This window comes from Bilifractor porci (assembly GCF_009696005.1).
Classification (GTDB): Bacteria; Bacillota; Clostridia; order Lachnospirales; family Lachnospiraceae; genus Bilifractor; species Bilifractor porci.
Map to the genome: position 1 here is coordinate 115,344 of NZ_VUMV01000007.1, position 44,695 is coordinate 160,038.

44 protein-coding genes, 1 tRNA gene, 1 riboswitch and 1 other annotated feature (1 of these 47 running past the window's edge) are annotated in these 44,695 nt (G+C 50.9%); of the genes, 36 read left to right on the top strand and 9 right to left on the bottom strand.

Going from position 1 to position 44,695, the window contains the following annotated elements:
- From FYJ60_RS09965 to rpoC, 28 genes are all read left to right on the top strand, one after another.
- Positions 1 to 528: the 3' portion of a cob(I)yrinic acid a,c-diamide adenosyltransferase gene (locus FYJ60_RS09965; protein WP_154458533.1), read on the top strand. 48 nt of this gene lie to the left of the window's left edge; 528 of the gene's 576 nt are visible here — the last part of the coding sequence; its start codon lies beyond the left edge, outside the window; its stop codon occupies positions 526 to 528.
- Positions 529 to 553: 25 nt separating this feature from the next.
- On the top strand, positions 554 to 1,372 hold the full coding sequence (locus tag FYJ60_RS09970; protein WP_154458534.1) for a hypothetical protein: 819 nt from the start codon (positions 554 to 556) through the stop codon (positions 1,370 to 1,372).
- Between the two features lie 17 nt (positions 1,373 to 1,389).
- Positions 1,390 to 2,142: a PHP domain-containing protein gene (locus tag FYJ60_RS09975; protein WP_154458535.1), complete on the top strand. Its 753-nt coding sequence runs from the start codon at positions 1,390 to 1,392 to the stop codon at positions 2,140 to 2,142.
- A gap of 80 nt (positions 2,143 to 2,222) precedes the next feature.
- Positions 2,223 to 2,579 carry a BMC domain-containing protein gene (locus FYJ60_RS09980; protein WP_154458536.1) on the top strand — a complete coding sequence of 119 codons (357 nt, stop codon included), beginning with the start codon at positions 2,223 to 2,225 and terminating at the stop codon, positions 2,577 to 2,579.
- 3 nt (positions 2,580 to 2,582) lie between these two features.
- Entirely contained in the window at positions 2,583 to 3,041 is a 459-nt protein-coding gene (locus tag FYJ60_RS09985; RefSeq protein WP_154458537.1) for a EutP/PduV family microcompartment system protein, read from the top strand.
- 179 nt (positions 3,042 to 3,220) lie between these two features.
- On the top strand, positions 3,221 to 4,060 hold the full coding sequence (locus FYJ60_RS09990) for a class II aldolase/adducin family protein (RefSeq protein WP_154458538.1): 840 nt from the start codon (positions 3,221 to 3,223) through the stop codon (positions 4,058 to 4,060).
- 22 nt (positions 4,061 to 4,082) lie between these two features.
- Positions 4,083 to 5,477 (top strand): aldehyde dehydrogenase family protein, encoded by a 1,395-nt coding sequence (locus tag FYJ60_RS09995; RefSeq protein ID WP_154458539.1) that lies wholly within the window; start codon positions 4,083 to 4,085, stop codon positions 5,475 to 5,477.
- Positions 5,478 to 5,495: 18 nt separating this feature from the next.
- Positions 5,496 to 6,740, top strand: coding sequence for a zinc-binding dehydrogenase (locus tag FYJ60_RS10000; protein ID WP_154458540.1), 1,245 nt, complete (start codon positions 5,496 to 5,498; stop codon positions 6,738 to 6,740).
- 44 nt (positions 6,741 to 6,784) lie between these two features.
- On the top strand, positions 6,785 to 7,102 hold the full coding sequence (locus FYJ60_RS10005; RefSeq protein ID WP_154458541.1) for a BMC domain-containing protein: 318 nt from the start codon (positions 6,785 to 6,787) through the stop codon (positions 7,100 to 7,102).
- A 29-nt stretch (positions 7,103 to 7,131) separates the two neighbouring features.
- Entirely contained in the window at positions 7,132 to 7,413 is a 282-nt protein-coding gene (locus tag FYJ60_RS10010; RefSeq protein WP_154458542.1) for a BMC domain-containing protein, read from the top strand.
- Positions 7,414 to 7,428: 15 nt separating this feature from the next.
- Positions 7,429 to 7,740, top strand: a complete 312-nt coding sequence (locus FYJ60_RS10015; RefSeq protein ID WP_154458543.1) for a BMC domain-containing protein — start codon at positions 7,429 to 7,431, stop codon at positions 7,738 to 7,740.
- Between the two features lie 212 nt (positions 7,741 to 7,952).
- The gene (locus FYJ60_RS10020) at positions 7,953 to 8,234 is read left to right on the top strand and encodes a BMC domain-containing protein (RefSeq protein WP_154458588.1); all 282 of its coding nucleotides are present in this window, start codon (positions 7,953 to 7,955) and stop codon (positions 8,232 to 8,234) included.
- A 172-nt stretch (positions 8,235 to 8,406) separates the two neighbouring features.
- Positions 8,407 to 9,024 (top strand): phosphate propanoyltransferase, encoded by a 618-nt coding sequence (gene pduL / locus FYJ60_RS10025; RefSeq protein WP_408609148.1) that lies wholly within the window; start codon positions 8,407 to 8,409, stop codon positions 9,022 to 9,024.
- A gap of 257 nt (positions 9,025 to 9,281) precedes the next feature.
- Positions 9,282 to 9,554, top strand: coding sequence for a EutN/CcmL family microcompartment protein (locus FYJ60_RS10030; protein WP_154458545.1), 273 nt, complete (start codon positions 9,282 to 9,284; stop codon positions 9,552 to 9,554).
- A 20-nt stretch (positions 9,555 to 9,574) separates the two neighbouring features.
- Positions 9,575 to 10,900, top strand: a complete 1,326-nt coding sequence (locus tag FYJ60_RS10035; RefSeq protein ID WP_154458546.1) for a 4Fe-4S dicluster domain-containing protein — start codon at positions 9,575 to 9,577, stop codon at positions 10,898 to 10,900.
- A gap of 18 nt (positions 10,901 to 10,918) precedes the next feature.
- Positions 10,919 to 11,467 carry a BMC domain-containing protein gene (locus tag FYJ60_RS10040; protein WP_154458547.1) on the top strand — a complete coding sequence of 183 codons (549 nt, stop codon included), beginning with the start codon at positions 10,919 to 10,921 and terminating at the stop codon, positions 11,465 to 11,467.
- Between the two features lie 69 nt (positions 11,468 to 11,536).
- A complete protein-coding gene (locus FYJ60_RS10045) occupies positions 11,537 to 12,313 on the top strand; it encodes a DeoR/GlpR family DNA-binding transcription regulator (RefSeq protein ID WP_154458548.1) in 777 nt (258 codons plus the stop codon).
- 310 nt (positions 12,314 to 12,623) lie between these two features.
- On the top strand, positions 12,624 to 12,773 hold the full coding sequence (rpmG, locus tag FYJ60_RS10050; RefSeq protein ID WP_154458549.1) for a 50S ribosomal protein L33: 150 nt from the start codon (positions 12,624 to 12,626) through the stop codon (positions 12,771 to 12,773).
- Between the two features lie 26 nt (positions 12,774 to 12,799).
- Positions 12,800 to 13,018, top strand: coding sequence for a preprotein translocase subunit SecE (secE, locus tag FYJ60_RS10055; RefSeq protein WP_154458550.1), 219 nt, complete (start codon positions 12,800 to 12,802; stop codon positions 13,016 to 13,018).
- 13 nt (positions 13,019 to 13,031) lie between these two features.
- Positions 13,032 to 13,553, top strand: coding sequence for a transcription termination/antitermination protein NusG (nusG, locus tag FYJ60_RS10060; RefSeq protein WP_154458551.1), 522 nt, complete (start codon positions 13,032 to 13,034; stop codon positions 13,551 to 13,553).
- A 53-nt stretch (positions 13,554 to 13,606) separates the two neighbouring features.
- On the top strand, positions 13,607 to 14,032 hold the full coding sequence (rplK, locus tag FYJ60_RS10065; RefSeq protein WP_154458552.1) for a 50S ribosomal protein L11: 426 nt from the start codon (positions 13,607 to 13,609) through the stop codon (positions 14,030 to 14,032).
- Between the two features lie 51 nt (positions 14,033 to 14,083).
- On the top strand, positions 14,084 to 14,776 hold the full coding sequence (gene rplA, locus FYJ60_RS10070; protein ID WP_154458553.1) for a 50S ribosomal protein L1: 693 nt from the start codon (positions 14,084 to 14,086) through the stop codon (positions 14,774 to 14,776).
- An 84-nt stretch (positions 14,777 to 14,860) separates the two neighbouring features.
- Positions 14,861 to 14,991, top strand: a sequence feature (ribosomal protein L10 leader region).
- 33 nt (positions 14,992 to 15,024) lie between these two features.
- Positions 15,025 to 15,552 (top strand): 50S ribosomal protein L10, encoded by a 528-nt coding sequence (rplJ, locus tag FYJ60_RS10075; protein ID WP_154458554.1) that lies wholly within the window; start codon positions 15,025 to 15,027, stop codon positions 15,550 to 15,552.
- 82 nt (positions 15,553 to 15,634) lie between these two features.
- Positions 15,635 to 16,015 (top strand): 50S ribosomal protein L7/L12, encoded by a 381-nt coding sequence (rplL, locus tag FYJ60_RS10080; protein ID WP_154458555.1) that lies wholly within the window; start codon positions 15,635 to 15,637, stop codon positions 16,013 to 16,015.
- 322 nt (positions 16,016 to 16,337) lie between these two features.
- Positions 16,338 to 16,748 (top strand): CidA/LrgA family protein, encoded by a 411-nt coding sequence (locus FYJ60_RS10085; protein WP_154458556.1) that lies wholly within the window; start codon positions 16,338 to 16,340, stop codon positions 16,746 to 16,748.
- Positions 16,745 to 17,440: an LrgB family protein gene (locus tag FYJ60_RS10090; RefSeq protein ID WP_154458557.1), complete on the top strand. Its 696-nt coding sequence runs from the start codon at positions 16,745 to 16,747 to the stop codon at positions 17,438 to 17,440. The genes FYJ60_RS10085 and FYJ60_RS10090 overlap by 4 nt, the downstream gene beginning before the upstream one ends.
- Positions 17,441 to 17,852: 412 nt before the next feature.
- Positions 17,853 to 21,710: a DNA-directed RNA polymerase subunit beta gene (gene rpoB / locus FYJ60_RS10095; protein WP_154458558.1), complete on the top strand. Its 3,858-nt coding sequence runs from the start codon at positions 17,853 to 17,855 to the stop codon at positions 21,708 to 21,710.
- Between the two features lie 21 nt (positions 21,711 to 21,731).
- Positions 21,732 to 25,439, top strand: coding sequence for a DNA-directed RNA polymerase subunit beta' (gene rpoC / locus FYJ60_RS10100; protein ID WP_154458559.1), 3,708 nt, complete (start codon positions 21,732 to 21,734; stop codon positions 25,437 to 25,439).
- Between the two features lie 210 nt (positions 25,440 to 25,649).
- On the opposite strand, the gene dapB is transcribed toward rpoC, so the two are convergent.
- Together dapB and dapA are read right to left on the bottom strand one after the other, a co-directional pair.
- Positions 25,650 to 26,408 (bottom strand): 4-hydroxy-tetrahydrodipicolinate reductase, encoded by a 759-nt coding sequence (gene dapB / locus FYJ60_RS10105; RefSeq protein WP_154458560.1) that lies wholly within the window; start codon positions 26,406 to 26,408, stop codon positions 25,650 to 25,652.
- A 181-nt stretch (positions 26,409 to 26,589) separates the two neighbouring features.
- On the bottom strand, positions 26,590 to 27,483 hold the full coding sequence (gene dapA / locus FYJ60_RS10110) for a 4-hydroxy-tetrahydrodipicolinate synthase (protein ID WP_154458561.1): 894 nt from the start codon (positions 27,481 to 27,483) through the stop codon (positions 26,590 to 26,592).
- 207 nt (positions 27,484 to 27,690) lie between these two features.
- A riboswitch (Lysine riboswitch) is annotated at positions 27,691 to 27,861 on the bottom strand.
- 261 nt (positions 27,862 to 28,122) lie between these two features.
- Between dapA and typA the strand changes: the two genes are divergently transcribed.
- Positions 28,123 to 29,955, top strand: coding sequence for a translational GTPase TypA (gene typA / locus FYJ60_RS10115; RefSeq protein ID WP_154458562.1), 1,833 nt, complete (start codon positions 28,123 to 28,125; stop codon positions 29,953 to 29,955).
- A 142-nt stretch (positions 29,956 to 30,097) separates the two neighbouring features.
- On the opposite strand, the gene FYJ60_RS10120 is transcribed toward typA, so the two are convergent.
- The 4 genes from FYJ60_RS10120 to murC are packed head-to-tail and all read right to left on the bottom strand — an operon-like array spanning position 30,098 to position 34,857.
- On the bottom strand, positions 30,098 to 31,285 hold the full coding sequence (locus FYJ60_RS10120) for a ribose-phosphate pyrophosphokinase (protein WP_154458563.1): 1,188 nt from the start codon (positions 31,283 to 31,285) through the stop codon (positions 30,098 to 30,100).
- 4 nt (positions 31,286 to 31,289) lie between these two features.
- On the bottom strand, positions 31,290 to 32,288 hold the full coding sequence (locus tag FYJ60_RS10125) for an ATP-binding protein (protein ID WP_154458564.1): 999 nt from the start codon (positions 32,286 to 32,288) through the stop codon (positions 31,290 to 31,292).
- Between the two features lie 16 nt (positions 32,289 to 32,304).
- A complete protein-coding gene (locus FYJ60_RS10130; protein ID WP_154458565.1) occupies positions 32,305 to 33,468 on the bottom strand; it encodes a DnaD domain protein in 1,164 nt (387 codons plus the stop codon).
- Positions 33,469 to 33,480: 12 nt separating this feature from the next.
- Positions 33,481 to 34,857 (bottom strand): UDP-N-acetylmuramate--L-alanine ligase, encoded by a 1,377-nt coding sequence (gene murC / locus FYJ60_RS10135; RefSeq protein ID WP_154458566.1) that lies wholly within the window; start codon positions 34,855 to 34,857, stop codon positions 33,481 to 33,483.
- Between the two features lie 468 nt (positions 34,858 to 35,325).
- On the opposite strand from murC, the gene FYJ60_RS10140 reads away from it, so the two are divergent.
- The 3 genes from FYJ60_RS10140 to spoVG are packed head-to-tail and all read left to right on the top strand — an operon-like array spanning position 35,326 to position 38,029.
- Entirely contained in the window at positions 35,326 to 36,603 is a 1,278-nt protein-coding gene (locus FYJ60_RS10140) for a glucose-1-phosphate adenylyltransferase (protein WP_154458567.1), read from the top strand.
- On the top strand, positions 36,600 to 37,715 hold the full coding sequence (glgD, locus tag FYJ60_RS10145; protein ID WP_154458568.1) for a glucose-1-phosphate adenylyltransferase subunit GlgD: 1,116 nt from the start codon (positions 36,600 to 36,602) through the stop codon (positions 37,713 to 37,715). The genes FYJ60_RS10140 and glgD overlap by 4 nt, the downstream gene beginning before the upstream one ends.
- 32 nt (positions 37,716 to 37,747) lie before the next feature.
- The gene (gene spoVG / locus FYJ60_RS10150) at positions 37,748 to 38,029 is read left to right on the top strand and encodes a septation regulator SpoVG (RefSeq protein WP_154458569.1); all 282 of its coding nucleotides are present in this window, start codon (positions 37,748 to 37,750) and stop codon (positions 38,027 to 38,029) included.
- 104 nt (positions 38,030 to 38,133) lie between these two features.
- On the opposite strand, the gene FYJ60_RS10155 is transcribed toward spoVG, so the two are convergent.
- Complete coding sequence (locus tag FYJ60_RS10155) at positions 38,134 to 39,234, bottom strand: M24 family metallopeptidase (RefSeq protein WP_154458570.1); 1,101 nt, start codon at positions 39,232 to 39,234, stop codon at positions 38,134 to 38,136.
- Positions 39,235 to 39,291: 57 nt separating this feature from the next.
- Positions 39,292 to 39,867 (bottom strand): helix-turn-helix domain-containing protein, encoded by a 576-nt coding sequence (locus FYJ60_RS10160; protein WP_154458571.1) that lies wholly within the window; start codon positions 39,865 to 39,867, stop codon positions 39,292 to 39,294.
- A 280-nt stretch (positions 39,868 to 40,147) separates the two neighbouring features.
- Here FYJ60_RS10160 and FYJ60_RS10165 point away from each other — a divergent pair, with 280 nt between their 5' ends.
- The 4 genes from FYJ60_RS10165 to FYJ60_RS10180 all read left to right on the top strand — a co-directional run bounded on the left by FYJ60_RS10165 (position 40,148) and on the right by FYJ60_RS10180 (position 44,404).
- Positions 40,148 to 41,581 carry a trimethylamine methyltransferase family protein gene (locus tag FYJ60_RS10165; RefSeq protein WP_154458572.1) on the top strand — a complete coding sequence of 478 codons (1,434 nt, stop codon included), beginning with the start codon at positions 40,148 to 40,150 and terminating at the stop codon, positions 41,579 to 41,581.
- Between the two features lie 128 nt (positions 41,582 to 41,709).
- Positions 41,710 to 43,029, top strand: coding sequence for an MFS transporter (locus FYJ60_RS10170; protein WP_154458573.1), 1,320 nt, complete (start codon positions 41,710 to 41,712; stop codon positions 43,027 to 43,029).
- A 21-nt stretch (positions 43,030 to 43,050) separates the two neighbouring features.
- Positions 43,051 to 43,809 (top strand): threonine/serine exporter family protein, encoded by a 759-nt coding sequence (locus FYJ60_RS10175; protein ID WP_154458574.1) that lies wholly within the window; start codon positions 43,051 to 43,053, stop codon positions 43,807 to 43,809.
- A 106-nt stretch (positions 43,810 to 43,915) separates the two neighbouring features.
- Positions 43,916 to 44,404 carry a threonine/serine exporter family protein gene (locus FYJ60_RS10180; RefSeq protein WP_154458575.1) on the top strand — a complete coding sequence of 163 codons (489 nt, stop codon included), beginning with the start codon at positions 43,916 to 43,918 and terminating at the stop codon, positions 44,402 to 44,404.
- A gap of 65 nt (positions 44,405 to 44,469) precedes the next feature.
- Here the strand turns inward: FYJ60_RS10180 and FYJ60_RS10185 are convergent.
- Positions 44,470 to 44,543, bottom strand: a tRNA-Pro gene (locus FYJ60_RS10185).
- Positions 44,544 to 44,695: the final 152 nt, after the last annotated feature.

The following is a 44,695-nucleotide window of genomic DNA, read 5'->3' on the forward strand; positions in this document are numbered from 1 at the left end:
GACGGAAAAAGCGTCCTGAAGACGGATGACAGAATCGAGCTTCTGGGCACCATAGACGAATTGAACAGCCATCTGGGAATGGCGAAGGTTCTTGCCGGAGATGATCTGCGGCGGGAAATCACCCATATCCAGCGTCTCCTGATGGGCATTATGTCCGGCATTGCGGATCCGATGAAGCGGGAATACCGTTTTGACGAGAAGGAGACGGAAAAGTTGGAGGACTGGATCGACCGGATCGAGGACTCCTTTCCCCGGATAAAGGATTTTGTCCTGTACGGAGGCTGTGAGGAGTCTGCCAGACTGGATGTTGCCCGGGCAGTCGCCAGAAGGGCGGAACGCCGGTTCCGGACGGTGGCGCAGAAATATGTGGCGGATAAAAAGGCCATGCAGTATCTGAACCGCCTTGCGGACTATCTGTATATATGCGCAAGGTATGAGGATTACAAGGCGGAAAACATCCGGAAGGACGGAATCCGTCAGGAAGTCATCCGGGATGTTATGAAGCACGCGGGAGAACGAAACACGTAAACGGGGATAACGGCAGGGAAAAGACATGCCAATGTACAGGCTTGCGGAATTGAACACCGAGATCACAGGGATCGGAACCTGCACGGAGGAGCTGCTGCGCCCCTATCTGCTTCCTGCGGAAAAGATACCGCTGGTTCCGGATATTTCTGTCGCGATGACAGCCGCTCTGCGGGAAAAGGAACGCCGTCTGGAGGGCAGCGGGTTTTCCGCGGATTATCTGGAGTCCATGGCGGTTTACCGTTCGTTCTGCGAACAGGCACTGAAGCGGGAAGTCATGTTCTTTCATGCGTCTGCGGTGGAATATCAGGGCGCGGCATACCTGTTTTCCGGACCTTCGGGAGCCGGAAAATCCACGCATGCCGCCATGTGGAAAAAAGCATTCGGAGGAGCGGCAGTTGTGATTAATGATGACAAACCGCTTCTCCGCTTTTTTGACGGGGCGGGAGCCTCGGATTTTTCCGGGATGCTGACAGAATACGGGGAGTCCGGTACCCTGACATGTTCCGGAGGAACTAATCCGGTCCGGAGCCCGGCGGATTCCACGGCGGTTTATGCCTATGGAACGCCTTGGGACGGAAAGCGGCATCTGGGCTGCAACCTGAAAATCCGCGTCGGGGGCATCGCCTTCCTGGAAAAAGGAAAGACGGTCAGCATCCGCAGGCTGGGCTGGCGGGAGGCCTTGGAGAAGGCAAGAATGCAGTGCTTCCGTTCGGAGACCTGGGAGAACCGCCAGAGATATGAGATGCTGCTCCGCAGGCTGCTGAATACGGTGCCTGCGTATTTGCTCCGGTGTGATATCTCGACAAGGGCAGCGGTAACGGCCTATGAAGCAATGAAGAGATGAATGGAGGGACGGGCAGAATGTATACCTGCGATATGCACACACATACCATTGCCAGCGGCCACGGCTCCTCCAGCACCATAGCGGATATGGCGAAGGCCGCGAAAAAGAAGGGACTGCTGCTTCTGGGAATTACGGATCACGGCCCGGCGACACCGGCGGCGGGAACACCTTCCTATTTCCGGAGCCTGATCCGGAGCTCCAGAATACGCTGCGGCATGCGGCTCTGCTATGGGGTGGAAACCAATATCCTGGACTTTTCCGGAAATATCGATATGGATGACAGCATTCTGGAGGGACTGGATTACGCGATTGCCAGTATCCACCGCCAGAATCTGGAGCCGGGGAGCAGGACGGCAAATACGCTGGCGTATACGCAGGCGATGCGGCATCCGAAGGTGAAAATCATCGGTCATCCGGATGATACCAGGTATCCTTTGGACTACGATACGCTTGCGGCAGCAGCGAAGGAATACGGTGTGATCCTGGAGGTCAACAACTCCTCCCTTTCTCCAGACGGCTACCGGGGAGATGTGCATGACAATTACACAGCCATGCTGCATGCCTGCCTGAGGTACAGGCTTCCGGTGTTGCTCTCCAGCGACAGCCACGGAACCGGACAGATCGGGGATTTTACCTTCGCGGCGCGCATGGTTCGGGAGGTCCGGTATCCACCGGAGCTGGTCCTGAATGATAAGCCGGAGCTGCTTCTGGAAATTCTGGGAGTCGGAGAGCCGGATCCCAAAGTTCCCAGATACAAAGGATTTTTCTGACAAGGCGCAGAATATAGTGTGGGCAGGCCGGCCGGAACGCGTCACCCGGAAGCGGCAGAGACAGTGAGGAAAGAACAGACATGGATGAAGTGAAACAGAGAATCATACAGGAACTGGTGCCGGGCAAGCAGATTTCACTTGCCCACATCATTGCCAATCCGGATAAAGTAATGTACACCAAGCTGGGACTGGATCCGACGGTCGATTACTCCAAGTCGGCAATCGGCATCATGACAGTTTCCCCTGCGGAGGCGGCAATCATCATGGGGGATATTGCCATAAAGGCGTCTGCCGTGGAGATCGGGTTTGTGGATCGCTTTTCCGGCAGCCTGATTGTCACCGGGACGGTCTCAGAGGTGGACGCGTCCACCAAAGCGGTTCTGGATTATTTTCAGAACACCCTGCACTTTACCGTCTGCCCGGTTACAAGGACATAACCTATGAAAAAAATTGTTCTCATGGGCCGCAGCGAGGCAGGTAAGACGACACTGACGCAGGCGCTGAAAGGGGAAAAAATCACCTACCATAAGACCCAGTATGTCAATCACTTTGATGTCATTATTGACACGCCGGGGGAGTATGCCCAGACAAAATGGCTGGGACATGCGCTGGCTATGTTTACCTACGAGGCAGATGTGGTGGGGCTCCTGTGCTCTGCCACGGAGCCGTTTACATTGTTTCCGCCGAAATGCACCAGCACCTGCAACCGGGAGGTCATCGGGATCATCACCAAGATTCATCATCCGGACGCCAATGTGAAACGCGCGGAGGGATGGCTCCGCCTGGCCGGGTGCAGGGACATTTTCCCGGTGGATTCCAAAACAGGAGAAGGGATTTCCGCTATCCTGGAGCATCTGCGGGAGCCCGGAGATGTGATGCCGTGGGAAGAGAAAAAGTGATTTTCCGGCATCATGGATTCTGACGGAAATGACAGAACCAGACAACGAAATCCCACAGAAAAATGCTACAAACCAACACAAAACAACATGATACTATTGACATTATATAAGCCTCTGGCTATAATGTCTGAAGAGTATAAAAAACTATCCAAAGGTTTTTCAAGGAGGAAAAGTACAAGATGGTTAACGAATTTGAAATTAAAAAACAAATTTGTGACATTGGCAAGAGAATCTACAACCGGAACATGGTTGCGGCCAACGACGGAAATATTTCCGTAAAGCTCAATGATCATGAATTCCTCTGCACACCGACCGGAGTTTCCAAAGGCTTCATGACTCCGGAGTACATCTGCAAAGTAAATGAAAAAGGAGAAGTGCTTCAGGCTAACCCCGGCTTCCGTCCCTCATCCGAAATCAAGATGCATATGAGAGTATATGCAAAGAGACCGGATGTCGGTTCTGTTGTACATGCGCATCCGGTTTATGCCACCAGCTTTGCGATCGCCGGAATTCCGCTGACCCAGCCGATTATGCCGGAAGCGGTTATCGCTCTTGGCTGTGTACCGATCGCTCCTTACGGAACACCTTCTACCAACGAGATTCCGGATGCCATTGAGAAATATCTTCCGTATTTCGACGCTGTACTGCTGGAGAGCCACGGCGCCCTGACCTATTCCACTGACCTCCTTTCCGCATATCTGAAAATGGAGTCCGTAGAATTCTACGCGCAGCTGCTGTATCAGTCCAAGATGCTGGGCGGCCCGAAGGAATTCGACAAGGAAACCGTTCAGAGACTGTATGAAATCAGAAGAAAAATGGGTCTTCCGGGCAAACATCCGGCAAATCTCTGCCAGAACAAGGGAACCCTGAACTGCCATAACTGCGGAGGAAGCTGCAGCAGCGACGGACTTGGCGAGCACACAGGCTCTACCTATGCGCACGGCGCAGAGAACAAGAGCAACGCGGATGTTGTTGCAGAAGTAACAAAGCAGGTTATGAAACAGCTGGGACTGAACTGACGTATACTGGGAGGAAAAATTCATGCCTATTGATGAGAGCATGGTAAAAAACATCGTCCAGGAAGTAATGGCAAAAATGAATATTTCCGATTCTCCTGCCGGAAAGCACGGCATTTTCAAGGAGATGAACGATGCGATTGAGGCCGCGAAAAAGGCCGAAAAAGTAGTAAGGAATATGTCTCTGGATCAGAGGGAGCAGATTATTTCGATTATGCGCCGCAAGATCCATGAGAGTGCCGAGATTATGGCCCGCATGGCGGTGGATGAGACCGGTATGGGAAATGTGGGACATAAGATCATGAAAAATCATCTGGTCGCCAATGGCGTGCCGGGAACTGAGGATATCAAGACCATCGCGTGGTCGGGAGACCGCGGCCTTACCCTGGTAGAGGAAGGACCCTTTGGTGTAATCGGGGCAATTACCCCCTGCACCAATCCGCAGGAAACGATTTTCTGCAATACCATGGGGATGCTGGCGGCAGGAAATACCGTAGTATTCAACCCGCATCCGCAGGCTGTCAAGACAACGATCTACGCGATCAACATGATGAACGAGGCTTCTTTGGAAGCAGGCGGCCCCGATAACATCGCCACCACGGTTGAGGTTCCCACGCTGGAGACCAGTGCCGTTATGATGCATCATCCGGATATCCCGCTTCTGGTTGCTACCGGCGGTCCGGGCGTCGTAAAGGCAGTCCTTTCCTGCGGCAAGAGAGGAATCGGCGCCGGTGCCGGCAATCCTCCGGCCCTGGTGGATGAGACTGCGGATATCCGCAAAGCCGCGGAGGACATTGTAAACGGCTGCACCTTCGACAACAACCTTCCCTGCATCGCGGAAAAAGAGGTCATTGCCGTCAGCTCCATTCTGGACGAGCTGATGCATTACATGGTTACCGAGCAGGGCTGCTACCTGGCTTCAAAAGAGGTACAGGATGCTCTGGTCCGCACGGTCATGGATGAGAAGGGCAAGCTGAACCGGAAGTGCGTCGGACGTGATGCCAAGACGCTGCTGGCCATGGTAGGCGTTACCGATGAGCCGGAAGACACCAGATGCATCATTTTCGAAGGACCGAAGGAGCATCCGCTTATCACCACCGAGCTGATGATGCCCATTCTGGGAATTGTCCGCGCGTCGGATTTTGATGACGCTCTGGAGAAGGCTCTCTGGCTGGAACATGGCAACCGCCATTCCGCGCATATTCATTCTCATGATGTGACACGGATTACAAAATACGCGAAGGCGATGGATACGGCAATCCTGGTAAAGAACGGACCTTCCTACGCGGCACTCGGCTTCGGCGGAGAAGGATTCCCGACATTTACGATTGCCAGCAGAACCGGCGAGGGACTGACCAGCGCGGAGACATTTACAAAGAAGAGACGCTGCGTAATGGTAGACAGCCTCTGCATCCGGTAAAGCAGGAGGAAGAACAAAATGGAAATGAATTCAGCAAATATTGAGGAGATTGTAAAGCAGGTACTGGCCGGTATGTCCGGAACGTCCGCTGCAGCTCCGGCGTCTGCTCCCGTATCCGCGGGACAGGTTCCGAAGACCGCCCATGTCGCTATGCTGACCGCCCTGGGCCATTATGATGTAAAAGAATTCCCGATCCCGGAGGTCGGTGACGATGACATCCTGGTCAGAGTAGAGGGAACAGGAATCTGCGGAACAGACCAGCACGAATTTAAGAAGGATCCCTTCGGCCTGATCCCGGTTGCTCTGGGACATGAGGGAACCGGAGAGATTGTCAAACTCGGCAAAAATGTTACAAAGGACAGCGCCGGAAAACCGGTAAAGGTCGGAGATAAGGTAGTTACCTGCATGATGTTCCAGGATGATCCGGACATCACCATGTTCGACCTGAACAAGAAGAACGTCGGCGCGGCGGATGTATACGGACTCATTCCGGATGATGAGACCCATCTGAACGGATGGTTTTCCGATTATATTTTCCTGAAGGGATCCAGAGGAACCACATTCTTCAATGTAAGCGATATGGATCTGAAGTCCCGTATCATCATTGAGCCGGCGGCAGTTCTGGTTCATGCCGTAGAGAGGGCAAAAACAACCGGAATTCTCCGCTTTAACAGCCGCGTGGTTGTCCAGGGAGTAGGACCGATCGGACTGCTCTGCGTTGCCGTGCTTCGTACCATGGGCATCGAGAACATCACAACCGTAGACGGAAACGACGCAAGATTGGAATTCTCAAAGAAATTCGGTGCGACTCACACCGTAAACTTCATGCAGTACAAGGGAATTGACAATCTGGCAAAGGCAGTTGCCGATACCTTCGACGGACATCTGGCGGATTTCGCCTTCCAGTGCACAGGTTCACCGGTGGCACATTCCAATATTTATCATTTCGTCCGCAACGGCGGCGGTCTCTGCGAGCTTGGTTTCTTCATCAACAATGGAGACGCTACCATTAACCCGCACTTCGACCTCTGCTCCAAGGAGATTAACCTGGTCGGATCCTGGGTATATACACTGCGGGATTACGCGACAACCTTTGATTTCCTGAAGAGAGCGAAGGAAATCGGAATTCCGGTAACGGATCTGATTACCGACGCCTTTCCGCTGGATAAGATCAACGAGGCGCACGAGTTTGCGCTTGCCCAGAAGGGTCTGAAGGTTGCGGTAACGAACGTTCCGCTGGACGGAAATACAAATAATCACTGATTGCTGCCGGGAACGGCGCAGGCTGACGGAGAGGAGAGCAAAGGATGGCCAGGGCTGTCGGAATACTGGAGGTATATGGTCTTACATGCGCGTTTGTGGCTGCGGACGCAGGCTGCAAGGCAGCAAATGTGACACTGGAAGTGTTTGATAAGAACAAGCCGGCGCATGCCGACGAGCTTCCGGTTCCGCTTCTGGTAACCATCAAGTTCCGCGGCAATGTCTCGGAGGTAGAGGCAGCCATGGAGGCGGGGATAAAAGCCGCCGAAACCGTCAGCGGAGTGGTTCAGCATTATGTGATTCCGAATCCGGATGATCCGGGGGTGGAAAAAATGCTGAAAATCAGTGCTCTCGATAAATTTTAAGCGAAGTTATTTTTCAGGAGGAAAAAGAAATGGCACAGGAAGCATTAGGAATGATCGAGACCAGAGGTCTGACCGCCGCGATTGAGGCCGCCGATGCAATGACAAAGGCAGCTGAGGTTCATCTGATCGGAACCGAGAAAATCGGATCCGGACTGGTTACCGTTATGGTCCGCGGCGATGTCGGCGCTACAAAGGCTGCCGTAGAGGCCGGAAGCGCGGCTGCATCCAGACTTGGAGAGCTGGTTGCCACCCATGTCATCCCGAGACCTCATCAGGATGTAGAGATGATCCTTCCAAAGAACTTAGAGTAATTTCAGGAGAGTACCATGGGCAGCGCATATGGCTTTGTTGAAATAACCGGAGTGGTTGCCGCCATGGATGCCCTCGATATCATGTGCAAGGCCGCCGATGTGCGGCTGGCATCCTGGGAGAGAAAGCTGGGAGGCAGGCTTGTCACACTGATCATAGAGGGAGATGTATCTGCTGTGAAAGAAGCAGTAGAGGCGGCGGACACAAAGGCAATAAAAAAGCCCGTCTGTAAGGCGGTCATAGCGAACCCCCATGAAGAAATCGTGAAGATGGTTCAGTTAAGCGCAAGCAGATGGAGAACAGTGGGGGATTACGCATGGCGGAAGTAAGAAAGACAAGAGTCGGCAGTGCCGATGCCGGCCAGGCGCCGAAAGCTCCTGCGCAGGCTGCAGCGAAAAAAGAAGCTGTAAAAACAGAGGCCGCTGGAGCGGAAGCAGCTAAGACGGCTCCTGCAAAAGTAACTACAACTGTAAAGTCAGCAGAAAATCATACGGCGAAGGCGCAGAATTCCGGAGCCACAACTTTCAAGGAGGAAAGAAAAATGACACAGGAAGCATTAGGAATGGTTGAAACAAGAGGACTGGTAGCGGCAATCGAGGCAGCAGATGCTATGTGCAAAGCTGCAAACGTTTCCCTGATTGGAACCGAGAGAATCGGATCCGGACTGGTAACGGTTATGGTCCGCGGTGATGTAGGCGCCGTTAAATCTGCGGTAGAGGCAGGCGGAAATAATGCTTCCAGACTGGGAGAGCTGATCGCCACTCATGTAATTCCGAGACCGCATCAGGATGTAGAGATGATTCTTCCTCATCTGAATAAATAAATAAGCTGTGCCATTGGCCTACCCCGTTCCTGCCGGAAGGCGGGAACGGGGACGGGCTGTTTCAGCAGGACGGCAGACGCCGTTTTGAATCATAACAGATGAAATGCCGGTTTTACGGCAGTATTTTGGAGGATTTGTCTTGGATATTTCACAGGTAGAAAGCATTACCAGAATGGTAATGGAGGCAATCAATCAGGCCCAGAGCCAGCCGCAGCCGAAGGGCTTTCTGGTTCCGGTAGGCGTATCTGCCAGACATGTCCACCTGACGCAGGAGCATGTAGAGGTGCTCTTCGGAAAGGGATATCAGCTGACCAAAAAGAAAGACCTGATGGGCGGCCAGTTCGCGTCTAACGAGCAGGTTACCATTGTAGGACTTAAACTTCGTGCCATTGAGAATGTACGTATTCTCGGCCCTGTCAGAAAACAGACACAGGTGGAGATTTCCGCTACGGATGCAAGAACCCTGGGGATCAAGGCACCGATCCGGGAATCCGGAAACGTCGCCGGAAGCGCCCCGATTGCTCTTGTCGGTCCGAAAGGTGCGCTGTATCTGAAGGAAGGATGTATCATCGCCATGCGCCACATCCATATGTCTCCGAGAGACGCGGAAGCGGCGGGACTAAAGAACGGTGATGTGGTTTCTGTAAAAGCAGATAATGAACGCGGCACAATTTTTAATCACGTTGTCATTCGTGTGAATCCCAGCTTCACGCTGGAAATGCACATTGATACGGATGAGGCAAATGCCGCAGGTATCAAACAGGGTGATACCGTTACAATCATGAAATAATCCGGAAGTTCAGCTTTTCTCCCTGTCAGCTTTGCTGCAGGGAGATTTGTGCCATGGCCGGATAACATGGGCAGAGTGTCAATAGACCGATGACACACGTAATTATCAATGGGTGGAAAAGGGAATTTTGGCACCCAAATAATATATCTCATTTGGATTTTAGAAAAAGATCGTCGTGCGGAGTCCGTCAGAATGGCAGCCCTTTGATGGTGCCGCCGGAAGCTGCAGGACGTTATACAGGACAATTTGGAGGAACAATGATTGCAGGAAAAGTAGTCGGAAGCCTGGTTTCGACAAGAAAAAGCGACAAGCTCGTTGGAAACAAGTTCATGATTGTGGAACCCCTGCGTCATATGTCGGCAGATACCCGGCAGATTATCGCGATTGATGTGATTGGCGCCGGAATAGGTGAATATGTGATGGTGGCACAGGGAAGCGCGGCCAGAATCGGCTGTGATATGCCGGATGCGCCTGTAGATGCTGCGATTGTCGGTATTATAGATGAAGGCGGGATTATCGAGGAGGATTGATCCCCGGGATGGAGTAAAGCATGGAATTTGAAAAGCTGCAGGAAAAACTTCGCGTGGGCGGAGTCGTAGGTGCCGGCGGGGCCGGATTTCCTTCCTACGCAAAACTGAACAAAAATGCGGATACCATTATACTGAACTGTGCAGAGTGCGAGCCTCTGCTTCAGCCCCACAGGCGGCTGATCACTGTTCATGCGGATCAGATTCTGGCCGGCCTGCATCTTGTTGCAGAGACGGTAGGGGCAAAGCAGGTTTATATCGGTGTCAAGAAAACCTATAGTAAGGCCATTGCAGCCATTCAGGGGGAGATCGGTAAATATCCGGAGATGAAGATTCATTATCTCCAGGAAGTTTATCCGATGGGAGATGAGGTTGTTCTCATTTATGAATGCACCGGAAGGGTTGTGCGTCCGGGCGGGCTGCCCATTGAGCAGGGCTGCATTGTCTATAATGTAGAAACCATGTACAATATCTACCGTGCCGCGGTAGAGGATAAACCGGTTACCTTCAAATATCTGACAGTGATCGGCGAGGTCACAAATCCGATTACCGTCCCGGTATCTGTCGGATGTACGTTTGAATCTGTCGTCGCTCTGGCAGGCGACCTGACCTGCAAGGATCCGATCTATTTTGTGGGCGGTCCCATGATGGGAAGCATCCAGCCGCATGACGGCCGTGTGACAAAAGAAACAAACGCCATTCTGGTTCTGCCGCAGGATCATCCGATTGTGATGAAGAAAAGGCGTCAGACTTCCATTGATCTGAAGAGAGCGGCGTCGATTTGCTGCCAGTGTGAATCCTGCACGGATATGTGTCCGCGCCATGAGCTGGGACATCCGATTGATCCCGCAAGATTTATGCGTTCTGCTTCCAACGAGGATTTTCAGAACCTGAATCCGTTCCTGAACACGTTTTTCTGCTCCGGATGCGGCGTGTGCGAGATGTACGCCTGTCCGCAGGACCTTGCTCCCCGGACACTTATCCAGGCATATAAGAACGGGCTCCGCGGCGCGGGAGTAAAGGCGCCTCGCGTGGAAGCTGCCTCTGTGGGAGAGGCACGGGAATTCCGCAAGGTTCCGGAGGCAAGACTGATGGCCAGGCTCGGGCTCAGCCGGTACGATCTTCCGGCTCCGCTGGATGATGAGCTGCAGCCGGAGACCTCGGTAAGAGTCCTTTTAAAGCAGCATATCGGTGCGCCGGCGATTCCGATTGTAAAGGTCGGCGACCATGTGGAGTACAGGCAGATGATTGCAAAGCCGGCGGACGGACTGAGCGTCGGGATGCATGCTTCTCTGCCCGGAATAGTTACCGATGTCACAGATACCTTTATCCGAATCCAGAAGCAGTAAGAAAGGACATAAGCGGCGATGAGTAAAGCAATCGGAATGATTGAATTCAAAAATATACCGACCGGTATTACAGCGGCGGATCTTATGGTCAAGACCGCGGATGTTGACATTGTGGAGGCGCAGACCGTATGTCCGGGTAAATATATCGCAATTATCACCGGAGATCTCAGTGCGGTGAAATCCGCCGTGGAAGCCGCCAGCACAGCTTATGAGTCGGATCTGATCGACAATTTTGTGCTTGGCAATCCTCACGAATCGCTTTTCCCGGCCATTTACGGGGCCAGCCAGGTAGAGGCTGTGGATTCCCTCGGAATACTGGAGACCTTTGATGTGGCGTCGCTGATCGAGGCGGCGGATGCCGCGGCAAAAACTGCCATTGTAGACGTGATTGAGCTTCGGCTGGCAAAGGGGCTCTGCGGAAAATCCTTTATGATGATCACCGGTGAGGTGTCCGCGGTAACAGCGGCCATCGAGAAGGCGAAAATGCTGGCTGGAGAAAAGGGCATGTATCTGGATTCTTCTGTGATTGCTCATCCGGACGAAAAAATCATCAGAACAATTCTTTAAGGAACCGTTTCGCCACAGAGCCTTTGTCGCCTGTAGGCAAACAGTGTTGACGGTATTCGGAGGTAGAGGATGCTTGCCCTGGAACGCAGAAATCTGATTCTGGAAAAACTGCAGGAAGAAAAAAAGGTAGTCGTAAGCGAACTGAGTCAGATTTATAATGTCTCGGAAGAAACCATCCGGCGGGATCTGGAGAAACTGGAGCAGGACGGTTATGCGACCAAAAGCTACGGCGGCGCTGTGCTGAATGAAAACGTAGGGTTTGATATGCCGCTGACCATCCGCAGCAAGCATCATGTCGCGGAAAAGCAGGTCATCGCGGAGATTGCCGCGTCCCTCGTAAAAGAGGGAGACCACATTATGCTGGACGCCAGTTCCACGGACCTGTTTATTGCCAAGGCGATCAAGAATATTCAGCGACTTACCGTGGTGACAAATTCGATCGAGATTATTCTGGAACTGTCCGAATGCTCCAATATTACTGTGATCTGTACCGGCGGGGTATTAAAGGAAGGGTATCTTGCCCTTCTCGGCCCGGAGGCGGAGAACAGCACCCGGTCGTATTTTGTGGATAAGGCTTTTGTCTCCTGCAAGGCATTGAACAGGGAGCACGGAATCATGGAATCCCTGCAGGCGTTCAGTTCCCTGAAAAAGACCATCCTCACTTCCGCGGCCCAGAGCTATCTGGTACTGGATAACGGGAAATTCGACCAGACAGCCTTCACAAAAATGGTTGGTATTCAAGAGGTTGACGGCGTCATTACCGACTGTAAGCCCTCTGACGACTGGCTGCAGATCTTTGAAAGATACGGCGTAGAGTGTATGTATCCGCAGGAAAGACGAAAATAAGTTTACGATGCTGCTGCGCGCGGCAGGGACAGGGCTTTACGGTTTCTGTTCCTTGAAGGCGAAACACGTGTCTTGCGCCCGGAAAACTTTGCTCTGCCGGGGGCATAGGGCAGCTCGGTATATAGCACAGCTCAGAGTTTAGGCGTATAGGACGGCTCAAAAATTTAAGTTGACACTCTCCGGTGCCTGTGCTATGCTGAGTAAGCGACAAAGGAGAGGGTCCTTTTTTTTTGCTCTGAAAAAGGGGCTTCTTACAGAAGTTGTGCCGGGTTTTCCGGCGTATGGGTTTAGTAAAACGGAGGTGGATATTATGCGTACAAAGATCACTTTGGCATGCACAGAATGCAAGCAGCGTAATTACAATACGACAAAGGATAAAAAGAATCATCCGGAGCGTATGGAAATTAAGAAGTATTGCAGATTCTGCAGAAAGCATACCCTGCACAGAGAAACAAAGTAATCCGTTTCGCAGCGAGGTGAGAACAGATGGCAGATGCAGCGAAAAAAGCTGAACAGAAAAAAACAGGAAAAATGAAAACCTGGTTCAAGGGTCTGAAGACCGAGTGGGGAAAAATTATCTGGACAGATAATAAAACACTGGGCAGACAGACGGCCGCTGTCATTATTATTTCTGCAATCGTTACCGGGTTAATCACGCTGGTGGACAATCTGGGACTGCAGATAATGGAACTGATCATAAAATAAGGAAAAGGTGAAGATGTCAGACGCAAAATGGTACGTGGTCCACACATATTCCGGGTATGAGAATAAGGTGAAGGCCAACATTGAGAAGACAATAGAAAACAGACACCTTGAAGATCAGATCCTGGAAGTCCGGGTGCCCATGGAAGAGGTCGAAGAGGTCAGGAACGGCGCGAGGAAACATGTACAGCGCAAGCTGTTTCCCGGCTATGTCCTGCTCAATATGGTTATGAATGACGATACATGGTACGTCGTCCGCAATACCAGAGGTGTCACAGGCTTTGTAGGACCGGGCTCCAAACCGGTTCCGCTGTCTCCAGAAGAGATGCGCCCGCTGGGTGTGGAAACCGGAGAGAAATTTGAAATTGACCTTGCGGTTGGAGATGAAGTCGCGGTGATCGGCGGAGCTTGGAAGGATTATTCTGCCAAGGTCAAGGCGGTTAATCAGAGTAAACAGACAGTTACCATTGACGTGGATCTGTTTGGAAGAGCAACTCCGGTGGAAATTAATTTCGCCGATGTCAGAAAGGTCGATTAATCGGCCGTGGGAGGGAAATCCCCGCAAACACCACATAATAGGAGGTGCCTAAAATGGCAAAAAAAGTTACTGGTTACATCAAATTACAGATTCCCGCAGGCAAGGCTACACCGGCTCCGCCGGTAGGACCGGCTCTTGGTCAGCACGGTGTGAACATCGTGCAGTTTACCAAGGAGTTTAACGCAAGAACAGCAGACAAGGGAGATTTAATTATCCCTGTTGTCATCACTGTATATGCGGACAGAAGCTTCAGCTTTATTACCAAGACTCCGCCGGCACCGGTTCTGCTGAAGAAGGCATGCAACCTGAAGTCCGCCTCCGGCGAACCGAATAAGACCAAGGTTGCCACAATTTCCAAGGATAAAATCCGTGAAATTGCGGAGCTGAAAATGCCCGACCTGAATGCGGCCAGCATAGAAGCAGCCATGAGCATGATTGCCGGAACAGCCCGCAGCATGGGAATTACTGTTGAGGATTAATTGATTCACGTGGGAGGGATTATCCCGCCACTACCACAGGAGGAATTTAGAATGAAACACGGAAAGAAATATGTAGAAGCCGCAAAGGCTATTGATCGCTCAGTCCAGTATGATCCCAAGGATGCCATCGCGCTTGCGAAGAAAGCGGCTGTCGCGAAGTTTGACGAGACTATCGAGGTACACATCCGCACTGGCTGCGACGGACGTCACGCAGATCAGCAGATCCGCGGAGCCGTTGTTCTGCCGCACGGCACAGGCAAGACCGTTCGTGTTCTTGTATTTGCCAAGGGAGCAAAGGCAGATGAGGCTGCGGCGGCAGGCGCAGATTTCGTCGGGGCAGAGGAGCTGATTCCGAAGATTCAGAACGAAGGCTGGCTTGATTTCGATGTAGTTGTCGCGACACCGGATATGATGAGCGTTGTAGGACGTCTGGGACGTGTACTCGGACCCAAGGGCTTAATGCCGAACCCGAAGTCCGGGACCGTAACGATGGATGTTACCAAAGCGGTTAACGATATCAAAGCCGGTAAAGTAGAGTATCGTCTGGACAAGAGCAACATCATTCACGTACCGGTCGGAAAAGCTTCCTTCAGCGAAGAGCAGCTGAATGAGAATTTCTCCACACTGATGGGCGCGATTACAAAGGCAAGACCTTCCACCCTGAAGGGCCAGTTCATGAAGAGCATTGTCATTGCGCCGACCATGGGACCCGGCGTAAAGGTCAATGTAAACAAGTTCGTATAATCCACCAGAATATAAAAATAGAAAAACAGAAGAGGCTTCCTCTTCTGTTTTTTTGTCTTGACAACAATTTCTCCGGTGTGATAGTATACTCACTGTATCACGCCGAAGACAGCAGGTGCCGCAAGGCGTAAGTGAAACGCCTGCCGAGGATGTAGATTCTTTTCAGAGAATGTATTCCCGTCTGTCTTTGGTCAGGCGGGTTTTCTTTTGCGTGTATACATCATTAAAATAAGGAGGTATACCGAAACATGGCAAAAGTAGAACAGAAGAAACCGGTTGTGGAAGAGATTGCCAGTGCGATTGACGGTGCGCAGGGCGTAGTTCTTGTAAACTACAGCGGCCTGAATGTTGCGCAGGATACGGAGCTTCGTAAAAATCTCAGAGAAGCCGGCGTAACCTACAAGGTCTACAAAAACACGATGATGAACTTCGCGTTCAAGGGAACACCCTGCGAAGAGCTTTCCAAGCATCTGGAAGGAACTAACGCGATTGCCGTTTCCAAGGATGACGCAACCGCCCCGGCACGTATTCTGAAACAGTTTGCGAAGAAGAATCCGCAGCTGGAGCTGATCGCCGGTGTTGTAGAAGGCGCTTACTATGACGCGGATGGCGTAAACCAGCTGGCAGACGTTCCCACAAGGGAAGTACTGCTCGGAAGACTGTTCGGAAGCATGCAGGGACCGATTTCCGGCTTTGCCCGTGTGCTTAAGCAGATTGCGGAAAAGCAGGCGGAAGGCGCTCCGGCAGAAGCAGCGGAAGCACCCGCGGCAGAATAAGGCTTTCATCGGGGAGAGCCGTTTAGAACCGTCATCATGATGGCGGAAGAATCAGAAAAAATGAAATTGGAGGAAAAGAACAATGGCTAAGTTAACAACAGAAGAGTTTATTGCTGCTATTAAAGAGTTATCTGTATTAGAGCTGAATGACCTTGTAAAAGCTTGCGAGGAAGAGTTTGGCGTATCCGCTGCTGCAGGTGTTGTTGTAGCTGGCGGCGCTGCAGGCGGAGATGCTGCGGCAGCTGAGGAGAAGACCGAGTTCGATGTAGAGCTGACCGAGGTTGGCCCGAACAAGGTTAAGGTTATCAAGGTTGTCCGTGAGGTTACCGGACTTGGCCTGAAGGAAGCTAAGGATCTGGTTGACGGAGCTCCGAAGGTAGTTAAGGAAGGCGCTTCCAAGGCAGAGGCAGATGACCTCAAGGCAAAACTGGAAGAGCAGGGAGCAAAAGTAACTCTGAAGTAAATCAGGGTTTATCCGTAAGAACGCTTACCAAAAAAGAAAGGCGGCTTCTGTGCAGTGCAGAAGCTGCTTTTTTCATGTCATTCGTAAGGGCATTCCCGGTGCCCGTTTCCGTTTACGCGCGTCATGTACAATCTGGTTCCGCGAAATCTTTGATAGTTGCAGAAAATGCATGTTTTGAAAAAGTACAGGCTTATGCCTTGCGGCAGGAAAAACACGGTACTAAAATAGGCACTGTTGCCTCTGCGGAAGGAATATCCGCGGAACGGCAGAGGGGTTATGTGCCGGTACATGAGATTTCAAAACAGGAGAGTGAAACGGAAAAATGAAAATACTCAGACAATTTTGCAGGATTATGATTATTACGTTGATCGGAGAAGTGCTGCACTGGGTGCTTCCGCTGCCGGTTCCCGCCAGTATCTACGGAATGGCTATTCTGTTTGCGGGATTGGTAACCGGCTTCATTAAGCTGGATCAGGTAAAAGACGCAGGAAAGTTTCTGATTGAGATCATGCCTGTCATGTTTATTCCCGCGGGCGTGGGACTGATGTCTTCCTGGGGCGACCTTCGCCCGGTTCTTCTGCCTGTTTCCGTCATTACCGTGGTGTCCCTGGTGGCTGTTATGGTGGTCAGCGGAAAGGTATCACAGCATGTCATACGTTTGGAAAACAAGACGGAGGCGGGCAGTCTCCTTAGTATGGAAGACATGGCTGCCGAAGAGGAGGCTGAACTATGATCGCTTCATTCTGCAGGACATCTGCTTTTGCCGGTGTTACACTGAGCTTATTTGCCTACTGGGTTGGCGCCGCGCTGAAGAGAAAAACAAAGCTCAGTTTCCTGAATCCTCTGCTGATCTCGATTGCGGTTACGATTGTTGTGCTGCTGACCGCCCATGTCAGCTATGATACCTATGATGCCGGGGCGAAGTATTTAAGCTGGTTTCTCACGCCGGCAACGGTATGTCTGGCCATACCGCTTTACGAGCAGATGAAGCTTCTGAGAAATAACTGGAAAGCGGTCGCCACCGGTATCTGTTCCGGCGTTCTGACCAGTCTCCTCTGTGTCCTGGTCCTGTCTGTCCTGTTCGGGCTGAGCCATGAAACGTATGTCACCCTTCTTCCCAAGTCGATTACGACGGCTATCGGCATGGGCGTCTCGGAGGAACTGGGAGGAAATGTGACCATAACGGTTGCGGTTATTGTGGTAACCGGCGTGCTGGGAAACATTCTGGGAGAAGGACTCTGCAGGCTGTTTCATATTGAAGAGCCCATTGCCCGCGGAATTGCGCTGGGTTCCTCTTCCCACGCGATCGGAACAGCCAAGGCGATGGAAATGGGAGAGGTGGAAGGCGCCATGAGCAGTCTCTCCATAGCCGTAGCCGGAATTCTCACCGTAGTCGGAGCCACTGTGTTTTCAGCTGTCCTGTAAAAAGAATCAGAGATACAGAAGAGTTACAGAACAATCCCTGCCTTTCGTTCCCGGGAAAAATTCCGGGACGGGAGGCAGGGATTGTTTGCGCTATTTTCCTTTTGCCTGTGCGGAAGCAGCCTGCAGAAATATAAAAAATTTCATTTCCGCGGCAGATTTTTTCAGCCTGTGCAGTTTCGGAAAAAGCAGAGAGGCCGCAGAATAGTGTGTTCTGAAAAAAATACAAAAAAAGAAGGGCAAAAACCGCGAAAACCGGTTTGACACCCTTGACAGGATGTGTTATTGTAAAAAATGCACTATTATGGCAACAAGTGCCTCTCTCCCCCTATGCGCTGATTTCCCGGCGCGGACAGGGACGATCAGGCACCCTGTATCTATTTACCAATTCTAAATCACAAGAGGTGAATCGTCAATGGAGAAAAACAGGATACGTCCGGTCCGCAGCGGAAGAAGTATACGAATGACTTACCAGCGACAGGAAGAGGTTCTGCAGATGCCCAATCTGATTGAGGTGCAGAAAAATTCCTATCAGTGGTTCCTCACAGACGGGTTAAAAGAAGCTTTTGATGACATATCCCCCATTCAGGATTATGGCGGAAAGCTCAGCCTGGAATTCGTAGACTTCAAGCTGTGCGAGGACGATGTAAAGTATTCCATAGAGGAATGCAAACAGCGGGATGCAACATACGAGGCTCCGTTGAAGGTTAAAGTACGCCTCTATAACCGCGAAAAAGACGAGATCAGTGAGCATGAGATTTTCATGGGAAATCTCCCTCTTATGACGCCCACCGGCACCTTTGTTATTAACGGCGCAGAGCGTGTTATTGTCAGCCAGCTGGTGCGTTCTCCGGGCATTTACTACGGAATCGACCATGACAAGCTTGGGAAGAAGCTGTACAGCTGCACGGTTATTCCCAACCGCGGCGCTTGGCTGGAGTATGAGACCGATTCCAACGATGTTTTCTGGGTACGTGTGGACCGCACCAGAAAAGTGCCGATCACCGTTCTTCTGCGTGCCCTCGGTCTGGGAACAAACGCGGAAATTGCGGAATATTTCGGCGAAGAACCGAAAATACTGGCGAGCTTCACCAAGGATACCGCGACGAATTACCAGGAAGGACTTCTGGAACTGTACAAGAAGATCCGTCCGGGAGAGCCGCTGGCAGTGGACAGCGCGGAGAGTCTGATCAACGGGATGTTTTTTGACCCCCGCCGCTACGATCTGGCCAAGGTCGGAAGATATAAATTCAACAAAAAACTGGCGCTCCGCAACCGGATCACCGGGAAGACCTTGGCGGAAGATGTGGTAAATACTGCGACAGGTGAAATTATTGCGGAGAAGGGTACCACAGTCACCAGAGAGAAAGCGGATGAGATTCAGAATGCCGCAGTCCCGTTTGTCTGGCTGGATACCCAGGATGGAGTGGTAAAGGTTCTCTCCAACCTGATGGTGGACATCACCAAATGGGTGGATGTCGATCCGAAGGAAGTCGGCGTGACGGAGCAGGTGTACTATCCGGAGCTTGCAAAGCTGATGGAAGAAAACACCGATCCGGAGGATCTGAAGGATGCCATTGAGGATCACATCCACGACCTGATCCCGAAGCACATTACGAAGGAAGATATTTTTGCTTCCATTAACTATAACATGCATCTGGAATACGGTGTCGGCAATGATGATGACATTGACCATCTGGGCAACAGAAGAATCCGCTGCGTGGGAGAGCTTCTGCAGAACCAGTACCGGATTGGGCTTTCCAGGCTGGAGAGAGTGGTCCGCGAGCGCATGACGACACAGGATCTGGATACGCTCTCCGCGCAGTCGCTGATTAACATCAAGCCGGTTACCGCGGCAGTGAAGGAGTTCTTCGGGTCCTCACAGCTGTCCCAGTTTATGGATCAGAACAATCCGCTTGGAGAACTGACACATAAGAGACGTCTTTCCGCACTCGGACCCGGAGGACTTTCCAGGGATCGTGCGGGATTCGAGGTTCGTGATGTCCATTATTCCCATTACGGAAGAATGTGCCCCATTGAGACCCCTGAAGGCCCGAACATCGGTCTTATTAACTCGCTGGCAACCTACGCCAGAATCAACCAGTACGGCTTTATCGAGGCACCCTACCGTGTCATTGACCGGAGCGATCCGAAGAATCCGCGGGTAACCAAAGAGGTTGTCTACATGACAGCCGATGAAGAGGATAATTACCATGTGGCGCAGGCAAATGAGCCGCTGGATGCAGAGGGACATTTTATTCATAAAAACGTGTCCGGACGTTACAGGGATGAGACGCAGACGTACGAGAAGACCATGTTTGAATACATGGATGTATCACCGAAGATGGTATTCTCCGTGGCGACCGCGCTGATCCCGTTCCTGCAGAATGACGACGCGAACCGTGCCCTGATGGGATCCAACATGCAGCGGCAGGCGGTACCGCTTCTGTTTACGGAGGCTCCGGTCGTTGGAACCGGTATCGAGGAGAAGGCAGCCGTAGACTCCGGTATCTGTGTGGTGGCGAAGAAGGACGGAACGATTACCTGCGCAGCCTCCAATGAGATCCGCATGGACAACGACGACGGCACCAGGGATGTTTATCACCTGATGAAGTTTACCCGAAGCAACCAGAGCAACTGCTACAACCAGCGCCCGGTTGTTTTCAAGGGCGACCATGTAAAGGCGGGAGAGGTTATCGCCGACGGCCCGTCTACTTCCAACGGAGAGCTTGCTCTCGGAAAGAATCCGCTGATCGGATTTATGACATGGGAAGGATACAACTACGAGGATGCCGTACTGCTCAGTGAGCGGCTGGTGCAGGATGATGTCTATACCTCAGTGCATATCGAGGAGTATGAGTGCGAATCCCGTGATACCAAGCTCGGACCGGAGGAAATTACAAGGGACGTTCCGGGTGTCGGAGAAGAAGCCCTGAAGGATCTGGACGAGAGAGGAATTATCCGGATCGGCGCGGAGGTACGTGCCGGAGATATCCTGGTTGGAAAAGTGACTCCGAAGGGAGAGACAGAGCTAACCGCGGAGGAACGTCTTCTTCGCGCCATCTTCGGCGAGAAGGCCAGAGAAGTAAGGGATACTTCCCTCAAGGTTCCGCACGGAGAGTACGGAATTGTTGTGGAAGCACGTGTCTTCACAAGGGAAAACGGGGACGAGCTGGCACCTGGCGTCAACCAGGCAGTCCGTATCTATATCGCGCAGAAGAGAAAAATTTCCGTCGGGGACAAGATGGCCGGACGTCACGGAAACAAGGGTGTAGTTTCCCGTGTGCTTCCGGTGGAGGATATGCCATTCCTTCCCAACGGCCGTCCGCTGGATATTGTTCTGAATCCTCTGGGCGTACCTTCCCGTATGAATATCGGACAGGTCCTGGAGATACACCTCAGCCTGGCTTCCAAGGCCCTGGGCTTCAATATCTCCACGCCTATCTTTGACGGGGCAAACGAAATTGATATCCAGGACACGCTGGAGCTGGCAAACGACTATGTCAATTCCGAGTGGGATGACTTTTATAATAAATATAAGGATACCCTGCTTCCGGAGGTCATGCAGTACCTGTCTGACCACAGGGATCACAGGGCACTTTGGAAGGGCGTGCCGATCAGCAGGGACGGAAAGGTCCAGCTGCGGGACGGACGTACCGGAGAGAAATTTGACGGACCGACCACCATCGGGCACATGCATTACCTGAAGCTGCATCATCTGGTAGACGATAAGATTCACGCGCGTTCCACCGGCCCATACTCGCTGGTTACCCAGCAGCCGCTGGGAGGCAAGGCCCAGTTCGGAGGACAGCGTTTCGGAGAGATGGAGGTCTGGGCACTGGAAGCCTACGGCGCGGCCTACACACTGCAGGAGATCCTGACCGTCAAATCGGATGATGTTGTGGGACGTGTAAAAACCTACGAGGCCATTATCAAGGGCGAGAATATACCGAAGCCCGGTATTCCCGAATCCTTCAAGGTTCTGCTGAAGGAGCTGCAGTCTCTGGCGCTGGATGTCCGTGTCCTGAAGGATGACAACACAGAGGTCCATCTGATGGAGTCCCAGGATTACGGCAACACAAGCTTCCGCGCAATTATGGAAGGAGACCGCTATAACCGCAGAGACGAAGAAGAATCCTACGGAAAATACGGCTACAGCAAACAGGAGTTCCAGGACGGAGAGCTGGTGAATGTAGACGGGGAAGAGCCGCAGGATGATGAGGATGAAGAATTCCTCAGCAGTCTGGATGATAACGCTGACGATTCTGAATAATGAACGGAAAGGGGTATTTCAATGCCGGAAACAGTAAATAAGGAAGAAACGAACGAGGCGTTCAGCTTTGACGCAATCCGGATCGGGCTGGCATCTCCGGAAAGAATCCGCGAGTGGTCCCACGGCGAGGTAAAAAAACCGGAAACCATCAACTACCGTACCCTGAAACCGGAAAAGGACGGACTGTTCTGCGAGGTTATCTTCGGACCGACCAAGGACTGGGAGTGCCATTGCGGGAAATACAAGAAAATCCGCTATAAGGGGATCATCTGCGAGCGCTGCGGCGTGGAGGTCACAAAATCCAGCGTCCGCCGCGAGCGCATGGGGCATATTGAACTGGCGGCGCCGGTTTCACATATCTGGTATTTTAAGGGAATTCCTTCCCGTATGGGACTGATCCTGGATCTGTCTCCCAGAACACTGGAGCGGGTTCTGTATTTTGCCAGCTATATCGTTCTGGATCCGGGCGAGACAAATCTGATGAAAAAGCAGGTGCTCTCCGAGGCGGAATACCAGCAGGCCTATGAGACCTACGGAAATGCTTTCCGCGCAAGAATGGGCGCGGAGGCGATCAAGGAACTGCTGCAGGAAATTGACCTGGATAAAGAGTATGACGAGCTGCGCGCCGAGCTGGAAAATGCCAGCGGTCAGAAGCGTGCCCGTATTATCAAGAGGCTGGAGGTCGTAGAGGCCTTCAAGGAATCCGGAAACCGTCCGGAGTGGATGATTCTGGACTGCATCCCGGTTATCCCGCCGGATCTCCGTCCGATGGTGCAGCTGGACGGCGGCAGATTCGCGACCTCGGATCTGAACGATCTTTACCGCCGGATTATCAACCGGAACAACAGGCTGAAACGTCTGCTTGATCTGGGAGCCCCGGACATCATTGTCAGAAACGAAAAAAGAATGCTGCAGGAGGCTGTGGATGCCCTGATCGACAACGGCAGAAGAGGCCGTCCGGTTACCGGACCCGGAAACCGGGCGCTGAAGTCTCTGTCTGACCTGCTGAAGGGAAAGAACGGCCGTTTCCGCCAGAACCTTCTGGGAAAACGTGTGGACTATTCCGGACGTTCCGTTATCGTTAACGGACCGGAGCTGAAAATCTATCAGTGCGGTCTGCCGAAGGAAATGGCGATTGAGCTGTTCAAGCCCTTTGTCATGAAAGAGCTGGTCGCCAACGGCACAGCCCATAACATCAAGAATGCCAAGAAGATGGTGGAGAGACTGGAGCCGCAGGTCTGGGATGTTCTGGAAGATGTTATCAAGGAGCATCCGGTGATGCTGAACCGGGCGCCTACGCTGCACAGGCTCGGTATTCAGGCTTTTGAGCCTATTCTGGTAGAGGGCAAGGCAATCAAGCTCCATCCGCTGGTCTGCACCGCGTTCAACGCGGACTTCGACGGAGACCAGATGGCTGTTCACCTGCCCCTGTCACAGGAAGCCCAGGCGGAATGCCGCTTTATGCTGCTGTCTCCGAATAACCTGCTGAAGCCGTCGGACGGAGGACCGGTTGCGGTTCCATCCCAGGATATGGTTCTCGGTATTTACTATCTGACGCAGATGCGTCCGGGAGAGATTGGAGAGGGTACTTCCTACAAGGATCTGAATGAGGCAATCCTTGCTTACGAGAACGGTTATATTAAATATCAGACACAGATCCATGTGCGCCGCACCGGAAAGGACGCGCAGGGCAACCCCATTGAAAAAACGGTGACCACGACGCTGGGACGGCTGCTCTTTAACGAGATAATCCCGCAGGATCTGGGCTACGTGGATCGGTCGGTGCCCGGCAATGAGCTTCTCCCGGAAATTGATTTCATGGTCGCGAAAAAGCATCTGAAACAGATTCTGGAGAAGGTAATTGATATCCATGGAGCGACCAGGACCGCAGAGGTTCTGGATCATATCAAGGCCATGGGCTATCACACCTCGACGCGGGCCGGAATGACGGTATCCATTTCCGATATGACGGTACCTGCGGATAAGCCGAAACTTCTTGCGGAGGCAGAGGAGACCGTAGACAAGATCACCCGGAACTACAAGCGTGGTCTGATTACGGATGAAGAGCGGTACAAAGAGGTTGTGGAAACCTGGAAGGAGACGGACGATAAGCTGACCAAAGACCTGCTGGACGGTCTGGATAAATATAACAACATCTACATGATGGCGGACTCTGGAGCCCGTGGTTCGGATAAGCAGATCAAGCAGCTGGCCGGTATGCGCGGACTGATGGCGGATACAACAGGACACACCATCGAGCTGCCTATCAAGTCCAACTTCCGTGAGGGTCTGGACGTACTGGAGTATTTCATGTCGGCGCACGGGGCCCGGAAGGGACTTTCCGATACCGCCCTTCGTACCGCTGACTCCGGATATCTGACCCGCCGTATGGTCGATGTGTCCCAGGATCTGATCATCCGGGAGACCGACTGCGCGAAACCGGGAAAAGAGATTCCGGGAATGTATGTATACGCCTTCATGGAGGGAAAAGAGCAGGTGGAGAGCCTGCAGGAACGGATTACCGGACGCTTCTCCTGCTATGACATCAAGGATAAGGACGGAAACATCATCGTCCGGGCCAACCAGATGATTACGCCCCGGCGTGCCGCCCAGGTGGTTGCCAACGGTGTGGATGAAAACGGAAATCCGGTTACACGGGTAAAGATCCGTACCATCCTGACCTGCCGCTCCCATCTTGGCATCTGCTCCAAGTGCTACGGCGCGAACCTGGCTACCGGAGAAGTGGTCCAGGTCGGAGAGTCTGTCGGTATTATTGCCGCGCAGTCGATTGGAGAGCCGGGAACACAGCTGACCATGAGAACCTTCCATACCGGTGGTGTTGCCGGAGGAGATATCACCCAGGGTCTTCCCCGTGTCGAGGAGCTTTTCGAGGCGCGTAAGCCGAAGGGACTTGCGATTATTACCGAGATCAAGGGAACCGCGGCGATTAAGGACACCAAGAAGAAGAGGGAGATTATTGTCACCGATGACGAGACAGGAACATCCAAGACCTATCTGATTCCTTACGGCTCCAGAATTAAGGTCATGGACGGCGATACGCTGGAGGCAGGCGACGCGCTGACAGAGGGTTCGGTAAACCCGCACGATATCCTTCGTATCAAGGGAATTACGGCCGTACAGGATTACCTGCTTCGTGAGGTACAGCGTGTGTACCGTCTGCAGGGTGTTGAAATCTGCGATAAGCATATCGAGGTGATTGTCCGCCAGATGCTGAAGAAAGTACGCATCGAGGACGGAGGAGACACGAAGTTCATGCCGGGCAGACTGGTGGATTTCCTCGATTTTGACGATGCGAATGAAGAGGCGGAGGAAGCCGGTGGAAGACCGGCCACCGGAGAGAGAATTCTCCTTGGAATTACCAAGGCTTCTCTGGCAACCGATTCCTTCCTTTCCGCGGCGTCCTTCCAGGAGACCACCCGTGTCCTGACGGATGCCGCCATCAAGGGAAAAGTGGACCGGCTGATCGGGCTGAAGGAGAATGTCATTATCGGAAAGCTGATTCCCGCGGGAACCGGAATGAAGTATTACAGCAGCCTGAAGCTTGATACCGATGACCAGGTGATTCCGGAGCGCGTCAATGAAGACGAGGAGCTGATTCTGGACGAAGACGTGGATGCGGAGCCGGAGGCTCAGACGGCGGGAACCGATACCGCGCCGGAGAACGACGTTTCGGAAGACGGACAGGACAGCGGTGTGCCGGAAGAATAAAAGAGCAAAAGCCTCTATATAAATGCAACAGCAAAAGAGCTGCCGGAAGGCAGCTCTTTTTCGTGCGGGTTTTGGCCAATGGAGTTCGGTATCCACTGCCTGATGGTAATACAAAATGATTTTTAAATAAAATGACTCTTATTTACCAGCAGGTGCCTTCAGGGCGGAAAACTCCAGCCCCTGCGGGCATGGCACTGTTCAGAGAGCCGATTACATAGAAAAGAGATCGCTCATATCGTATTTTCCGGCAGGCTTTCCGGCAAGGAATTTTGCCGCCTCCACCGCGCCCTTTCCGAAGATGGAGCGGGAGTAGGCGGAGTGGGAAAAGGTGATGACCTCGTCCTGTCCGGCAAAGATCACTTCATGCTCGCCTACAATGGATCCGCCGCGCACGGAAGAAATGCCGATTTCCTTCGGATCCCGTTTTTCATGGCGCTGGCTCCGGTCAAATACAAAATGATACTCATTGTCCAGGGCCTCGTTCATGCTCTCGCCAAGGGCGATCGCCGTTCCGCTTGGGGCGTCCAGCTTCCGGTTGTGGTGCTTTTCCACAATCTCCATGTCATACCCGACAGGAGCAAGCCGGGCTGCGGCTTCCTTCAGAAGCTTCATCAGGAGATTGATTCCCAGGGACATGTTGGCGGAGCGGAGAATCGCTGTCTGCCTGCTTGCCTCATCCACCTTCTTCAGCTGCTCATCCGAAAGACCGGTGGTACACAGGACCAGAGGAAGCTTTTTCTCTACGGCATAGTCCAGCAGGGCATCCACAGCCCGGAAATTAGAAAAGTCGATTATGACATCGGCGGGAACCGAGCATTCTGCCGCTGAGGCAAAAACAGGGTAGCCGCACGCCGGATCGGCAACAGGATCAATTCCGGCCACGACAGTGGCATCCGGATCTGCTTCTATCAGCTGTGTCAGTACATGTCCCATGTGGCCGCTGCAGCCACTGATAATTATTTTCGTCATTTGAATCTCCAATCTGTTGTATTTTGCGGTGTAACTTTTGGTTTTGCATGCTGCGTGTTGAAGTGTGAAATTTTCAATGAAGGCTTTCGGGCACGCAGACAGTCTGCGCGTTTTTTACTCCGGAACCGGAGAAACAGGTAAAACAAAAGGCCGCCGCCCCTGCGACAGCCTTATGGATTGCTTACTCCGTGACAGCAAGACCAAAGTCAATCAAAGATTTCCTGAGGCGTTCCTTGTTTGCCGGCTCCATATCGAAAAGAGGACCACGAAGAGGACCGACCTGCATACCCATCATATTCATGGCAACCTTGACCGGAATCGGATTTACCTCGCAGAAGAGGGAACCAATCAGATCCAGTGCCTTCAGCTGCATTTCCGCGGCCTCCTTCACGTTGCCATCCAGCATCTTCCGGCACATGTCATGCGTGTATCTGGGAGCGACATTGGACAGCACGGAGATCACACCGTGTCCGCCTAGGGACATAATGGGAATGACCTGGTCGTCGTTTCCGGAGAAAATCTCCAGATCATCTCCGCAGAGCGCCTTCGTTTTCGCAATCTGTGAAATGTTTCCGCTGGCGGCCTTGATGCCTTTGATATTCTCCACATTCTTGCAGAGGTAGGCGGCAGTCTCCGGCTGGATATTGCAGCCTGTCCGGGATGGGACATTGTACATGATAATCGGTGTGTGAACAGCTTCCGCGATGGTGGTATAGTGCCGGATCAGTCCGCTCTGGGTCGCCTTATTGTAGTAGGGCGTGACAATCAGCAGACCGTCAACACCGTAGCTCTCTGCCTCCCGGGACATGGCAACCGCGGTTGCCGTACTGTTGGACCCGGTTCCCGCAATAACCGGGATTCTGCCGTTTACAGTCTGCACGCAGTGCTTTACGGTTGCAAGGTGTTCCTCTTCCGTAAGCGTTGCGGATTCTCCGGTGGTGCCGCAGATGACAATAGCATCTGTTCCCTCCGCGATCTGCTGCTCCAGAATTTCATCCAGCTTTTCCAGATTTACCGATCCGTCGTCGTGCATTGGTGTGATAATGGCTACGCCCGCGCCCTTGAAAAATGACATATTTGATCCTCCCTGTTTGAATTCGGCTGCTGCCGGACTGCGGCCGCGGCCATGTCAAAAAAACCATCCGTCTGCGGCTGAAAACCGCGAGGGACTGATGAGTCCCTGGTCCTGTATGCCAGAGGCATGCATGGAAGTTTACAAAGAAAAAAGGCAACCGGAAAAGGCGCCTTCTCAGTTGTATATGCAGCTCACACATACAGTTAAACCAAGGATAGCGCTCCATCTTCCGATGACAGTCAGGGATCTGTTCGACCACGAGCCCAGGGAATACTTTCCGGCAATAGTCCCTTCGGCGCGGTCCCCTTTCCCTGTCCATCTTCCGTGTCCGGCACGTCCGGGCAGATACTGATGTTCCGCGCGACCTCTATCTCAATAGCTGAAATATAGCATGATTCGGTCATGCTGTCAAGAATCCCGAAAACCGCTCTAAGGCAGGAAACACATGAAAAATTCCCAAAATATCAGCTTGTTTTTCAGCTCTTTTTGCTATTGACACAGCGATATTCCTTCTACACAAATGAAAAAAAATATGATACAATAATACAGTTGCGAAAAAGACAGGCAGAGCAGAAGATTTCCGGTTTTTCGGAGGGCACTGCCCGGAACCGGAGAAGGGTTTATAAGAGGTAAAAAGAGATGAATATAGTCAGAGAGGATATCCGGAATGTGGCGATCATTGCTCATGTCGATCACGGCAAGACAACACTGGTCGACCAGCTGCTTCGTCAGAGCGGGACTTTCCGCGCCAACCAGGAAGTACAGGAGCGTGTCATGGATTCCGGCGATATTGAGCGGGAACGCGGAATTACGATCCTTTCCAAGAATACGGCGGTTCACTACAACGGCGTGAAAATAAACATTATTGATACACCCGGACACGCGGATTTCGGGGGCGAGGTAGAGCGTGTCCTGAAGATGGTCAACGGCGTTATCCTCCTGGTCGACGCCTTTGAGGGGCCGATGCCGCAGACCAGGTTCGTCCTTCAGAAAGCGCTGGATCTGGATCTGAAGGTCATCGTCTGCATCAATAAAATTGACAGGCCGAACGCCCGTCCCAAAGAAGTTGTGGATGAGGTTCTGGAGCTGCTGATGGATCTGGGCGCCTCGGATGAACAGCTGGATGCTCCGTTCCTCTATGCGACTGCCAGAGGCGGATACGCGCTGAACGAGCTGGAGGATGAACCTAAGGACATGACGCCTTTGTTTGAGGCCATCCTGAAGTATATTCCCTGCCCGGAGGGCGATCCGGAGGCCGGCATCCAGATGCTGGTAAGTACCATTGACTACAACGAGTATGTCGGAAGAATCGGCATTGGGAAAATTGATAACGGAAAGCTTGCCTTGAACCAGGAAGTTCTTTTGATGAACCACCATGATCCGGATAAGAGAGAGCGGGTAAAAATCAGCAAGATGTATGTGTTTGACGGGCTGAAGCGGATCGAGGTAAAGGAGGCTTCTGTCGGGGAGATTGTCGCGATTTCCGGCATTCCGGATATTCACATCGGAGATACCCTCTGCGACCTGGTTGACCCGAAGCCGATTCCTTTCCAGAAAATTTCCGACCCGACCATTTCCATGAACTTTCTGGTGAATGATTCTCCTCTTGCCGGCCAGGAGGGCACCTATGTCACATCCCGGCATTTAAGGGACCGTCTGTTCCGTGAGCTGAACACAGACGTAAGCCTGCGTGTCGAGGAAACTTCGCCGGACTGCTTTAAGGTGTCCGGACGCGGCGAGCTGCATCTTTCCGTCCTGATTGAGAGCATGCGCCGGGAAGGATATGAGTTCGCGGTCAGCAAGGCGGAAGTTATCTATAAAACCGATGAGAGAGGGAAGAAGCTGGAGCCCCAGGAGCTGGCATATATTGATGTCCCGGATGAATACAGCGGGGCGGTCATCCAGAACCTTAGTGAGAGAAAGGGAGAGCTTCAGGGCATGAGCGTCGGCGAGAACGGCGTTACCCGTCTGGAGTTTGTCATTCCGTCCAGAGGGCTGATCGGATTCCGCGGAAGATTTATGACCATGACAAAGGGCACCGGAATTCTGAATACCATTTTCGATGAATATGTTCCTTATAAGGGAGATATTACATTCCGGAAGAACGGCTCACTGATTGCCTTCGAGGCAGGAGAATCTGTAACCTACGGCCTGTTTGCCGCTCAGCAGAGAGGCACCCTGTTTATCGGGCCGGGGGAACGTGTGTATGCCGGCATGGTCATCGGAGAAAGCGGAAAACCGGAGGATATCGAGGTAAACGTCTGCAAGACCAAGCACCTGACCAATACACGTTCTTCCTCCGCGGATGAGGCGCTGACGCTTACCCCGCCCAGAGTTCTTTCGCTGGAAGACGCCATGGAATTTATTGACAGCGATGAACTGCTGGAGGTCACCCCGAAAAGTCTTCGTATCCGCAAGCGCCAGCTGGATTCCCGCCTGCGCAAGAGAGAGATGATCAGCCGGAAGAGCTGACGCGTAAAAGAAAAAATTCAGCTGCTGTTTCTCTGCTTTAACAGCAGGGTTTACAGGGCTGTGTAAAAAAGAAGGGCCGGATGCATTTGTGCATCCGGCCCTGTTCTGTCTCGTCCGTTTTCTGCGTGACAGCAGGGAGCAGTCAGATTTTCTCGTGGTTCATAAATTTCTTTATGACCCTCTGGATTCGGTCAGAGGGATCCAGAAGGCTGCTGATGGAAGAATCGTGGTTCAGTGTATCAATGATCAGGGCGACGTACTTGCTCAGGTCGCAGTTAATGTAATAAGGCCTTTTCAGCAGGTCCGGTGTCTGGTACACAAGGTTTGTTGTTACCAGCTTGGTGAAGAAGCCCTGCTCGTAGGCTTTGTCGAATTTGTCCAGCCCGTTTGTAAACAGACCGAACGTCGCGCAGATGTAGATGTTTTTGGCATGGCGTTCCTTCAGCAGCTTAGCTACCTCAATGACGCTTCCGCCGGAGGAGATCATGTCATCAATAATAATCATATCCTTCCCCTCTACATCGGCTCCCAGAAATTCATGGGCGACAATAGGATTGGATCCGTTCACGATCACGGAATAGTCCCTTCTTTTGTAGAACATGCCCATATCCACGCCCAGGTTGTTGGCAATATAGATGGCCCGGCCCATACCCCCCTCGTCCGGGCTGATCACCATCAGGTGGTCGGAATCCAGTTTCATGTCCGGCTCTGCGTGACGCAGGATGTTTTTAATAAACTGGTAGGCGGGCTGCACGGTCTCAAATCCGTGCAGGGGAATGGCGTTCTGTACACGCGGATCATGCGCGTCAAAGGTAATAATATTCTCCACACCCATGTCCACAAGCTCCTGCAGGCCGATGGCGCAGTCCAGAGATTCCCTTCCGGAGCGCTTATGCTGGCGGCTCTCGTACAGGAAGGGCATGATGACATTGATGCGGCGGGCTTTTCCCCCGACAGCCGCGATCACCCGTTTCAGATCCTGGAAATGATCGTCCGGGGACATCCGGTTCTGATAGCCGCAGAGAGAATAGGTGATCGAGTAATTGCAGACATCCACAAGAATATAGAGGTCATCTCCGCGGACGGATTCCTTCAGGACGCCCTTGGCCTCGCCGGATCCGAAGCGGGGAACGGAGGAGGGAATCAGATAGGAATCTCTCTCATAGCCCTCCACGGAGAGATTGGTCTTGTGATCGGATTCCCGTTCCTTTCTCCACTGGACCAGATAGTCATCTACTCTTTTGCCCATCTCGCGGCAGCTGTCGAGGGCAATAATGCCCAGACGCCCGTAGGGAAGAGAGTCATAGTAATTTGATGTTTTTTCCGCCATTTTTCTATTGTCCTCCTGCCAGTTTTTTCTGAATGCGGATGTCATGTCCGCTCATATGAACCAGTGTATAGTTTCCTAAAATACGGGAAGCCGTTCTCTCGGAGAAGGTATCGGCAAATTCCCGGACGGAGAGGTTTGTCGAAAGAATCGTCGGTGTGCGGCGCAAAATCCTCTCGTTGATGCAGGTAAAAAGCTCCGAGGAGACAAACGTGTTTGTCAGCTCTGTGCCGAGATCATCAATAATCAGCAGGTCACTGGAAAACAGAAAGCCGTAAAATTCCTGCAGCTCCCCGGTATCACCGGATCCGGAAAATTTGTATTTCCGCAGCATGTCAAACATGTCGCCGGCCGTCAGGTAAAGAACGCTGAAGCCCCGGTCCAGCAGGGCGCCTGCGATGCAGTGGGAGAGAAAGGTCTTTCCGACGCCCACCTCGCCGTAGAAACAGAGATTTTCAAATTCCTCATGGAAGTTCCGCACAAAAGACCGGGCTGTCCGGAGCGCGTTTTCCGCCTCCTGGAGGGAGCTTGCGCCTGTCTGCGGACTGATCCGTGAGGGATCATAGTAATCCAGGCTGAAATTTTCAAAGGTATCTTTCCTCAGAGTATCCGGGAGATTGGACTGCGCGTAAAGAACCTGCAGCTCCAGCTGACGGAAGCAGCTGCATTTTTTTCTGCCGATGTAGCCGGTATCCCTGCATGCGGGACAGACATACTGCATGTCCAGATAGTTGTCGGGATAGCCATGTTTCTCTAGAAGAAGCTTTCTCTCTGCGGATATTTCCGCGAGCGCCTTTTTCAGATCAAAATCCCTGTGGTCTCCGGGATCCAGGAGGGCATAGGCCTTGTCCACAGACAGGCCGGCAGCTTTGCTGTCCAGCTCCTGCAGCCGCGGTATGTGCAGATAGGCATCACGCCGACGCTCCGCCAGCGCGCGCTGGTCAGAGATCTGGCGTTGATTATACAGACGCATAACGGCGTCATACTGAGAATTGGTTAGTGCCATATCTGTTTCCCCTGCCTCAGTGTTTTCCGGACTCCTGACTGTTCAGGAGCTCCTGTTCCAGCTTGTCATAGTCATAAGTTCTGGGCTGAAAATTGTTATTAAAACGGTTCGTCGTCTTTGGTGTCCCGGAGGGCTTCTTTTTGTCCGGCTCGGATGCCTTCCGGGTCTCCCTATGCCGCTCATCCAGGACGGTAATATCATCCAGAGATTTTACCCCCGCGTTGTGCCACGCGGTGAGAATCACATCCGCGTAGGGAAAGCTGGGCTGTCCGGTTTTCCGGATCGTCCGGCTTGCCGCCTCCCCGATAATGTCGGTGGAAAAGCCGTATTCGTTCAGCCATCGGTCCATAGCGGCAATTTCATCCGGAATCGGATCCCGGTTCCGGATTCCAAAAGCCCGAAAAATCGTATAGTAGTTCTTCTTCCCAAGCTTTTCTCTGGCTTTGGCATCCTTCAAGGTAAGAATGCCATCCTTGTACCAGGCCAGACCGACGGTCTCTATGTAATGCATGCTTCGTTTTCCCCTGCTTACACAGTATTCTACCAGATATTCCACCAGATTTTCAGGAAAATGAAGCTCATCGTAGAAATAAAGCAGGTGCCGGAGATCTGTCGTGCTGAGGGTACGCCCCAGATAGGCTTCCGCCACCATGGCGATGGTTTTCGCGTCCTCATTGTTTTTCAGTTCCCGAAGCCGCGCGGAGGAGATCTGGACAGGCTGGCGGGAATCCGCGCCTTTTCCGGCGCTGTTCTCTCCGGAAGAAGTTTCCTCTTCCTGTTTTGTCGTGCCCTCAATTTTTCCGGGAAGCTCCGCGGCAGGCGGCAGCGGCAGCCCCGCGTCGGAGCCGTCCTCCTCCGGGATACGGCGGGTTGCGGACAAGGTCTCGGATATGGGGAGAAGAACAATTTCCTCCAGTTCCTTCTCCTTAAAATTCAGCTTCAGAAGTCCGGCTTTTTCCCAGTACCGCAGGGCCCGCAGGACATCCTTTTCCGTACACGAAAAAACATCCGCCAGAGAGGAAAGGGTCGGATACGCGTTAGGGGCATGGACGCTCCGGAGCAGGTAAAGAAAGATCTTTACAAACTCCCCGTTTGCCCTCGGCATATAATAATCAACAAAAGTATCCGGCAGCAGAGTCGCCCCTGCCAGCCGGTGATCCTGAATGGTAATGGAACCCATGGCATCCTCACATCATTTTACAAGTGCCTCTCCGATCTGGACAACATTTCCGGCACCCATGGTGATCAGAAGATCTCCCTCGCGGCAGTTCTTTCTGGCAAAGTCCTCGATTTCCTCAAAAGAAGGAAAATAATCGCAGTCTGTTCCCAGCTTCTGAATCTCATCCTGCAGGTCGCGGGAGGAAATTCCGTAGATGTCCAGCTCTCTGGCGGCGTAAATGTCTGCCAGGATCACATGGTCTGCCAGCGTGAGGGCTTCGGCAAATTCATGCAGAAGCGCTTTGGTGCGGGTGTAGGTGTGCGGCTGAAAAATGCACCAGATTTTTTTGTGAGGATATTTGGCCGCCGTGCGCAGCGTCGCCCGGATCTCTGTGGGATGGTGCGCATAGTCATCAATAACGGTGACGCCGTTCATCATTCCCTTGTACTCAAAACGGCGGTTGGTTCCGTGAAAGCTCGAGAACCCTTCCTGAATGGTCCCCGGGCGGATGCCCAGCAGATCGGCCAGGGCTATGGCTGCCAGCGCGTTCCCTACGTTGTGCTCGCCGGGAACACCCAGACGGAAGTTCCCGTACTCCGTACCGTTGTGCAGGACGCGGAAAGAGGCACAGCCCATTTTGTCATAGGAAACCGTATCCGCCGTAAAATCACCGTTCCCCAGAATGGAGTAGGTCACGACCCTGCAGGGCAGATCCCTGCTGATCATTTTGTAGGCAGGATCGTCCGCGTTGATAATCAATGCACCGTCCGCCGGAAGCAGCTCCGCGAAACGGCGGAAGGAGTGGCGGATATCGTCAAGATCCTTGAAAAAGTCCAGATGATCCGCGTCAATATCCAGAATGATGCTGATTTTCGGGAAAAAGCTGAGGAAGCTGTTGGTATATTCACAGGCCTCCATCAGAAAAGCTTTTCTTCCCCCGATCCGGTAATTTCCTTTTATCAGGGGCAGAATTCCGCCCACGGAGATAGTCGGATCCATCTCGGCAGCCATAAGGATATGGGCCGCCATGGAGGTGGTAGTCGTTTTCCCGTGCGTACCCGAAACACAGATGGGAATCTGATAATTCTTCATCATCTGCCCCAGAAGCTGGGCCCGGCTGAGCATCGGGATTTTTTTCTTTACGGCAGCGGCAAACTCCGGATTGTCCGGATGGATCGCCGCCGTATAGATGACGGCGTCAATCGAGTCGTCGATGTTGTCTGCGGTTTGGCTGTAAACAATCCTGGCGCCTGCCTTTTCCAGTTTCTCGGTAAGCTCTGACTTTTTGAAGTCAGAACCGGAAATGGTAAAACCTTCCTTTAATAATATAGCGGCAAGGCCGCTCATACTGATTCCGCCGATTCCGATAAAATGAAGATGGTTCGGCTGATCAAAATGTATCGTATACATATGGGTAAAATCCTGAACTTTCCTTATATAAATTGTATAAATTGATGATGTTGTGGTAAAAGGCCGTTTGCCCTCCACATGATGTCACGAATTGCTTCGTTTCTTTGAAATTTTCCGGCATCAAAAAACAGACGGACTTTCCGGCCTTCATGTCTGTCTGCGGAAAAAGGCAGAGGGAACATTCCAGTCCCCGGAAAATATCGAAAGACCCGGTTCCTCTGCAGCAACTAGATTATAGCCTCCCCTTTGTAAAAAAGCAAGAAAGACAGGCGGATCCAGGCAGAGCACCGGAGCAGGAATCATTTTGGAAAAACATCAGTTTTTTTGTAGGAACTGGAGAAACCGGACCAAAACATTCGGTATTTTGCATTAAAAAACATGCATATGAGCTGATTTTTTATTGAAAATGTTCACAATTACATTCCTGTATGCTATAATTCTAATATCTTAGGAACAAGGGGTGAGCGCATGGTTAAAAAAGAAATGATCGCCATGCTCCTTGCCGGCGGGCAGGGAAGCAGACTGGGCATCCTGACGGCAAAGGTGGCAAAGCCTGCCGTGGAATTCGGGGCAAAATACCGTATTATTGATTTCCCGCTCAGTAACTGTATCAATTCGGGTATCGATACGGTGGGTGTGCTGACGCAGTACCAGCCTCTGCGGCTGAACAATCATATCGGGATAGGCATTCCGTGGGATCTGGACCGGAATGTAGGCGGTGTGACGATTCTTCCGCCCTATGAGAAAAGCACAAACAGCGAATGGTATACCGGCACCGCAAATGCCATTTACCAGAATCTGGCGTACATGCAGTCCATGAACCCGGATTACGTCCTGATCCTCTCTGGAGACCACATCTACAAAATGGATTACGAGGTCATGCTGGATTACCACAAGGCCAATAAAGCCGATGTGACGATCGCCTGCATGCCGGTTCCCATGGAGGAGGCCAGCCGGTTTGGCATTATGATCACGGATGGCAGCGGAAGAATTACAGAGTTTGAGGAAAAACCGGAGCATCCCAGAAGCAACCTGGCGTCCATGGGGATTTATATCTTCAATTGGCAGACGCTGAAGGATTCCCTGATTGCCCTCAGGGATCAGCCGGGGTGCGATTTCGGCAAGCATGTGCTTCCCTACTGCAGAGATAACGGAAAACGGTTATTCGCGTATGAATTCAACGGTTACTGGAAGGATGTCGGAACCCTCGGCTCCTACTGGCAGGCAAATATGGAGCTGATTGATATCATTCCGGAATTTAATCTGTATGAGGAATTCTGGAAGATCTACACCAAGGGAGATATTATCAGGCCGCAGTATATTTCCGCAGAAGGAACCGCAGACCGGTGCATCATGGGAGAGGGCACGGAAGTTTACGGGGAAGTGCATAATTCGGTCATCGGAGCCGGGGTAACCATAAAAAAAGGAGCCGTTGTGCGGGATTCCATTATTATGCGGAATACCGTAGTGGAAGAAGGCGCGCAGATAGACCGGGCGATCATTGCGGAAGAGTCTGTGATCGGCGCAAATGTGCAGATCGGGGTAGGGGAAGAAGCACCCAATGTGCTGAATCCCAGGATCTACGCATGGGGTCTGGCAACCATCGGTGAGAGGTCTGTCATTCCCGCCGGGGTCCGGATTGGCAAAAACACGGTAGCGGGCGGGAAACTGACGGCGGAGGATTTCGAGAACGGCGAGCTTCCCGGAGGCGGGGCGCTTATCAAAGAGGACGGTGATCTGATATGAGAGCAATAGGAATCATTCTGGCAGGCGGCAACAACAACCGCATGCGTGAGCTGTCAGAGAAACGCGCCATTGCGGCCATGCCGGTTGCCGGAAGCTACCGGAGCATCGATTTTGCGCTCAGCAGCATGACCAATTCCCATATCCAGAAAGTTGCGGTTCTGACACAGTACAATGCGCGGTCACTGAATGAGCATCTGATGTCTTCCAAATGGTGGAATTTCGGACGCAAGCAGGGCGGACTTTATGTGTTTACGCCTACCGTTACATCGACCAACAACTGGTGGTACAGAGGGACGGCGGATGCCATCTATCAGAACCTCCGCTGGCTGAAGGAAAGTCATGAACCATATGTTGTTATTGCTTCCGGAGACGGAATTTATAAACTTGACTACGGAAAGGTTTTGGAATATCATATAGCGAAGCGGGCAGATATTACAATAGTCTGTACAGAATGCAGAAATGATGACCCAAGTCGTTTCGGCGTCCTTCGGATGAATGAAGATTCCCGGATTGAGGAATTTGAAGAGAAACCCATGGTTTCGGATTCCAATCTGATTTCCACCGGAATCTATATTATAAGAAGACGTCTGCTGATCGAGCTGCTAGAACGCTGCGCACAGGAAGACAGGTTCGATCTGGTAAAGGATATCTTTATCCGCTACAAAAATCTGAAGCGGATCTATGGATATAAAATAGATACCTATTGGAGCAACATTGCAACGGTGGAATCCTATTATCGAACGAATATGGATTTTCTAAAGCCGGAGGTCAGAGATTACTTCTTTAACCAGTTTCCTGAGATCTACTCAAAGATCGATGATCTTCCGCCTGCCAAGTACAATCCTGGCAACGTAGTAAAGAACAGCTTGATATCTAGTGGTTGTATCATAAATGGACAAGTCGAAAATTCTATCCTCTTCAAAGACGTATATGTAGGCAACAATTGTGTGATTAAGAATTCCATTATCCTGAACAATGTGTACCTTGGGGACAATACTCATATTGAGAATTGTATTGTCGAGAGCCGTGATACGATAAGGGCAAACTCTTATTACTGCGGCGAAGACAGAATCAGGATCGTTATCGAAAAAAATGAGCGGTACGCGATCTAAAATGCCTGCGCAATGTGGGAGGAGGAGTTTTTATGCAAATCACAGATGTCAGAATCAGGAAGGTTACAAAGGAAGGGAAGATGAAGGCGGTTGTCTCCATCACCCTGGATGATGAATTCGCAGTACACGATATAAAAGTCATCGAAGGGGACAAGGGACTGTTCATTGCTATGCCGAGCAGAAAAACCAGCGATGGAGAATACCGTGACATTGCACATCCCATCAACTCAGTTACCAGGGACAGGATACAGTCCCTGATTCTGAACAAGTATGATGAGCTGCTGCAGCAGGAAGATTCGGCAGAAGAAGAATAAAACAGCCTGATCATACAGAAAATGAAGAAAAGCCGCGGCGGAAGCCGCGGCTTTTTTGCTGCCAGGTACATGACAGAAACATGAATAGATAGAAAGAACTCTTATTATATAGGAATAATCATATCTTCAAAATTTTTACTGAATTGGGTCAGCCGCTCAGCACCATTGTGTGTAACCAGAATGTCGTCTTCCAGACGGATTCCTCCGATCCCGTCAAGATAAATGCCCGGCTCATCAGTATGGGTCATTCCTTCTTCCATGACCAGTTCGTTATCAGGTGTAATATAAGGTTCTTCATGTACAGAAAGTCCCAGTCCGTGCCCGGTTCTATGGAGAAAATATTCACCGTAACCGGCCTCAGTGATATAGTCACGTGCAGCCCGGTCAATTTCTTTTGCCTTTATCCCCGGACGAATAATTTGGAAGGCTGCCTGATTGGCGCCTTTTACAATTTGATATATTTCCGGAAGCTTGGAGTTGGAAGGTTCGCCCAGAAACATACAGCGCGTAATATCGGACCAGTAATATTTATAGTAGGCGCAAAAATCCATCAGTACGACGTCTCCAGGCTGAAAGCGGTAATCACCGCTGGCTCCATGGGGATTGGCTGAGTGTGGTCCTCCCAGAGCCAGGATAATAACCTCATCCGTATTGAAATCCGGGAATTTTGACATGAAAGAGTATAACATCTGGTATAGCTCTTTTTCGCTCATGCCCGGATGAATTTCGTTTTTTACAAAAGCCAGAGCCTTGTCTACGATTTCTGCGGCAAAACGCATGATTTTTATTTCTTCCGCATCTTTTTTCATGCGCAGCCTGGCAATAATTTTCCCGGCATTACCGATTTTTTCTCCGGAATATGGAAAGAGATCGCCGACAGCCATCGAGTAATAATTTCTGTCTACAGCTATGGAAGCAGCGTCAGAAGTAAGAGACGCAATGCGCGAAGCTGGTCCCTCTGTATCTGTGTATACAACTTCTTCAATGCCGCTGTCTTTCATGCATCCGGTGTCTACACTGGGATTAATCATTTTGGCGTTTTGATGCGGAATATCCAGCACAAGCCCATAAAATCGCTCATAAGGGATGATGTGTCTCCCGGTCAGATAGTAAATCTCCATCGGATCGCCGATAATGGCCTTACTGTAACCTGCTTCACCGAACAGGCGGTAAGCATTTTCTCGTCTTTTTTCATAAGCATTCATTTCTGCACCCTCCAGATATCATAATGGCCTTAGGATTCCGCCCCTGAATCCCGAATGTCATTGTTCATCTGTTCTCTTTTGATATCTTGTCCAGTATGTTACAACTTTCTCCGTTGTGCTCAGATTATAAACCTTATGCGGAGTGTTTTCGCGTATCAGAATGGAATCACCCAGCTCGAGGTCGTAGGCTGTGCTGTTAATAATCACACGAATTCTTCCGGAAACAACATAGCCTACTTCAGTAAAACCATGGGTCCATTCGGTGCCTTCGAATGAACTGTCTGGACTGCTGGGATCATTGATCATCAGCAGCGAGTATCCCTCGGAAAGACCAAAGTCCATCGTGAGAATATGAATATTGTGGTTTTCGTCAATGGTTTGCCGCCTGTCTTTTGCCCGTATCACAATCCCATTTTCTTCCGGCCTTGTAACAAGGTCGCCCAGTGAAGTGTGTAATGCTTCACAGATTTTCTGAAGATTAAGAATTGTTGGGCTGGTTATATTGCGCTCGACATTACTGAGATATCCAATTGAAAGCCCTGTCTGATCCGACAGGGCTTTCATGGTGATGTTTTCCTGCTTCCTTTTTTTCCGGAGACTGTCTCCAATATTAATTTTTTCGTTCATTGTCATATATTGTCATAATCCTTGAGGTATGCTTTTCCGGCACTCTGCATGCGGATATAAAGTTTATCCGAATATATTCAGAATAACAGCAATTTAAGAAAAAAACAATTGGAAAATACACAAATTAATAAAAAAAATAATGTATAATTTCACGATTATGAAATAATACATTGACAATTAATCCTCCTGATAGTACGTTGGTTATAGAAAACGCCCCTGAATCTAGTGGTATAGAGTTGTTACTTGTTGAACGTGCACAAAGAAATCAAGCGGAGGATTTCAAAAAATGAGTTTCGTACCAAGGTTAAAGTATTTGGATGATCAGGAAATTGCAGATCTGCATGCGTATTCGGTGAAAATATTGAAAACATACGGAATGCGCATAGAAGATCCGGACGTAAGAAAAATGCTCTGTGAAAATGGATGCAGGGAAAAAGATGACCGCATTTATTTTTGTGATGAGCTTTTGGAGAGAACAATTAAAGCACAGAAGCAGAAAGTTACCTTTACTTCTCCCGTGACCGGAATGAAAAAAAATATGACTTTGGGAGGAATTTCTCTTTCACATAGTACGGGAGGAGCCCCCTGGATTGCGGATATGAAGACCGGACAGCGGAAAAATGCTACGCTGGAGGATTTGATTCTGACCATCCGGATTATGAATCAGCTGGAAAATCTGGATATTCCCTGTGCGCTTGTTTATCCCAGCGATGTACCCTCCGCGATTACGCAGCTTCAGCAGACAGCTACCATGCTGGAGTATTCACATAAGCCGATTTACGGTCCGGGATTGTCGCAGCCGACGAATGCCAAATACATTGCAGAACTCTTTAAAATATACGGCGGAGATAAACTTTCCGAGAATCCGATAGGTATGGTGGGGATATCGCCGGAGTCTCCCCTGTTTCTTCCGAAACATATCACAGATACTACCAGGTATATTGTGGAAGCGGGTATTCCAGTTAGTATACTTGCCGCACCGATGGGCGGGCTTACGTCTCCGCTTTCGGTTGCCGGAACTGTTGCTCAGTGCCATGCCGAAATTCTTGCGTATGCGGCGGTCGCATACCTTATGAATCCGGACTGCGTTTTGATTTATGGTGCCAGAACCTTTTTTGCCAACATGCGGAATACGCAGTGTATTCTGGGGCTTCCAGAGACAGGGATTTCAAGTGCACTTGCCGTACAGCTGGCGTCTTACTGCGGGATGATGTCCGATGAATATGGGGTTTGCTGCACTTCCTGTGCGATGGATGAGCAGGCCGGATATGAGAAGATGATTAACGGGCTTCTTCCGGGACTTGCGGGAGCAACGATGATTACCGGGTTCGGAAGTACTGCCAGTGTCATGTGTGCTTCTTTAAGTCAGCTGGTTTTGGACAATGAGATCATTGGCATGATTAAAAAGGCAGAAAGACCTTTTGTTATCAATGAAGAAGAACTGGGATATGAAGCCCTCGGATGTGTGGTAGAAGATGGAGAGACTTTCATGGAACAGGAGCATACCATGGATCATCTGAAGGATGAGATTTTCATTCCGAGCATCGGGTTCGACAGCACATGGGCAGATTGGCTGAAGATGGGAGAGACCGGGCTCAATCAGCGTGCGGAGGAACGGGCAGATGAGCTTCTGAAGAGAGACGAGGTTCCCGAAATCTGTCCTGAGATCCGTACGGAAGTAGAAAAATTAATGCAGGATGCCAGAAACAGTATTCTATAAATGATTTATTCGGAGAAGTGCCGTTCAGCTAACGGCATTTCTTCTCTGGAAGGAATCGTTTACAGGCGTTTGGGGAACAGCAGGGAATTTTGGAAAAGTCGAAATCCATATGATTTGGAGGAAAAGTAATGGGTACTGAATCGGGTACGGCGGAAAAAGTTTACGTCAGAAGCATAAAAAACAATATTGTAACGTTGGTTTTATTGATTATTGCCGGGGCAATGATCTATTCTCTTCCATATTTCAGAAGCTATTATTACGATACTTTTGTAGAAGTATATGGCTTGACAAACACGCAGATGGGAGCCCTTGGAAGCGCATACGGAGGATTTGCCATTATCGCATATTTTCTGGGAGGATTTTGTGCTGACCGGTGGCCGGCAAAAAAACTTCTGTTTGTTTCGCTGGTAGTTACTGGCGTGCTTGGCTTTCTGCTTTTACTAAAGCCGCCATACTGGGCGCTTTTTGCAATCCATGCGGTCTGGGGAATTACTTCTATTTTGACGTTCTGGAATGCCCTGGTCAAAGCACTTCGTTCTATTGCCTCTGAAAAAGAGCAGGGACGAGTCTTTGGTTTATTTGAAGGCGGAAGAGGAATTACCAATATGGTGCAGTCTGCGGCGGTTCTGGCTGCGTTCGGCATTCTGTCGGAAAAAATTTCTGCACAGGCAGGTTTGTTTACGATTATCATCATTTACTCTGTTATAGATATAGCGCTGGGTTTCCTTATTTTGTTTATGTACAGAGAACCGCCGTTTCACAGAGAGAGTAATGCAATTGTAAATGTTCCCGTTTTGAAACGTGTTTTAAAAATGCCTACTACCTGGTTGAATGCCATTATCATTTTCTGTTCTTATGCCATTTGCTGCAGCTATTTTTATATTACTCCTTATACGACGGCGGTTTTTGGAGCTACGGCTGTTATCGGCGCCGCAATCGGATATTTTTCTCAGTATGTGCGTCCGGTAGGATGCTTTATCGCAGGATTTACTGCAGACCGGATTGGGTCGTCCAAAGTCCTGCTGGGAAGCTTTATCCTGATGATTATCGGTATGCTTGGCCTGATTTTCATTCCCGGCAAAAAATCAATGATTGGGATTTTACTTGTATTCTGTGCTGTTATTTATGCTTCGATGTATGCAGCACAGTCAATGCATTTTGCTATTATGGAAGAAGCGGACAACCCGGTAGAGGTTACCGGCACTGTTACAGCGATCTTAACACCATTGGGATACAGCGTAGAACTGTTTGCCCCTCTGATTGCCGGACGCTGCCTTGACAGATGGGAAGGGGCAAAAGGATACCAGGTATTCTTCGGAGTTTTAACTATTCTGCTGGTGATCGGCCTGTTTTGTACCATTGCCTGGCTTCGTATGACGAAAGAAAAACGGGAAAACATTCAGAAGGCCAGACTTCAGGCAAAGGCGGAAAAAAAGAAAAAATCATGACGCAGGCAGATAGTAAGGAAGATGAATGAATATAGCGAAGAAGTCCTGGATTTTACAGTAAACGTAGGAACTGTTCTGCTGGAAAGCGGAGCTGAGATCAGACGTGTGGAGGATACCATGCAGCGGATTGCTGCATGGTACGGTGTAAGAGATATCAGCCCTTTTGTGTTAAGCACCGGAATTTTTCTGACCGCTAAGGATTCAGACAGGGATGTATATGCCAATGTCAGGCATATCCCTTTCCGGGCGGTCCATATCAATCGGATTATTGCAGTCAACGCTTTGTCCAGACAGATTGCAGTGGGAAAATATTCTCTTCCGGAGGCGGTGAAAGAGTTAAAGAGAATTCAGGAGATGCCTGATAAGAATTTTTTTATTCAGGGGATTCTGGCTGGAGTTGGTTCAGGAGGGTTCTGCTATACATTTGGCGGAGCATGGACGGACTGCCTTGCATCCGTTGTTTCAGGAGCGCTGGTTTCGTTTTTTTTATCGCTGTCAGCTGCTTCCGGGAGAAAAGCTTCAAAGATCCTGGTTCACATTCTGGGGGCTCTTCTGGCCGTTATTTGTTCAACCCTGCTGTTCAGGGCAGGATTGGGGGAAAATGTCGGCAGAATAACCTCCGGGGCAATCATGCCGCTGATACCCGGAACTTCGTTTATTAACGGGGTCAGAGATTTGACAAATGGGGATTACATTGCCGGAACGATACGATTAGTGGATGCTTTGCTGGTAACATTCTGTATTGCACTTGGTGTAGCACTGTTTTATCTGGTTTTCTGAATACGGCAGAGGCAGTTATATTATAGTGTTCGACGGGCAGGATATGCCTTGTTTTGCGTATTTCTATAGTTATGGAGAATAGAAACACTATGAGGAGAATGGGGAAATGATTTGGAAACTGGTTTTTCAGTTTTTGGCAGCAGGTATTGGAACCGCAGCATTTGCCGGATTGTTTCATGCCCCGTTTTCTATTTATAATCGATGCTTTGTGATAGGAGGAACTGGCTGGATTCTCTATTATGTATTAGCGGAGGTTTTTTCTGTTGAAGTGTTCCTGTCAACCATAGCGGCAGCAGTATTTATTACATTTTTTGCAAGAGTATCTGCGGTTGTCAGGTTGATGCCGGTTACTGCGTTTCTGGTTCCGGCTGTATTTCCGCTGATACCCGGAATAAAACTATATTATACCATTTTCAGCCTGATTGAAGGCGAGGAGCGTGCAGCTGCTGGATATTTTAGAAATGCCGTGGCCATACTTATTGCTATTGTATTCGGGATTCTGGTTGCATTTGAAATCCCCAATAAAGTATTTCTGGCCATTGGCGGAAAAATACACACTCTGCGCAGATTCAGAAATGCGCAGATTCAGAAATAAGATTAATTTCAAAAATAAAAGACACCGGCAATGCACTTTCTGCATTACCGGTGTCTTAAACTCAGTCGAAGCGACGGGATTCGAACCCACGACCTCTGCGTCCCGAACGCAGCGCTCTACCAAACTGAGCCACGCTTCGATGCTGAACTTTGTCAGCAAGTGATATTATATGTGAATGAGAGAAGAAAGTCAACACTTTTTTCAGGAAATCCGCCAGGAAATCCGCCAGGATGCGCCGATTTTATTCTTCAGCTGTCCCTGTGTCAGTTTTCCCCATCCGACTGCCCAGCC

Coding starts and splice junctions, on each gene's coding strand:
- FYJ60_RS09970 (WP_154458534.1), top strand. CDS start 554: ATGCCAATGTACAGGCTTGCGGAATTGAACACCGAGATCACAGGGATC.
- FYJ60_RS09975 (WP_154458535.1), top strand. CDS start 1,390: ATGTATACCTGCGATATGCACACACATACCATTGCCAGCGGCCACGGC.
- FYJ60_RS09980 (WP_154458536.1), top strand. CDS start 2,223: ATGGATGAAGTGAAACAGAGAATCATACAGGAACTGGTGCCGGGCAAG.
- FYJ60_RS09985 (WP_154458537.1), top strand. CDS start 2,583: ATGAAAAAAATTGTTCTCATGGGCCGCAGCGAGGCAGGTAAGACGACA.
- FYJ60_RS09990 (WP_154458538.1), top strand. CDS start 3,221: ATGGTTAACGAATTTGAAATTAAAAAACAAATTTGTGACATTGGCAAG.
- FYJ60_RS09995 (WP_154458539.1), top strand. CDS start 4,083: ATGCCTATTGATGAGAGCATGGTAAAAAACATCGTCCAGGAAGTAATG.
- FYJ60_RS10000 (WP_154458540.1), top strand. CDS start 5,496: ATGGAAATGAATTCAGCAAATATTGAGGAGATTGTAAAGCAGGTACTG.
- FYJ60_RS10005 (WP_154458541.1), top strand. CDS start 6,785: ATGGCCAGGGCTGTCGGAATACTGGAGGTATATGGTCTTACATGCGCG.
- FYJ60_RS10010 (WP_154458542.1), top strand. CDS start 7,132: ATGGCACAGGAAGCATTAGGAATGATCGAGACCAGAGGTCTGACCGCC.
- FYJ60_RS10015 (WP_154458543.1), top strand. CDS start 7,429: ATGGGCAGCGCATATGGCTTTGTTGAAATAACCGGAGTGGTTGCCGCC.
- FYJ60_RS10020 (WP_154458588.1), top strand. CDS start 7,953: ATGACACAGGAAGCATTAGGAATGGTTGAAACAAGAGGACTGGTAGCG.
- pduL (WP_408609148.1), top strand. CDS start 8,407: ATGGTAATGGAGGCAATCAATCAGGCCCAGAGCCAGCCGCAGCCGAAG.
- FYJ60_RS10030 (WP_154458545.1), top strand. CDS start 9,282: ATGATTGCAGGAAAAGTAGTCGGAAGCCTGGTTTCGACAAGAAAAAGC.
- FYJ60_RS10035 (WP_154458546.1), top strand. CDS start 9,575: ATGGAATTTGAAAAGCTGCAGGAAAAACTTCGCGTGGGCGGAGTCGTA.
- FYJ60_RS10040 (WP_154458547.1), top strand. CDS start 10,919: ATGAGTAAAGCAATCGGAATGATTGAATTCAAAAATATACCGACCGGT.
- FYJ60_RS10045 (WP_154458548.1), top strand. CDS start 11,537: ATGCTTGCCCTGGAACGCAGAAATCTGATTCTGGAAAAACTGCAGGAA.
- rpmG (WP_154458549.1), top strand. CDS start 12,624: ATGCGTACAAAGATCACTTTGGCATGCACAGAATGCAAGCAGCGTAAT.
- secE (WP_154458550.1), top strand. CDS start 12,800: ATGGCAGATGCAGCGAAAAAAGCTGAACAGAAAAAAACAGGAAAAATG.
- nusG (WP_154458551.1), top strand. CDS start 13,032: ATGTCAGACGCAAAATGGTACGTGGTCCACACATATTCCGGGTATGAG.
- rplK (WP_154458552.1), top strand. CDS start 13,607: ATGGCAAAAAAAGTTACTGGTTACATCAAATTACAGATTCCCGCAGGC.
- rplA (WP_154458553.1), top strand. CDS start 14,084: ATGAAACACGGAAAGAAATATGTAGAAGCCGCAAAGGCTATTGATCGC.
- rplJ (WP_154458554.1), top strand. CDS start 15,025: ATGGCAAAAGTAGAACAGAAGAAACCGGTTGTGGAAGAGATTGCCAGT.
- rplL (WP_154458555.1), top strand. CDS start 15,635: ATGGCTAAGTTAACAACAGAAGAGTTTATTGCTGCTATTAAAGAGTTA.
- FYJ60_RS10085 (WP_154458556.1), top strand. CDS start 16,338: ATGAAAATACTCAGACAATTTTGCAGGATTATGATTATTACGTTGATC.
- FYJ60_RS10090 (WP_154458557.1), top strand. CDS start 16,745: ATGATCGCTTCATTCTGCAGGACATCTGCTTTTGCCGGTGTTACACTG.
- rpoB (WP_154458558.1), top strand. CDS start 17,853: ATGGAGAAAAACAGGATACGTCCGGTCCGCAGCGGAAGAAGTATACGA.
- rpoC (WP_154458559.1), top strand. CDS start 21,732: ATGCCGGAAACAGTAAATAAGGAAGAAACGAACGAGGCGTTCAGCTTT.
- dapB (WP_154458560.1), bottom strand. CDS start 26,408: ATGACGAAAATAATTATCAGTGGCTGCAGCGGCCACATGGGACATGTA.
- dapA (WP_154458561.1), bottom strand. CDS start 27,483: ATGTCATTTTTCAAGGGCGCGGGCGTAGCCATTATCACACCAATGCAC.
- typA (WP_154458562.1), top strand. CDS start 28,123: ATGAATATAGTCAGAGAGGATATCCGGAATGTGGCGATCATTGCTCAT.
- FYJ60_RS10120 (WP_154458563.1), bottom strand. CDS start 31,285: ATGGCGGAAAAAACATCAAATTACTATGACTCTCTTCCCTACGGGCGT.
- FYJ60_RS10125 (WP_154458564.1), bottom strand. CDS start 32,288: ATGGCACTAACCAATTCTCAGTATGACGCCGTTATGCGTCTGTATAAT.
- FYJ60_RS10130 (WP_154458565.1), bottom strand. CDS start 33,468: ATGGGTTCCATTACCATTCAGGATCACCGGCTGGCAGGGGCGACTCTG.
- murC (WP_154458566.1), bottom strand. CDS start 34,857: ATGTATACGATACATTTTGATCAGCCGAACCATCTTCATTTTATCGGA.
- FYJ60_RS10140 (WP_154458567.1), top strand. CDS start 35,326: ATGGTTAAAAAAGAAATGATCGCCATGCTCCTTGCCGGCGGGCAGGGA.
- glgD (WP_154458568.1), top strand. CDS start 36,600: ATGAGAGCAATAGGAATCATTCTGGCAGGCGGCAACAACAACCGCATG.
- spoVG (WP_154458569.1), top strand. CDS start 37,748: ATGCAAATCACAGATGTCAGAATCAGGAAGGTTACAAAGGAAGGGAAG.
- FYJ60_RS10155 (WP_154458570.1), bottom strand. CDS start 39,234: ATGAATGCTTATGAAAAAAGACGAGAAAATGCTTACCGCCTGTTCGGT.
- FYJ60_RS10160 (WP_154458571.1), bottom strand. CDS start 39,867: ATGACAATGAACGAAAAAATTAATATTGGAGACAGTCTCCGGAAAAAA.
- FYJ60_RS10165 (WP_154458572.1), top strand. CDS start 40,148: ATGAGTTTCGTACCAAGGTTAAAGTATTTGGATGATCAGGAAATTGCA.
- FYJ60_RS10170 (WP_154458573.1), top strand. CDS start 41,710: ATGGGTACTGAATCGGGTACGGCGGAAAAAGTTTACGTCAGAAGCATA.
- FYJ60_RS10175 (WP_154458574.1), top strand. CDS start 43,051: ATGAATGAATATAGCGAAGAAGTCCTGGATTTTACAGTAAACGTAGGA.
- FYJ60_RS10180 (WP_154458575.1), top strand. CDS start 43,916: ATGATTTGGAAACTGGTTTTTCAGTTTTTGGCAGCAGGTATTGGAACC.